45 protein-coding genes, 1 other RNA gene and 1 pseudogene (2 of these 47 only partly in view) are annotated in these 57,671 nt (G+C 65.2%); 3 read left to right on the forward strand and 44 right to left on the reverse strand.

Annotated elements, in window-relative coordinates:
- The 17 genes from E5198_RS00260 to rfaH form a co-directional block, all read right to left on the reverse strand.
- Positions 1 to 396 carry the 5' end (the start) of a glycosyltransferase family 4 protein gene (locus tag E5198_RS00260; RefSeq protein ID WP_136488009.1) on the reverse strand. 681 nt of this gene lie to the left of the window's left edge, so the window shows 396 of its 1,077 coding nt (coding positions 1-396); the start codon lies at positions 394 to 396; its stop codon lies off the left edge, out of view.
- Positions 397 to 785: 389 nt separating this feature from the next.
- Positions 786 to 1,934 (reverse strand): VpsD family glycosyltransferase, encoded by a 1,149-nt coding sequence (locus tag E5198_RS00265; RefSeq protein WP_136488010.1) that lies wholly within the window; start codon positions 1,932 to 1,934, stop codon positions 786 to 788.
- Positions 1,935 to 1,968: 34 nt separating this feature from the next.
- Positions 1,969 to 3,249, reverse strand: coding sequence for a VpsF family polysaccharide biosynthesis protein (locus E5198_RS00270; protein WP_305956025.1), 1,281 nt, complete (start codon positions 3,247 to 3,249; stop codon positions 1,969 to 1,971).
- Entirely contained in the window at positions 3,237 to 4,238 is a 1,002-nt protein-coding gene (locus E5198_RS00275) for a glycosyltransferase family 2 protein (protein ID WP_136488012.1), read from the reverse strand. Before E5198_RS00275 ends, E5198_RS00270 begins: the two co-directional genes overlap by 13 nt.
- A 2-nt stretch (positions 4,239 to 4,240) precedes the next feature.
- On the reverse strand, positions 4,241 to 5,377 hold the full coding sequence (locus tag E5198_RS00280; RefSeq protein WP_218569021.1) for a polysaccharide pyruvyl transferase family protein: 1,137 nt from the start codon (positions 5,375 to 5,377) through the stop codon (positions 4,241 to 4,243).
- A gap of 32 nt (positions 5,378 to 5,409) precedes the next feature.
- Positions 5,410 to 6,948, reverse strand: coding sequence for a lipopolysaccharide biosynthesis protein (locus E5198_RS00285; RefSeq protein ID WP_136488013.1), 1,539 nt, complete (start codon positions 6,946 to 6,948; stop codon positions 5,410 to 5,412).
- A 4-nt stretch (positions 6,949 to 6,952) separates the two neighbouring features.
- Positions 6,953 to 8,224 (reverse strand): UDP-N-acetyl-D-mannosamine dehydrogenase, encoded by a 1,272-nt coding sequence (gene wecC / locus E5198_RS00290; RefSeq protein ID WP_136488014.1) that lies wholly within the window; start codon positions 8,222 to 8,224, stop codon positions 6,953 to 6,955.
- A 100-nt stretch (positions 8,225 to 8,324) separates the two neighbouring features.
- The gene (wecB, locus tag E5198_RS00295; protein ID WP_136488015.1) at positions 8,325 to 9,446 is read right to left on the reverse strand and encodes a non-hydrolyzing UDP-N-acetylglucosamine 2-epimerase; all 1,122 of its coding nucleotides are present in this window, start codon (positions 9,444 to 9,446) and stop codon (positions 8,325 to 8,327) included.
- Positions 9,447 to 9,533: 87 nt separating this feature from the next.
- A complete protein-coding gene (locus E5198_RS00300; RefSeq protein ID WP_256658918.1) occupies positions 9,534 to 10,925 on the reverse strand; it encodes an undecaprenyl-phosphate glucose phosphotransferase in 1,392 nt (463 codons plus the stop codon).
- A gap of 211 nt (positions 10,926 to 11,136) precedes the next feature.
- The gene (locus E5198_RS00305; protein WP_136488017.1) at positions 11,137 to 11,886 is read right to left on the reverse strand and encodes a hypothetical protein; all 750 of its coding nucleotides are present in this window, start codon (positions 11,884 to 11,886) and stop codon (positions 11,137 to 11,139) included.
- A gap of 78 nt (positions 11,887 to 11,964) precedes the next feature.
- Positions 11,965 to 12,690: a tyrosine-protein phosphatase gene (locus tag E5198_RS00310; protein ID WP_136488018.1), complete on the reverse strand. Its 726-nt coding sequence runs from the start codon at positions 12,688 to 12,690 to the stop codon at positions 11,965 to 11,967.
- 182 nt (positions 12,691 to 12,872) lie between these two features.
- Positions 12,873 to 15,116, reverse strand: coding sequence for a polysaccharide biosynthesis tyrosine autokinase (locus E5198_RS00315; RefSeq protein ID WP_136488019.1), 2,244 nt, complete (start codon positions 15,114 to 15,116; stop codon positions 12,873 to 12,875).
- 2 nt (positions 15,117 to 15,118) lie between these two features.
- Positions 15,119 to 15,658 carry a polysaccharide biosynthesis/export family protein gene (locus E5198_RS00320; protein ID WP_136488020.1) on the reverse strand — a complete coding sequence of 180 codons (540 nt, stop codon included), beginning with the start codon at positions 15,656 to 15,658 and terminating at the stop codon, positions 15,119 to 15,121.
- A gap of 73 nt (positions 15,659 to 15,731) precedes the next feature.
- On the reverse strand, positions 15,732 to 16,898 hold the full coding sequence (locus E5198_RS00325) for an outer membrane beta-barrel protein (protein ID WP_168772451.1): 1,167 nt from the start codon (positions 16,896 to 16,898) through the stop codon (positions 15,732 to 15,734).
- 92 nt (positions 16,899 to 16,990) lie between these two features.
- A complete protein-coding gene (locus E5198_RS00330; protein WP_136488021.1) occupies positions 16,991 to 17,599 on the reverse strand; it encodes a hypothetical protein in 609 nt (202 codons plus the stop codon).
- A gap of 135 nt (positions 17,600 to 17,734) precedes the next feature.
- Positions 17,735 to 19,177, reverse strand: coding sequence for an MBL fold metallo-hydrolase (locus tag E5198_RS00335; protein WP_136488022.1), 1,443 nt, complete (start codon positions 19,175 to 19,177; stop codon positions 17,735 to 17,737).
- A gap of 261 nt (positions 19,178 to 19,438) precedes the next feature.
- Positions 19,439 to 19,966, reverse strand: coding sequence for a transcription/translation regulatory transformer protein RfaH (rfaH, locus tag E5198_RS00340; protein ID WP_136488023.1), 528 nt, complete (start codon positions 19,964 to 19,966; stop codon positions 19,439 to 19,441).
- 277 nt (positions 19,967 to 20,243) lie between these two features.
- On the opposite strand from rfaH, the gene E5198_RS00345 reads away from it, so the two are divergent.
- The gene (locus tag E5198_RS00345; protein ID WP_178084027.1) at positions 20,244 to 22,304 is read left to right on the forward strand and encodes a nucleoside-diphosphate sugar epimerase/dehydratase; all 2,061 of its coding nucleotides are present in this window, start codon (positions 20,244 to 20,246) and stop codon (positions 22,302 to 22,304) included.
- Positions 22,305 to 22,341: 37 nt separating this feature from the next.
- Here E5198_RS00345 and E5198_RS00350 read toward each other — a convergent pair whose 3' ends face one another.
- From E5198_RS00350 to E5198_RS00470, 25 genes are all read right to left on the reverse strand, one after another.
- Positions 22,342 to 23,295, reverse strand: coding sequence for a GNAT family N-acetyltransferase (locus E5198_RS00350; protein WP_136488025.1), 954 nt, complete (start codon positions 23,293 to 23,295; stop codon positions 22,342 to 22,344).
- A gap of 51 nt (positions 23,296 to 23,346) precedes the next feature.
- A complete protein-coding gene (locus tag E5198_RS00355) occupies positions 23,347 to 25,389 on the reverse strand; it encodes an acyltransferase family protein (protein WP_136488026.1) in 2,043 nt (680 codons plus the stop codon).
- A 37-nt stretch (positions 25,390 to 25,426) separates the two neighbouring features.
- Positions 25,427 to 26,062, reverse strand: a complete 636-nt coding sequence (locus tag E5198_RS00360; RefSeq protein ID WP_136488027.1) for a PIG-L deacetylase family protein — start codon at positions 26,060 to 26,062, stop codon at positions 25,427 to 25,429.
- A gap of 31 nt (positions 26,063 to 26,093) precedes the next feature.
- Positions 26,094 to 27,143 (reverse strand): polysaccharide deacetylase family protein, encoded by a 1,050-nt coding sequence (locus E5198_RS00365; protein ID WP_136488028.1) that lies wholly within the window; start codon positions 27,141 to 27,143, stop codon positions 26,094 to 26,096.
- 155 nt (positions 27,144 to 27,298) lie between these two features.
- Positions 27,299 to 28,354 (reverse strand): hypothetical protein, encoded by a 1,056-nt coding sequence (locus E5198_RS00370; RefSeq protein ID WP_136488029.1) that lies wholly within the window; start codon positions 28,352 to 28,354, stop codon positions 27,299 to 27,301.
- Positions 28,351 to 29,796: a lipopolysaccharide biosynthesis protein gene (locus tag E5198_RS00375; RefSeq protein ID WP_136488056.1), complete on the reverse strand. Its 1,446-nt coding sequence runs from the start codon at positions 29,794 to 29,796 to the stop codon at positions 28,351 to 28,353. Before E5198_RS00375 ends, E5198_RS00370 begins: the two co-directional genes overlap by 4 nt.
- Positions 29,797 to 29,798: 2 nt before the next feature.
- Positions 29,799 to 30,905, reverse strand: coding sequence for a DegT/DnrJ/EryC1/StrS aminotransferase family protein (locus E5198_RS00380; protein WP_136488030.1), 1,107 nt, complete (start codon positions 30,903 to 30,905; stop codon positions 29,799 to 29,801).
- A gap of 47 nt (positions 30,906 to 30,952) precedes the next feature.
- A complete protein-coding gene (locus E5198_RS00385; protein ID WP_136488031.1) occupies positions 30,953 to 32,128 on the reverse strand; it encodes a DegT/DnrJ/EryC1/StrS aminotransferase family protein in 1,176 nt (391 codons plus the stop codon).
- 20 nt (positions 32,129 to 32,148) lie between these two features.
- The gene (locus tag E5198_RS00390; protein ID WP_136488032.1) at positions 32,149 to 33,156 is read right to left on the reverse strand and encodes a GNAT family N-acetyltransferase; all 1,008 of its coding nucleotides are present in this window, start codon (positions 33,154 to 33,156) and stop codon (positions 32,149 to 32,151) included.
- Positions 33,157 to 33,178: 22 nt separating this feature from the next.
- Complete coding sequence (locus tag E5198_RS00395; protein ID WP_136488033.1) at positions 33,179 to 33,772, reverse strand: sugar transferase; 594 nt, start codon at positions 33,770 to 33,772, stop codon at positions 33,179 to 33,181.
- Entirely contained in the window at positions 33,769 to 34,893 is a 1,125-nt protein-coding gene (locus E5198_RS00400) for a glycosyltransferase family 4 protein (protein WP_136488034.1), read from the reverse strand. Before E5198_RS00400 ends, E5198_RS00395 begins: the two co-directional genes overlap by 4 nt.
- Positions 34,871 to 36,859, reverse strand: a complete 1,989-nt coding sequence (gene asnB / locus E5198_RS00405; RefSeq protein WP_136488035.1) for an asparagine synthase (glutamine-hydrolyzing) — start codon at positions 36,857 to 36,859, stop codon at positions 34,871 to 34,873. Before asnB ends, E5198_RS00400 begins: the two co-directional genes overlap by 23 nt.
- The gene (locus E5198_RS00410) at positions 36,847 to 37,986 is read right to left on the reverse strand and encodes a hypothetical protein (protein WP_136488036.1); all 1,140 of its coding nucleotides are present in this window, start codon (positions 37,984 to 37,986) and stop codon (positions 36,847 to 36,849) included. The genes asnB and E5198_RS00410 overlap by 13 nt, the downstream gene beginning before the upstream one ends.
- A gap of 96 nt (positions 37,987 to 38,082) precedes the next feature.
- Entirely contained in the window at positions 38,083 to 39,357 is a 1,275-nt protein-coding gene (locus E5198_RS00415; protein ID WP_136488037.1) for a glycosyltransferase, read from the reverse strand.
- Between the two features lie 19 nt (positions 39,358 to 39,376).
- A complete protein-coding gene (locus E5198_RS00420) occupies positions 39,377 to 40,798 on the reverse strand; it encodes a polysaccharide deacetylase family protein (protein WP_136488038.1) in 1,422 nt (473 codons plus the stop codon).
- Positions 40,795 to 41,850: a GNAT family N-acetyltransferase gene (locus E5198_RS00425; protein WP_136488039.1), complete on the reverse strand. Its 1,056-nt coding sequence runs from the start codon at positions 41,848 to 41,850 to the stop codon at positions 40,795 to 40,797. Before E5198_RS00425 ends, E5198_RS00420 begins: the two co-directional genes overlap by 4 nt.
- Positions 41,851 to 42,435 (reverse strand): UDP-2-acetamido-3-amino-2,3-dideoxy-D-glucuronate N-acetyltransferase, encoded by a 585-nt coding sequence (wbpD, locus tag E5198_RS00430; RefSeq protein WP_136488040.1) that lies wholly within the window; start codon positions 42,433 to 42,435, stop codon positions 41,851 to 41,853.
- Positions 42,432 to 43,400 carry a Gfo/Idh/MocA family protein gene (locus E5198_RS00435; RefSeq protein WP_136488041.1) on the reverse strand — a complete coding sequence of 323 codons (969 nt, stop codon included), beginning with the start codon at positions 43,398 to 43,400 and terminating at the stop codon, positions 42,432 to 42,434. The genes wbpD and E5198_RS00435 overlap by 4 nt, the downstream gene beginning before the upstream one ends.
- 75 nt (positions 43,401 to 43,475) lie before the next feature.
- Entirely contained in the window at positions 43,476 to 44,495 is a 1,020-nt protein-coding gene (locus tag E5198_RS00440) for an SDR family oxidoreductase (RefSeq protein WP_136488042.1), read from the reverse strand.
- Between the two features lie 137 nt (positions 44,496 to 44,632).
- Positions 44,633 to 45,910: a Vi polysaccharide biosynthesis UDP-N-acetylglucosamine C-6 dehydrogenase TviB gene (tviB, locus tag E5198_RS00445; RefSeq protein WP_136488043.1), complete on the reverse strand. Its 1,278-nt coding sequence runs from the start codon at positions 45,908 to 45,910 to the stop codon at positions 44,633 to 44,635.
- A 104-nt stretch (positions 45,911 to 46,014) separates the two neighbouring features.
- The gene (locus E5198_RS00450) at positions 46,015 to 46,740 is read right to left on the reverse strand and encodes a tyrosine-protein phosphatase (protein WP_136488044.1); all 726 of its coding nucleotides are present in this window, start codon (positions 46,738 to 46,740) and stop codon (positions 46,015 to 46,017) included.
- Between the two features lie 47 nt (positions 46,741 to 46,787).
- On the reverse strand, positions 46,788 to 49,046 hold the full coding sequence (locus E5198_RS00455; protein ID WP_136488045.1) for a polysaccharide biosynthesis tyrosine autokinase: 2,259 nt from the start codon (positions 49,044 to 49,046) through the stop codon (positions 46,788 to 46,790).
- Between the two features lie 25 nt (positions 49,047 to 49,071).
- Entirely contained in the window at positions 49,072 to 49,614 is a 543-nt protein-coding gene (locus E5198_RS00460) for a polysaccharide biosynthesis/export family protein (RefSeq protein ID WP_136488046.1), read from the reverse strand.
- A 135-nt stretch (positions 49,615 to 49,749) separates the two neighbouring features.
- Entirely contained in the window at positions 49,750 to 50,043 is a 294-nt protein-coding gene (locus E5198_RS00465) for a hypothetical protein (protein WP_136488047.1), read from the reverse strand.
- Positions 50,044 to 50,873: 830 nt separating this feature from the next.
- Positions 50,874 to 53,810 (reverse strand): ATP-binding protein, encoded by a 2,937-nt coding sequence (locus E5198_RS00470; protein WP_136488048.1) that lies wholly within the window; start codon positions 53,808 to 53,810, stop codon positions 50,874 to 50,876.
- A gap of 293 nt (positions 53,811 to 54,103) precedes the next feature.
- Between E5198_RS00470 and ffs the strand changes: the two genes are divergently transcribed.
- Positions 54,104 to 54,200, forward strand: an RNA gene (ffs, locus tag E5198_RS00475) — signal recognition particle sRNA small type.
- A gap of 317 nt (positions 54,201 to 54,517) precedes the next feature.
- Here ffs and E5198_RS22275 read toward each other — a convergent pair.
- On the reverse strand, positions 54,518 to 55,219 hold the full coding sequence (locus E5198_RS22275) for a methyl-accepting chemotaxis protein (RefSeq protein ID WP_372239853.1): 702 nt from the start codon (positions 55,217 to 55,219) through the stop codon (positions 54,518 to 54,520).
- Between the two features lie 144 nt (positions 55,220 to 55,363).
- Positions 55,364 to 56,386 (reverse strand): annotated as a pseudogene (locus E5198_RS22280) (cache domain-containing protein); the annotation flags it as partial.
- A gap of 491 nt (positions 56,387 to 56,877) precedes the next feature.
- On the opposite strand from E5198_RS22280, the gene dnaX reads away from it, so the two are divergent.
- Positions 56,878 to 57,671: part of a DNA polymerase III subunit gamma/tau coding region (gene dnaX, locus E5198_RS00485; protein ID WP_256658919.1), annotated on the forward strand (this coding region is incomplete at its 3' end). Its footprint extends 624 nt past the window's final position; the window shows 794 of its 1,418 annotated nt.

Here is a 57,671-nt window from a genome sequence, read left to right on the forward strand (position 1 = left end):
TGAGGCAAGCACTATGAAGCAATCAGCTCTTCCATAAATCCAAGAAAAAAGTTTCGGGCTACGGGATATTTTCTCGGCAAATTCCGATTCCCAGCCATGGAAAAAAACTATCTTTTTGACCGAGAAAAAACAGGATATCATCAAGAATAGTCCGTCCCTTATTGTTGCGTTTGCTATTAGGGATGGATTTAAAACAACTGCGTCGTAGCGGCCGAATGATAGTTTAATTGCAAACTTTACGAGGTCAAATGGGAGGCAAAATATTCCAGGGAGTCGCTTTCGCGATCCAATGTAATTGTAGTGAATTGTGTTTTTCCAGTAAGGAAAAAGCCCTTTGTAATGATTTGCAACTCCGCCGAGCAGGCTGGTGTCAGGTGTGTTGATTAGTACTTTCAAAATTACCTACCATGAGTCAGTCATCGTTTGGCTTAAAGTGGTTGTGAAGCGCTATTGGTTGATAGATAAGGTTTTTGATGCAGGGTGATCGCAAGGGCTAAGAAGCTTTATGTTGATTAAGTTTAGTGATATTTACGTCTTGGTTTGTTGTCATATTTTTAACGAGTAATCACGAAAAGCAGCGCTGACACAGAAGTCAGAACTTAATTTATTATAAGTTATTCATGTCGCTTTTCAGACTATCTCTAAAAACTTACATCTGCACTGTGCCAGACAGCGACAAAGGCTGCTTCTGGCATTCATGCGCCGGGCTAAGTGCTCGCAGGGCATCCCGCATGGCAGGTCGCGGGATGTGACCGATCAGGCCATTTTCAGCAGGCACCCCGGTATCAATAGGATGTGAGCTCATATAGTCTTTCGTATTTTTTTACTACTGAAGAAGATGATAGATATTCCTTCAGATGCGGATATGGGATTTTACTTTTCGCGGTTGATAGACTTTTTAAAAACTCGACAACGGGGGGGGTGCTACCGTCAAAATATAAAACACCGCGACCTTCAAAAATATGCTTATTTTCACCGAGATAGCCAACAGGTGATGCAATAATAGGCAAGTTGGCTGCGAGCATCTCCAGTGGCGCCAAGCCAAATGTTTCTTCTTCGGACAGAAAAATACCCGCGTGGTGAGTACTGTAGAGTTCGGCTATTTCAATGGGAGGGGTCTGGCCAAGAAAACGAACACAGGAGTTTAGATCGTATCTTTCAATTATATTTCTTAGCTGATTATAGTGCTCTTTGTTGTTGATAGGGCCAGCAATAGATAGGCAGGCATCAATGCCATGGTCTCGCAATGATCGTAGTAAAAGCAATATTAGATCTATTCTTTTTTTTGGATTAACAACAGAGCAAGTGATTAAACTTATCTGGTCGGTAGGCTTAGGTTCAAAGCTATTTACCTTAAAAAAAACCTCATTCAGAGGGTTGTCAATAATAATCGTTGGTGTATTTGTTTCGCCAGTCAGGGCCTTCTTCAAGATATTGCCTACACATGTAAACTGATCGACAAAGCGTTTTGCTATGGCAGGTAAAATATTTACATACAGTAAGTCATTTAAAAGACTTTCCTTTTTTCGGCCTATCCATTTATAGGCGTGTAGAGTAGCTATACGAAAATACTTGCTGCTAACGCCTATAAGCCATACCAATTGGTGTGAATGCACGATGTCTGGTTGAAAATTTTTTATTTGCTGATGAACTCGGTATAGCTGAGAGAGAATTCCAGGTGCGAAGAGTTTTCCCAGATTTTCATTGGTGGGCGCCATAACTATACTTATATTTTTCGTTAGCTGAAGAGGCAGCTCGTTATACGTTGATTTTGAGGTAGGGTCGAAGGCCAGGACGCGGTATTCATACTTTTCAACCGGATCCTTGATCATCGTCTTGAGTAATTCCTGACAGACAGAGTCAACGCCGCCAGCATTTTTTTTTCCAAAATCTAATGTGGATATCGGCATTATCAGCAATATTTTCTTTTTCACATCATGAACCTTTTATGGCCAACGGTCGGATGCATCACCTGGCGCTTACTGTCTGAAATTCGTGCATCTTTTTAGTTAGATACAAGGACAGAAGGAATACAGCCAGTGCTGCAGTCTTAACGCTCAGTGAATTATTGGTGCTTGCCGCCAGAAGAAAAGTCAGAATGACGATTTTATATTGTAAAGATGAACCTTCAGCAAGCCATTTCGTGAGCGAAAAAAAGCCATAAATTAAAACACCAAAAACCGGCAAGCCCAAGGTAACAATTAACTGAATCCAGAAATTTTCAATAATTGAAACTGACGAAAGCCTTGCCACAAGCTGCGAGAAACCTTCCGATCCGGCTCCTAATAAATAGCTCCCGGCATCGACGCGAAGCAGGAAGTCAACAGCATCTAGTCGAGCCATAGCAGACGCATCAAAAGTGAGTCTGGATGCAATGCCAAAGCCTATATGGGTATGGAAAATTGCAAGATAAAATCCGATAACCAGTAAGACGACTAAAAAAGGAAGAATAACCACATACAACAGCCTGTTTTTTTTGCTCAGTTTTCCTGTGAATGCATAAGTCCAGAGTATCAAAAAAGTGGCTAAAATATATACTGCAAGAGAAGCTCTAGTCGCGAAAGCCAATAATGCCAAAAGACACAGGATGAATATATTCCATCGCCAGAAACGGCTAATAGGTGAGATAAGAGCCACCAAGGCAACGGAAATCGTTATTAAAGCATTATTCAGGGGGTGAGCCATAAGCGCATTGGCCCGAAAAAACCAGTATGTTCCCGTTAAAGGGTTAGGAACAAGGTGGCTTCTGGTTGTGTACTCATAGATGGCAATTGAAGAGTTTAGGGTGATGATGTAAATAATAGCTTTGAATAGCTGCGTTGTGTGTTTTTTGTTTAGGTGGGCTGCAAGGATTAATGCTATCAATGAGTAGAGGTAAGTGTCGATGAAGTAAGCTGCCCCACCTATGCCCCACATGATAACTGTGTATAACATGGTAATGCAGGTGCATATGGTGGCTATAAAAATGGACTTGTTATTTATTGCGAAGTTAGATAGGAGTTTTCCGTAGCCGATGGCCCCACCAAGGATCAGCAGCGACGCAATTATCACCCAAGTGCCAGGGTGGATTTTTAAAACCGGATTTCCGCCTTCGCTTGTGTAGGGGTATATGTTGTTAAGAATCGTGTCGCCCAGTACCAATCTGAGACTTATAGATAATGCCAGTAGGTAAAAGGCAAGTGCAGAAGCAGATATTGTGTGGCGAGATATATTCAACTCTAAGGCCCAGTCAAAGTCTAACGAACGCAATCTGTAAGGCGTAATAAAGTTCTTTTAAATAGGTTTTTTGCCAGCATTTTTATTGGCAAGTTGGTGATTTTCATTGGTCGGCAGCAAAGTAGTCCCAGCCCGTTTGAATAAATTCCAATTATCAGGTTGGTGGCTTCAGTCAGTTCCTCAGAGTGATGAGTGCTTATAAAGTCAATGTCGTCAAATCTGCACGGGGGGCTATCAAGCTGGTTTCGGTATAGCTGGGTAATGTTCAGCAAGGAAATATCATCAAAATTTTTATATATTTGTAGTGCGGCGGCGTAAGCGCGGAATGTATCAACGTAAGCTGAGTCATTTCTATTGTTGGCTGTCACGCTATGGGGGTTGACGACGTACTCATGAAGCATGTCTTTCATTAAATAGATTGATCGTGCTTTTTGGAATACGCCAATGTTGGTTATCATGTCTTCGTTGATTTTTTGCCTCCATGGTATATTGTCTAAAGGTAAGTTTTTAAGTATTTCGGCTCGGTACAGTTTGTTCCATAATGCACCATCACCAAACTCGAGGTTACAAAAACGGCTAAATATATCTTGGTTGATTCGCTGATTTTTTTTAAAAGACGTCCTCTTTCTTAGTCTTTTTCTCTCTGGGCTTACTTGGTACGATCCGCATATGACCACATCAACGCTCTGAGAAATTGCTGCGGTATGCAGTTTTTCGAACATGTGCTCCGTTGCTATGTCATCTGCGTCTAGAAAGCCAATCCAAGGTGAAGAGGCTACTTTAATGCCAGCCAATCTTGCCTGATAAACGCCTCTATTTTCGTTAAATCTTATGGTCTTTATATTTTTGTTTTTTGTTGCCAAGATTTCAATTTTTTTCCAAGAGTCATCTCTTGATGAGTCGTCGACCAAAATAATTTCTAATGCAATATTTTTTTGCCTCAATAGTGAAGTTATTGAGGCTTCAATTCGGTTTGTTGCGTTGTATATTGGTACAATAACTGAAATATTTGGGGTTGTCATTTTTAGTTATTCGTGGTGCTGTGTTTTAGGAAATTTATTCCAAAGTAGGACGCAGAATTTAATTTTTCAGTTAGATTTTTTGGGGCTTCTTCAAGAATGAATTTTTCATTTTTAAAGGGCATTTTTTTGTTTGATAATAGCTTTTCGCATTCAAAACTTCTGGATAGGGATTCAATTCTCGCCTGGCCGCGTCCCTCATTCCTTATGACGAAAAATGGCTTCCCAAATATAATTGAGAAAACCATTCCGTGAAAAGAATCAGTTACCACATAGCGGCAATTGGCAAACCCAGCTAACCAGTCCAGGCAGCTCGGCATAATGAAGCTATCTAGGCTGCCTTGGAATTCATCAGTCACACTTAGTCGTGCCTGACAGGAATAAACCGGCTCATCCAACTGCTCGCTGGCTTGCTGTGCTAGAGTCTGTTTGGCCGGTGTTTTATCGAGGAAGTAGGTGTAAACGCCGTAGGGTTTGCTGCTCAGCCGCTCGGGGCCGATCAGTTGCTGGTAATCGGCCTTATCCAGCAGCAGGGTGGGGTCAAGTACGTGGCTGGCTTCTACACCAAGGTGTTTGCGGCACAGCTCGACGCCTGAGTCCTCGCGCACGCTGATGGAGTCGAACCGTTTGGCCAACGCCGCGCAGCGTCGGGTCTGCTCTTCGGTAAACTCCCATTCGTCCACGCCGAAGGATGATGCGTAGGCAATACGCTTAATTTCGAAGCCTTCAAGAAAATCGAGAAAGAAGTTTTCAATGTTCGGTGAATATTGGGGGCGCCAAGTTTGGTCGCTACCGACGATCACTGCGTCGTATTCCTCGCGGACAAAATGCGCCTTGAGTTTTGCAGTGCTGCCAAGTGGTTCAGATATGCTGAGGTTTTGGTCAATAAACGCTCGGGTGTGCTGCAGAATGGTCGGCAGATGGCGCTCGAAATTGATCGGGGCTTTGCGTTTGCCCAGTGCCTTTTGCAGTGTGCGATAGCCAAGGCGGGCAGCATGGTAAGCTAGACCTTTAGCATCCGGTTGGCGGTCAATAGTAACTGGGTTATGCCCCATGCGTTTAAGCACCTGCTGCAGCGCCCAAGCTTGCATGATGCCACCGTAGTTTGTTCCCAGAGGCTGGGTCATGATTGCTATTTTCATGCTTATTGATGCTCTACATTTTTCTGCTTTTTTTAATTTGTAGAAAAATTAAAAAATTTTCTACATGACTTGGTTGTAATTTTGGATAAATACTTCTTTTCCAGGTTGTCAAGCCCAAGCAGGTAAATCGTAATAATCGTGCTGGTGACATTAATAAGTAGCCCAAGAAAAAGAGTCAGGCCGCTCGCGCTTTCAAAAACCATAAGATAATTAATTGTCCCAGCAGTAGAGGAAACCATAATGACGCGACTGATAGTTAGTTTCAGGTAACGGACCACGGCCATACCTGTCAGACGCCGCAAGATAATCAGGCGAGCGAATAATGCAGTCGCTTCAAAAATGATGCTCGTCCAGAGCACCAGAGTCGGCTTTTGCCAAATAGTCAACGCTAGGAAGGATAGTGGCACATTGCAAAGCAATAACCCACCGACCACGGTCTGGTATAAGCGGATCTTCCCTGTGGCTTGGGCTAAGGTCATCATGGGCCGTGATAGGGATTCGATCAGTGAAGCGATGATTGTTAGTCTCAGAAATACTGCAGCGTATTCTGGGGGTGCCGCCAGCCAGATACCCAGCAGTTGCTCGGTATAAAGAAGTACCGGCATAGCGAGGGTGAGCAACAGAAAGAAGTTGTATTTCGATGCTTTCTGAACCAGTTCGTGCATCTGCTGATGCTGCCCGGCAGCGTATTGCTTGATAATCTGCGGATTGATAGCTGCTTGGACGTTCGACACGAATTGATTCAATGCACCATTGGCCTGAGAAGCGATGCTACGACCAGCATTGACGGCAGGGCCAAAGAAGATATTAAGCAGGACGTTATTACCATGCCCGGACATGGCTGCCGCCAGGTTTCCCCAGGTGCTCCAAGCGGTAAAACCGAGCATGCTGCGAAATCGCTCGCCATCCCAACCCCACTGCAACCGCACCGCCGGGAAGAGGGTGTGGTTGATCAGCAGGTAGCCGCTGAAGCTGATCAGTGCCACGCCCAACAACAGCGCGGCGTAGGTGCTCAGTTTGTCAGAGGCCAAGTATGACAATAGCAATACCGCCACCAGCTTGAGCAGTACATCGGTCATGCTCATCAGAGCAAACAGTCCCATGCGTTCGTTGGCCATGAGCATTGCGGTCAGGGGAACTGTCATCACGCTGACGGCAAATGCAGCGATCGACAGGTGATAGGCCGTGAGCGCGGCATCCAGCCGGTCGGGTGGGATGGTCAGTTGGGTACTGACGAACCAGTAACCAGCCGTTTCGGCCAGCAGCGCGATGCACATTGCCATCAGTGCGTGAATCTGCAGGCTGGTATTGAACAGACTGCGCAGATTGCTGCCCTCGTTCTGCCCGAGGTCAAAGGCAAAATAACGCTGGGTAGCAGTGGTCATCGCGCCTTGCATGAAGCCCAGCAGGGCCACAAAACCGGCCACCACATGGTAGGTACCAAAATCCTCGATACCGAGCACCTCCAATACAACGCGGGAGGTATAGAGGCCGACGGCCATGGCCAACAGCATGCGCATGTACAGCATGGCCGTGTTGCGCAATATGCGCTTGTGGTTGCTGGCTAGCATGGTTTCAGCACGACTCGATCACGCCGCGGGTATCCACCAGAGCTTTCTGGCTGAGTGCCGTCTTGCTCATGGTCCTGAATTCCTTGTGATCTACCAGCAGCACGATCACATCCGCCTCAGCCTGCGCTGCCTCGATGTTGGTCAGATTGAGCTTGCCTGTCAGCTTGCCCGGCAGTTCCTCGATATTCGGCTCCACAGCCACTACCGGGCCGGGATGGCTGGCAGCGATCTGCTGGGTAATTGCCAATGCCGGGCTTTCGCGCAGATCGTCGATATCCGGCTTGAAGGCCAAGCCGAAGCAGGCAATGGTCACATCCTTGGCAGTTTTTTCCGGATTGGCCTGGAGGAATTCGGCAACCGCCAGCTTGACCTTGTTCAATACCCATTCAGGCTTGCTGTCGTTCACTTCGCGGGCGGTGCGAATCAGGCGGGCTTCTTCCGGGGTCTTGCTGACGATGAACCACGGATCTACAGCGATGCAGTGGCCGCCGACGCCCGGGCCGGGCTGGAGGATATTGACGCGCGGGTGGCGGTTGGCCAGGCGGATCAGTTCCCAGACATTGATATCCAGCTTGTCGCAGATGATCGACAGCTCGTTAGCGAAGGCGATATTGACGTCGCGGAAGCTGTTTTCGGTCAGCTTGCACATCTCGGCGGTACGCGCATTGGTGATCACGCACTCGCCTTCGACGAAGATCTTGTACAGGGCTGCTGCGGCCGCCGAACACTTGGGAGTCATGCCGCCGATGACCCGGTCGTTCTGCACCAGTTCGCGCAGCACGTGGCCCGGCAGCACGCGCTCGGGGCAGTGGGCGATGCGGACATCGGAGTCTTCGCTGTGGGTCTGCGGGAAGCTCAGGTCCGGCCGGGCTTCGGCCAGCCAGGCGGACATCTGTTCGGTGGCGCCGACCGGGGAGGTGGATTCGAGGATGACCAGGTCGCCCTTTTTCAGCACCGGGGCGATGGCCTTGCTGGCGGACTCGATGTAGTCCAGGTCCGGCTCATGGCCATCCTTGAACGGGGTGGGTACGGCGATCAGGAAGGCATCCGCGGCTTCCGGGATAGTGGTGGCACGCAGGTAGCCTTCGGTCACGGCGGCATGTACCACCATGTCCAGGTCGGGCTCGACGATATGGATTTCGCCGCGGTTGATGGTGTCGACGGCCTTCTGGTTGACATCGACGCCGATGACGCGCTTCTTGCGCGAGGCGAACACGGCGGCGGTGGGCAGGCCGATATAGCCGAGGCCGATGACGGAGATGGTCTGGAAGGGCATGGGTCTTTCTTCCTTGAGTTGTCAGGATATATGTGGGGTGTGGCTTGTCCCCTCCCCCCTCTCTCCGAGGGGGAGGGGAGTTAGGGCGAAAGTTTGTTGATCAGCGCTTGGCGAGCAGGGCTTCAAGGATGCGCTGGCAGGCCTGGCCGTCGCCGTAGGGGTTGTGGGCGAAGCTCATGGCGCGGTAGGCGTCGCTATCCAGCAGCAGGCGGTTGAGTTCGCTGACCATGTTGGCGACATCGGTGCCGACCAACTTGACTGTACCGGCTGCTACTGCTTCGGGACGCTCGGTAGTATCGCGCATCACCAGTACCGGCTTGCCCAGCGAGGGTGCTTCCTCCTGTATCCCGCCGGAGTCGGTGAGGATGATGTGCGCTCGGCTCATCAGATGCACGAAAGGCAGGTAGTCCAGCGGCTCGATCAGGTGGATGTTATCGATGCCCCGGAGCAGGCGGTTGACCGGTTCGCGCACGTTGGGATTCAGGTGCACGGGGTAGACGATGTCGACTTCCGGGTGTTGCTGTGCGACTTCCATCAGGGCCTGGCAGATACGCTCGAAGCCACCGCCGAAACTCTCGCGACGGTGCCCGGTGACCAGGATCAGCTTGCGGGCCGGGCTGAGGAAGGCGGAGGGGGCAGAGGCGCGTGCATGCAGCTCGTGGTCTTCGTCCAGGCGCTTGACCACATCCAGCAGGGCATCGATCACGGTATTGCCGGTGACGACGATTTTCCCCGGATTGACCCCTTCGTTGAGAAGGTTGTCCCTGGAGTTCTCGGTCGGGGCGAAGTGCAGGTTGGCCAGCGCACCGGTCAGCTTGCGGTTGGCTTCTTCCGGCCAGGGCGAGTAGAGGTTGCCGGTGCGCAGGCCGGCTTCGACATGGGCGACAGGAATCTGGTGGTAGTAGGCTGCCAGGCTGGTCGCGAAGGTGGTCGCGGTATCGCCGTGCACTAGCACCATGTCCGGCTTGAACTTGCTGAAAACACCCTTCATGCCCTGCAGGATGGCGGTGCTGACGTCGGTCAGGTCCTGGCCGGGCTTCATGATGTTGAGATCGAACTCGGGCTCGATCCCGAACAGGTCGAGCACCTGGTCGAGCATTTCGCGATGCTGCCCGGTGACGCAGACCTTGGCGTCGAAGCGCTCGTCGGCGGCCAGGGCGAGGGCGAGGGGGGCCATCTTGATGGCTTCGGGGCGGGTGCCGAAGACGCAGAGGGTTTTCATGGGGTAGTCCTGGAGAAATGTTCTGCGGATTCCTTGCGGAGCGTCGCGAGCAGGTTCGCTCCCGCGCAGGAAGAGCTTTGGCTGGTTTCAGTAAATATCTTTGGAAAGCAGTGTGAACGGTGTCTTGATCAGGATCTTCAGGTCCAGCCACACCGACCAGTTGTTGATATAGGCCAGATCCAGCTCGACGCGCTTTTCCATCTTGTCCAGGGTTTCGGTCTCGCCCCGGCAGCCACTGACCTGTGCCAGGCCGGTGATGCCGGGCTTGATGCGGTGGCGGGTCATGTAGGCGTCGATCTTGCCGGTGTAGTAGTCGTTGTGTGCCACAGCGTGCGGGCGCGGGCCGACCAGCGACATGCGCCCCTGCAGCACGTTGATGAACTGCGGCAGTTCGTCGATGGAGGTGCGGCGGATGAAGCGGCCGATGGGGGTGATGCGGTCGTCGTTGCGGGTTGCCTGCTTGACCACCTGGTCGTCATGCATGCGCATGGAGCGGAACTTCCATACCTCGATGACCTGGCCGTTCCAGCCGTGGCGCTTCTGCTTGAAGATCACCGGGCCAGGGGAGGAGCGCTTGACCAGTAGGGCGATGGTCAGCATCAGCGGGCTGAGGGCGAGCAGTGCCAGCAGGGCGAAGACGCGGTCCATCGCCGCCTTGGTGAAGGCGGCAGTGGGGTAGGCGGTCAGTGGGCTCTCGTTGAGATGGATGGCCGGCAGGCCGCCGATGTCGCTGACCGAGTGGTTGAGCAGCATCATGCTGGCCAGATCGGGAATCCATACCACGTCGACGTTGGCGTCCAGCAGGTCGATGTACAGGCCCTCGATCTGCTCGGCTTCGGCCAGCGGCAGAGCGATGTATAGCCGGCGGATGTTGTGCTCGGCGATCAGCGCGCGCAGGTGCTCGAGTCCGCCCAGGACGGGGTAGAGGCTGTTGCTGGGAAGTTCGGACCTGTCGGAGGCGACCAGACCGACCAGGGGCTCGTGCCGCTGGCGTACCAGCTTGTCGGCCAGCTCTAGGGCGAGGTCGCCGGTACCGACGATCAGCGAGGTGCGCTCAGTCTGCAGCTTCTGGTGATAGCGACGAGATACGTGCTGCAGCGGCAGGTAGGTGCCAGCCTGGATGGCGAAGCCGAGCAGCGCCCAGGTCAGGGTGACTTCGCGGGAGAACAGTTCGCTGGTCTTGGTGACGAAGGCAACTGCGGTGAGGCCGGCCAGCAGCAGCAGCCAGCCGCCGAGCAGGCGGCCAAGGCCGGTGAGGTAGCCGTGGCGCTTGTCGTAGACGCGCAGCAGGGCGTAGGCGGGCACCGAGGCAAGCACCGCGAATACGGCGAGGGTGCGGTAGGGGGTGCCGAGCTCGCCGGTCTTGATGATGGCCAGTGCGCCGAGCAGCAGGATGGCCAGGGTGATGGCTACTAGCCATTGACCCCAGAAGGTCAGGCCGCGGCCGCCGGGCAGGATGGTTTCGCGTTTGCGGGTCACGGGATGAGCCTTGCTCTGGAGTGGAACGCTATAGCCCCGGGAGTGGGCATCATGCCGCTGGAGGCTTGTTCTGACCAATGGCGCGGTCATGACTCTGCGGTGCGGGGCCCGGGGAGTGTCCTGGTGGGCAGTGGAGGTCTTGGGCATCGTCCTGAGCCTGTGTGCGGGCAGCGGGCGCATGGATTGCGCCGCGCTGCGGGTGACTGGGGTGCTATTGGCAGATCTTGCGATCCTGCTTCTCGGTGGCAGCGAGGTTGTCGCACAGCACCTCGGTCATGCCGGTTTGGCCGGCGATTTCGAGCAACTTCCGTGCCTCGCCTGTACTGTGTTTCACGGTCATGCGTGCGGCTTCGAGAGTCGCCTGGCGCTGTTGCGTGTCCAGTTGCGGCCAGGCGATCAGGCCGATTTCCGCCCGGCTGCGGTTGATGGCGAGGCGCGTCGGGCCGAGGTCGCGGGCTTGTTCGAGGGCATGGGCGAACTCGCCGTCGAACTCGAGCAGGTAGAGCTTGGCGTAGGCCAGGGCGGTCCAGTTGTCCGGCCAGGTCGGACGAACCCGGCTGGCGGCGCGGAAGGCCTCCAGGGCGGCGCGGCGCGACTGCTCGGCCTCGGCGGCCCCGAACGGCTGGCGGTACTGTTTCCACTGCTGGACGTGACCGAGGCGCTGCAGGTATTCGCCATTGTCGCCGGGATGGAGATCGACGGCGCGCTGCGCGGCGTCATGGGCGATCTGCCAGGCACGCGGGCTGGGCTCTTCGCCCTTGACGGTCCAGTCGTCGAGAAAGGCCTGGGTCTGGTAGGCCGCGATGGCGGCGAGCAGCAGGCGGCTGCCGGTGTAGAGCAGCGGCAGGCTGAGGGCGATGGCCAGCAGGATGGCGAAGCGCTGGGCGAGCGGCTTCGCGTCTTGCGTGGTGCTGCGCGAGCGGTTGCGGCGCCGACTGGGGAGCGGGACGGTGGTGGTCATCGAGCTGGGGCGTTCTTCTGCGGGTGTTTGACCGGCGCTGAGTGCCGTGCCCCTCCCTCTGTGGGGAGGGGCTGCTGGTCAAACGAAATGGTGTTGGGCGATCTGCCAGGGGGTATCCTTGACCAGGCGCTCGGCCTGGCTGTCGCCGACGATGCGTGCGGCGTGCTCCATTCCTTCGGAGAGTCGGGGCGGGCGGTGCTGCTCGTTGTGGGCGTCGCTGGCGAGGATGGTGACCAGGCCCTGTTGCAGCAGGGTATGGGCGATGCCCTGGGCGGTGCCGCCGAAGTGGCCGGCGACGGCTCCGGCAGTGACCTGCAGCAGGCAGCCCTGCTCGATGAAGGGCTTGAGCTTGTTCGGCGCGCGCATGATGCCCTTGTTGCGTTCGGGGTGGGCGATCATCGGGACGACATTGCGCTGCAGCAGCCAGGCGGTGAGTCGTTCCGCACCGAAGGGGACTTCGCCGTGCGGGAACTCCAGCAGCAGCACTTTCCTGTCCTGCCAGCGGCCGAGGAAGGGAAGGGCGCCGTCGGCGAGGCTGGCCATCAGTTCCATGCCGAAGCGTACCTCGGCGGCCCAACTGACCTGCAGCTCGATGCCGGCCTCGGCCAGGCCGGTGGTGAGGGTGTGGTGGGCCTGGTGGATGCTCTGGCGGTCGTTGTCGTAGCGGCCGGGGTGGATGTGCGGAGTGCAGACGATGTGGGTGATGCCGTCCTGTACCGCGATGCGCGCCAGTCGCAGGGCGGTTTCCAGGTCGGGGGCGCCGTCGTCGATACCGGGGAGCAGGTGGTTGTGCAGGTCAATCATCGGTGTGTTCTGGTATCACGGTATGGCCGCAGAACGGCTGGTGATGCGTTCCCACGCGGGAGCGTGGGAATGATCGGGATTGCAGCAGTGCCGCGGAGCGGCCGGTGATGCGCTCCCACGCCGGAGCGTGGGAGCGATCGGTTCGTGGCGAATGAATTCGCCCCTACAGCGGGCTCTGTGACTTATGCCTTCTGGGCGTCGTTGCTGTAGCCGTAGTAGTCGTAGTAGCCGCCGTAGCTGTAGCCCTGTTTCTTGGCCTTCTGGATGTCGACCTGGTTGAGGATGACGCCAGTGACTGGGGCGTTGTTCTGCAGCAGCTGGCCGACGCCTTTCTGCGCCAGCGGAACGGGCGTGGCTTCGGACTTGATCACGTAGAGCAGGGCGTTGGCATGGGTGGCGAGCACGGTGGCGTCGCTGACCGCCTGGGTCGGCGGTGAGTCGATGACCACGCGGTCGTACTTGCTGCGCAGGAATTCGAGGACCTTCTCGAAGCGCGACGACGACAGCAGCTCCAGTGGGTTCGGCGGCACGGCGCCGGCGCTGAGCATGTCGATGCCGTCGACGTGCTTGATGCACTCCTCCAGCTTGGCGGTACCGGCGATCAGGTTGGCCAGGCCGGGGGTGCCGACTGCGAAGTCGAAGTTCTTCGCCAGGGTCGGGCGGCGCATGTCGGCGTCGATCAGCAGCACCTTTTCCATCTGGCCGAGGGCCATGGCCAGGTTGGCGGCAACGGTGCTCTTGCCTTCGCCGGGAACGGAGGAGGTGATCACCAGAACCTTGTGCGGATCGTCCATGCCGGAGAGCACCACGCCGGTGCGGATGGTACGGATCGATTCGCTGAAGCTGCGGTCCTTGTTGTCGCTGAACAGGTGGGCGACTTCCGCGCGCTGCTTGTTCTTGACCAGTGGCAGGATGCCCAGCACCGGCAGGTTGAGCTTGTTCTCCACCTGCTCGGTGCTCTTGAAGGTATTGTTCAGCGCTTCAAGCAGCAGAGTCAGGCCGATACCAACGAACAGGGCGAGCAGGCCGGCGATGGCGACGATAAGCGACTTCTTCGGCTTGACCGGGAGGGTCGGCACCACGGCCTGGTCGACCACGCGGGCGTTGGCGCTTTCCAGGTCGGAGGTGGCGCTGGTTTCCTTCAGGCGGTTGAGGAAGGTGTCGTACAGGGCGCGGTTGGCTTCCACCTCGCGCTGCAGTTCGCGCAGCTTGAATTCCTTGCGCGAGATGTGCTGGATCTGTGCCTTGTTGGCGTCCACCGAAGCGCGCAGCGAGCCTTCGTTGGCCACGGCCAGCTGGTAGTTGCGCTCGATGCCGGCGACCACCTGTTCGACCTGGCCGCGCAGGCTGGCGGAGGCAGCGGCCAGTTCGGTGCGCGCGGCCTCCATGGTCGGGTGGCGGGCTCCGTAGCGCTTGGACAGTTCGTCCACCTTGGCCTGGGCCTTGGCCTGGTTGGCCTTGAACTGCTGGATCAGCGGGTCGCCCAGTACTGCCGGAATGCTGGCGAGCTTTTCCCAGCCGCCGCCGCGGCTGGACTGGATCTGCCGGTACATGCTCTCCGCCTCGGCGCGCTGGCGGCGCGCATCGACCATGCGGTCGCTGGTGGCCGACAGCTCGGCGGCACTGATGGTCGCCACGCCGTCGATGTCCACCAGATTCTCCTTCTCGCGGAAGGCCTGCAGCTTGTCCTCGGCATCCTTGAGCTTGACGCGCAGCTCGGAGAGGCGGCTGTTCATCCAGTTGGTGGCGGTCATGGACATTTCCATGGTCGCCTCCAGCTGGCCCTCGATGAAGCCGTTGGCCAGGGCGTTGGCGGCCTTGGCGGCCATGCGCGCATCGGCCATCTCGACCTCGACGCGCACCAGCTGGCTCTTGCCTTGCGGGGCGACGCTGATGCGCTTCATGAAGGACTTGGTGACTTCGTCGAAGATCATCGCTTCGGTCGGGTCGACGCCTTCCTCCAGGTCTTCCGGCAGGGTGGCGGGCACGACCTGGCTGACCTTGAAGTTGGCCAGCAGACCGCCGATGTCGATCAGCGGCTCGGGTTGCTGGCGCGGGTCGAATTCGGGGTGGGTGGTCAGGTTCAGCTGCTTGACCACGCGCTCGGCGAGGGCTCGCGACTTGAGCAGCTCGAACTGGGTCTGCAGGTATTCGCTGCCGGTGCCGTCCAGGCCGTAGATCTGCTCGATGGACACCACGTTTGCCTGCTTCTGTTCGATCAGCAGGGTGGCGCCCGCGCGGTAGATGGGCGTGATGTTCAGCACGGCGAGCACGGCCACCATAGCGACCACCAGCACCAGGGTGATGATGCTCCACTTGCGCCGCCAGATGGTCTGCCACAGCTGCAGCAGGTCGATCTCGTCATCGTCCTCGTCGACGCGCTGGGCGATCAGGTTGCGCTCGTTAATCTGGGCGTTGCTTTCCATTCTTAGAAGAAACCCTGGTCAATGGTGATGGTGTCGCCGGGCATGACGATGGTGTCGAGGGTGGCCGGTTGCGGAGTACGGCTGGAATCCTGGTCGCGAATGATGGTGATGCGGCCGGTCGAGGCGCGCTCGGTCAGGCCGCCTGCCAGGGCCACGGCGCGGCGCAGGGTCAGACCGGGCTGGAACTTGTAGCCGCCGGGGGTCTTGACTTCGCCGCTGATGAAGAACTCGCGATACTCCAGCACGCTGACCGAGACGCGCGGGTCGACCAGGTAGTCGCCCTTGAGGCTTTCCGTGAGCACCTTTTCGATTTCCGTGGCGGTCTTGCCCTTGGCGCGCACTTCGCCGATGAAGGGGTAGGAGAAGATGCCGGCATCGTTGAGGCGTACTTCCTCGAAGCTGAGGTCGGGTTCGCCGAAGACACTGATGCGGATGACGTCGCCGGAGGCCAGCTTGTAGGTGGAGTTGCCTTCAGCCATGGCCATGCTGCTGTTCAGCAGGATCAGGCCGAGGATCAGGCGGAGGAAGTAACGGATGACCATGTGGCTCGGGTTCTCTGTTGGGGCGGTGCAGATGGGAGGGGGCGTTCGCCCCCTCCTGGCCGGCTGCAAGGGATTACAGGCTGGCGTTGAGCGTCAGGGCGTAGATGTTGCGCTCGTAGCTCTCGTTGATGGCGTCGGAGTCGTTCTCGGCGTACTTGTAGCCGATGCCGACGTCCAGCCAGCGACGCATTTCGTAGGTCAGGCCGATGCCGAAGCTGTCGAGCTTGTCTTCGCGGGTGATGTCCTGGTACTTGCGGTCGCTGCGGGTGTAGCTGACGTTGGAGGTCAGACGCTCGGCCCAGTCATGTTCCCAGCTCAGGGTGGTGGTCTGGGTCTTGATGGTGGAAGCGTTGTCCTCGCCCTCGTCGAAGCCGCGGCGGGTGTTCAGGTTGAAGCGCGAGTAGGTGCGCGGCTCCCAGGTGGCGCCGACTTCCCACATGCCGGTGGACTTTTCGCCGACGCGCGAATCGTCGAAGTCCTTCTTCTCGCGACCGAACTTGGCGGTACCGGTGGTCTTGGCGGTGGCTTCCCAGGTCAGACCGGCAAGCAGGCCGGTGTTGTCGCTGTTCTTGCGACGGCCGGCAGTGTTGGTGTAGTCGTAGTCGGTGTAGCGACCTTCCAGCAGGGCCTTGGTCTTCGGCGCGATGCGGTAGTAGAAGGTGCTGCGCAGCGCGGTGGTGTCGCGCTCCTTGTCGGCATTGAGGCCGTTGCTGTTGGTGTAGCGCAGTTCCTCGTAGTTGGCACCGAAGTCGATCTGCGCACGGGCGCTCTGGGCGCCGAAGGTGTACACGCCACCGACGTTCTTGGTGTTGTACATGTCGTTCTCGACATTCTGGTCGACCGAAGCGGTCTCCTCGATGTCGTGGTAGCCGGCATTCAGCTTCAGGCGGTTGCGCGCATCGAACTCGAAACCGGCATCGGCCGTCAGGTGATGGTCGGTGTTGTTGTCCTTGTGGCTCGAGTGGAAGGTGTCGCTGACCGCGGTGTAGCTCAGCTTGTAGGCGCTCTTGCGGCCTTCGGCGCCGAGGCTGAAGGTCGGGGCGATGGTGGTGATCCAGGACGACTCCTCGTTGCGTTCCACTTCGCGGAAGTTGTCGTCGTAGCGTTCGCTGACCTGCAGGGTCGGGGTGAATTCGAGGCCGTCGGCCAGCTTGATGCTCGCGGCCTCCAGGGCCAGCACGCTGCTGCTGGCGGCGGAGACGGCCAGCGCCAGCAGGCTGATGTGCAGTTTCTTGCTCATTGAAAAAAATTCCTTTCCTGCAAGGGGCAGGGGATGGTTACCGGGATGGCGGCATTCCTGCCGCCATCGGGGGGTTAAGTCCGGGAGGCGGATCAGTTCTGGCTGGCAGGGGTGCTGCTGCCGCCGCCGCCGCCGGTGCCGCTCGGGATGCCGCCGGTGGTGGTAGTGGTGGTGCCGCCGGCGCTGCCGCCTTGCGCGCTGTCGGTGCTGACGCCGGCAATGGAGGCCACGCCCTTGCCGTCAGGGCTGACGCCTACGCTGACGGCGAAGCTTGCGGCGGCAGCGGTGGCAGCGCTGGCTACGGCTTCTTTGGCGGCCTGGCCCTGGGCGGCATCCACGGCAGCCTTGCCGATGGCAGCGGCGGTCTCTGCGTCGCGTGCGGTGGCTACGGCGGCACTGGCGATGGTGGTGGCCTGAGCCGGCGCGGCGGCGACGGCGGCGCCGGTGATGGCTGCAGCCTGGGACGGGTTGGCAGCAATGGCGGCGGTGACGATGGCAACAGCAGCTTCCGGATTGGCGGCAACCACGGCAGCGATGGCTTGAACCAGCGCTTCGCCTTCAGCGGCAGCGACAGCCTGGGTTTGCTCTGCGGTCAGGGCGATGCCGGCAGCGCTCAGGGCATCGACAGTGGCTTGATCCGCCATGGCCTGGCCGGAGGCCAGTGCCAGGGCGATGGAGAAGGCGGTAAGGGTTTTACGCATGTTCAACGTCCTCGTTGTTTACAGCTGGTGAACTTGCCGATATCGGTGTGGCAAGGAGATATCAGAGGTGCAGCGCAGGCCTGCAGAATGTGCGCCTGAGCTGCAGATTGTATCTATCGGCAGTTCAGCGGCTTTCTACAGACCGGTCTCGATCGTCACTGTGCGCGCATTTTGCCTGTATTGCTCTTGCAAGGCACGGGCCAATTGCCGTTTTGCGATGTCCTCGCCATGCACCAGGCGGATTTCGCTCGGCCAGTGGCGCATGCGGGTGACGAAGCTGACCAGTCCCTGCTGGTCGGCATGGGCGGAGTAGCCGCCCAGGGTTTCGACGCCGGCGCGGATGTCGATGCGCTCGCCGTCGAGGTCGACGTAGCCGCCGCGCGGGCCGTATTGCTGGATGGCCTGGCCGGGCGTGCCCTTGGCCTGATAGCCGACGAACACCACATTGTGCCGTCTGTCGCCGAGCATTGCCTTGAGGTAGTCGACGATCCGGCCGCCGGCGCACATGCCGCTGGCGGCGATGACGATGGCCGGGCGGCCGCTCTGCGCCAGGTGGCGCACCATGCTCAGGTGGTCGCTGTGGCTGTCGACGGTTATCAGGTTGGCGAACCCCAGCGGGTTGCGGCCCTTGCCGACGCGGCGCAGCGCTTCCTTGTCCCAGTAGGGTTGCAGCTGCTGGTAGACCTCGGTGAAGCGGCTGGCCAGCGGCGAGTCGAGCACGATCGGCAGGCCGGGCCAGGGGTTGTCCTGCGGGGCGCCGCTCTTCTCCGCGGCGGGGAGCTTCATCCGGTGGATGATGTCTTCCAGTTCGTACAGCAGTTCCTGGGTGCGGCCGATGCTGAACGCCGGGATCAGCACGCTGCCGTTGTCGACCAGGGCCTTCTCGATGACCGCCTGCAGTTGCCGGCGGCGGTTGGCGCGCGAGGCGTGGCGGCGGTCGCCGTAGGTGCTTTCCAGCACCAGGGTGTCGGCCTTCCACGGCGATTTCGGCGCCGGCAGCAGGGGCGTATGGGTGGCGCCCAGGTCGCCGGAGAAGACGATGCGCCGTTTTTCGCCGCTGCTGCGATAGCGCAGGTCGCACTCCACATAGGCCGAGCCGAGGATGTGGCCGGCACGTTGCAGGCGGATGCGCGCGTGCAGTTGCGGATCGTCGACTATGCTGAACCAGGTCTTGTACGGCAGCGCGATGGTGCGCATCCCGATCAGGCTGAGATAGCGCTCGAGCAGTTTCGCGTCGCGGCTGACGCCGAGGCGGAAGGCGTCTTCCAGCACCAGCGGCAGCAGGCGGGCCGAGGGCTCGCTGCACAGGATCGGCCCCTTGAAGCCCGCGGCGAGCAGTTGCGGCAGGCGGCCGATGTGGTCGACGTGCACGTGGGTGGCGACGAGCGCCCGGATGTTCCGGGTGTCGAAGCCGATCTGCAGCTGCTCGGCGTTGCCCAGGCCGTCGGCGGAGGTTTCCGCTCCCTGGAACAGTCCGCAGTCGATCAGCAGGCTATGCTGGTTATCCAGCAGCAGTTGGTGGCAGGAGCCGGTAACGCCGTGGGCGGCGCCGTGATGCAGGATTTGCGGGTAGGCCATGATGTCAGTCCGTTAACGGGGCCGTGGTTGCCGCACTTCGGGCACGCTACCGCCCCAGGATTTTCCGTCATATCCTGAGAACGTGGCTTTGTGCATATGCATGCCAGCCGGCTACACGCAGCTTGCGTGTCCGGTTCGGCAGTCGAGTCGAGATTATGGGGGGTGCTACTGGGGTAGCCCTGTTCCCTGGGTCCGTTTATCAGCCATTTATTGTGTGGTCTGTCACAGGCTCCTGTCTGTAAGCTTTTTTCCCTATTCCGGTTATTCGGCCTTGCGAATGCTTGATAGCGGCACGCGGACTTTCTGTTCCCGGTGCAGTATGTTCATCAGCAGTACCACGCGCTCGTTACCGTCCATGGACAGGAAGATGGCTTCCAGCTCGGCGAAGGCGCCGTCGTTGAGGCGCACCCTGTCGCCGGCTTCGAGCAGCTGTTCGGCGGGGACGGCGCAGCAGCGCTGCTGCAGGCAGTCGATCAGTTCCTGGCTGACGGGCAGGGGCTGGTTGCCGAAGCCGACCACGCGGCTGACGCCGCGGGTGGAGCGCAGCGGTGCCCAGTTGTCGAGCTGGCTGAGCTGGATGAACAGGTAGCCGGGAAACAGCGACTCTTCGAGCATCTGGCGCTGTCCGCGCAGCAGGCGTTCGCGGGTGTGGCGGGGGCGGTAGCAGGTGTAGCCCTGGCGCTGCAGATTTTCTTCGGCGCGCTCGTCCTGGCGCGGCTTGCACTGGATGAGGTACCAGGCGTGCTGCGGGCTGGATGCTTGCTGCTCGGGCGTGAGGCTGCTGCTCATGCGGTTTTCGTCCTTGTCTTGCGATCGGCCGGCGCCTTCGGCGACGCCCACCCTGCAAGTTTTTTACGTATGGCCGGATTCTGCCATGTGTCGGCGCTTTTGACATCCACATGGTATCCACTTGGCATGCAGCATGTCGGATGACGGCTTGTTGGCGAGCCTGATCGGGGCTCCGCAGTCCCGGTAATGCTGAAGTGACCACCCGACGGCGAAGTGCCGCCCGGTGAACTACCTTTGCAGAAAGGCTTAACCTTTTATATGGGCAATGGTGGTGTTCATGAGCGCGAACCGGGCTTCTCTCCGTTATCGGCTGTTGCGCCTCCCTTCGGGCCACAAGCGCCTGCTGCAGCTCGCGACCGATGTGCCGCTGATCTGGCTGGCGTTGTGGCTGGCGCTCCAAGGGGGGCTGGGCGATGCCGGTCTTGTCGAGCCCTTCGGCCACCATGCCTGGCTGTTCCTCGTCACCCCCGCGCTGGCCGTGCCGGTGTTCATTCGCCTGGGGATGTATCGGGCGGTGATGCGTCGCCTCGGCAATGCCGCGCTGTTCGCCATCGCCAAGGCGGTGAGCCTGTCGGCGCTGCTGCTGGCGCTGGTCGTCCTTCTGGCCGGCGAGGCTGCCGCCGCGGTGCCGCGCTCGCTGGTCTTCCACTACTGGCTGCTGAGCCTGCTGCTGCTGGGCGGGCTGCGCATCGCCATGCGCCAGTACTTCACCGGCGACTGGTTCAACCTGCGCGCGCCGTCCCTGCTGCGTCAGTCCGGGTTGCCCCGGGTGGCGATCTACGGGGCCGGCATGGCCGGCAACCAGCTGGTCCATGCCTTGATCGCGGGGCGCAGCCGGCGCCCGGTGGCGTTCATCGACGACGACCTGCAGCTGGCCCACCGGGTGATCGCCGGGCTGCCGGTGTATCCGCCCAACCTGCTCGAGCGCATGCTCAAGGAAACCGGCGCCGAGGAGATCCTGCTGGCGATTCCCTCGGCCAGCCGGGCGCGGCGACGGCAGATCCTCGACATGCTCGAGTCCTGCTCGCTGCCGGTGCGCACCATGCCGAGCATCGCCGACCTGGCCGGCGGGCGGGTGAAGGTCGAGGATCTCAAGGCGGTGGACATCGCCGACCTGCTGGGGCGCGATCCGGTGGCGCCCCGCCCCGAGCTGCTGGAGCGCTGCATCCGCGGCCAGGTGGTGATGGTGACCGGGGCGGGCGGTTCCATCGGCGCCGAGCTGTGCCGGCAGATCCTCGACGGCGGGCCCACCGTGCTGATCCTCTTCGATCACTCGGAGTTCAATCTCTACACCATCCAGAACGAGCTGGAGCAGCGCATCGCCCGGGAGAGCCTGCCGGTGCGCCTGGTGTCGACCCTCGGCTCGGTGCGCTATCCGGTGCGCATGCTCGAGGTGATGCAGATCTGGAAGGTCGACACCGTGTACCACGCGGCGGCCTACAAGCATGTGCCGATGGTCGAGCACAACGTGGCCGAGGGCGTGCTCAACAACACCCTGGGCACCCTCTATGCCGCCCAGTCGGCCCTGCGCGCCGGCGTGCGCAACTTCGTGCTGATCTCCACCGACAAGGCGGTGCGCCCGACCAACGTGATGGGCAGCACCAAGCGCATGGCCGAGCTGGTGCTGCAGGCGCTGGCCTGCGAGCCGCAGGTGGTGCTGTACGGCGAGCCCGACCTGCCGGCGCAGCCCAACCGCACCCGCTTCGTGATGGTGCGCTTCGGCAACGTGCTGGGCTCTTCCGGCTCGGTGATCCCGCTGTTCCGCGAGCAGATCCGCCGCGGCGGGCCGATCACCGTGACCCATCCGGAAATGACCCGTTACTTCATGACCATCCCCGAGGCCGCGCAGCTGGTGATCCAGGCCGGCTCCATGGGCGACAGTGGCGACGTGTTCGTGCTGGACATGGGCGAGCCGGTGAAGATCGCCCAGATGGCGGAGAAGATGGTGCATCTCTCCGGGCTGACGGTGCGCTCGGAGGCGAACCCCGATGGCGACATCGACATCGAGTTCACCGGCCTGCGTCCGGGGGAGAAGCTCTACGAGGAGCTGCTGATCGGCGACAACGTGCTGCCGACCGAGCACCCGATGATCATGCGCGCCAACGAGGTGCACATGCCGTGGGAGGAGCTCAAGGCGCTGATGGTCGAGATGGTCCAGGCGATCCGCGTCGACGACTACCCGCTGGTGCGGGAGCTGCTGTGCCGGATCGTCAGCGGCTACACGCCGGATGCCGATGTCGACTGGCTGCACGGCCAGGAGGAAGCCGCCCCGTCCGCGGCCCGGGAGCTGGGCGACGAGGTGAGCGAGGCGGTGGGGTCGGGAGGGCGCGGGCGCTAGCGCCGCGGGCTGCCGCCGGGCCGGAGCGGCGGCGGGCTCAGTCGTTGAGGTGGCGGAGGAACAGCGCCGTTCTGAGCAGCCGGGAGGGGGTCCGGCAGACGCGCAGGAAGGGTTGCTGGATGGCACCGAAGGCGCGGAAGAAGCGCTCCACGGGTTCGAGCATCGAGCCCTCGAAATCGAAGCGCCGGGTGACGGTCGCCGCGAAGCGGATCGCTTCCCACATGCACAGGCTGGTGGCGCCGCTGTTGCGCAGCTGGGGATCGCCGCCGCCCATCAGGTAGTAGGCGCTGTTCTCGTCCCAGATCAGATAGACCCCCGCATGGTGGCGCCCCTGCTCGTCTTCGGCGATGAAGATCCGGCGTGCCTGGCGGGCGCTGCAGGTGCGGTCGAGTCGCTCCATCAGCGATTCGCTGTGGGGCGGTGGCAGGCCCTGGCGGTCGAAGGTCAGGCGGTTGAGGGCCAGGAATTCGGCGAGGCCGAGATCGTCGCGGATGCGGATCCCGAAGCGCTGCTGGGCCTTGCGGATCTCGCGGCGGATGTTGTCCTGCAGGTCGTTCCACAGCGCCTGCGGGTCGCTCAGGTCGGGCAGGATGTAGGTGTAGCGGGTGGTCTGCCGGAAGCCCTTGCCCGCCGGCAGTCCGCCGCTCTGGCTATAGTGCCAGTTCTGGGCGTAGTGATGGCAGTCCGGCAGGCGCTCGATCAGGGCCTGCACCAGGCCGTCGCGCCGGGTGCAGGCCGCGGCCGGCCCGCCGTCGTCTGGCCGCAGCCAGGGGCCCAGCGTCTGGGTGAGGGCGGGCTGGGTGAGCAGGGTCAGGCCCAGGCGCCTCTCCGCGTAGTAGGGCAGGGTCGCCACTATCCTGCCGTGCCTTTCCACGAGGGCGACATCCCAGTTGTCCTCCCCCGCGGTAGCGTCGAGCCACCAGGGCTGGCTGAACAGGGGAATCGAGCGTTCGGTTGCGCACAGGCGTCGATAGGCATCTTTGTCGTTCACGATTGGCTTCGCACGAGGCTGATTCGGTTTCGAGGGGCTGCGGCAGCCTCCTCAGTTGCTGGTCTGGGTCTGCCTCCGCGCATCCGGCGAGGGGCAGGCGAATATGTTCGGCAAGGCCCGTTCCAGCTTCTCGTCCAGCTTCTCGGTCAGGGACAGCACGTAGGGGACGTTGAGGTGCTCGGCGTCGCGGTACATCAGGTGGTCGTTGGTCACGGTGATGCAGGTCCGCGGCGTGCAGAAGTACTCCGACATGTCGATCAGGCGCAGATTGCCGAGGCTGCGCAGCAGGGCCAGGGAGGGATCGGTTCCGGCCAGGGCCTGCTCGCGCGGCTTGGAGCAGGCCAGCGCATTGGCCGGGTGCCGGGCTATGCAGGTGGCGGCGTCGAAGTCGAAGGTGGGGTTGTCGCGGATGGCGATCACCGGAATGCCGAGGCTTTCCAGCTTCTTCCATTGCTCCACGTAGGACGGCGGGACGTGCTCGGGCGATTCGGGGCGGGTCGCTCGCGTCGAGTTGGTGACGACTGCCAGGGGCCTGAGCAGCGACAGCTGCTCGATCAGCAGGCGGTTCCATTCGATGCACGAGGGGTCGGAGTCGGCCAGCGGGCCGAGCGGGCAGGAGCTCTTGGTGATGTTGAGGATCTTCACGCGGCTTTCCTTGCCGATGGCGTCCAGCGCCGGCAGCCACTGGGCTGCGTGCGAGCCGCCGACCAGGGCGACCGAGGCCTGGGCGCTGGTGTCGCCGTAGGTGCAGATCTTCACTTCCGGGGAGGTGATGTCCTGGTGGCAGCCGTCGGCGTAGGCGTCGGGCAGCAGATCCTTCACGGCGATCAGTTCGTCATGCGGGATCTGGCTGGCGTCCTGCTGCTCCGCGAGGCTGGTGAAGTCGTCGCTGTGGGCCTGCTGCAGGCTGTCGTGCATCCGGGCGGTGATGGTGTGGTGGATGTAGTAGTGCCAGGACGCGGCGGTGGCGAGCACTGGAGCGAGGAAGGCGCCGCCGATCAGATAGGGAGCCCAGGTCCTGCCGGGCTCGAACTTCTTTTTTCGGAGGGGCTCCTCGATGTAGCGGTGCGTCGCCAGCGCCAGCACGACGGCGAGCAGGATGATCGCCAGCCCCAGGAGCAGGCTCGGGCGCCGGCTGCCGGTGTACTCGAGGGCGAACACCAGCAGCGGCCAGTGCCACAGGTAGATGCCGAAGGACACCTTGCCGATGGCGGTCAGCCAGGGATGGGCCAGCAGGCGGTTGGCCACAGGCCTCGCGCCCCCGGCGCCGGCGACGATCAGCAGGACGGCGGCGCCGACCGGGATGGCGGCGATGTAGCCCGGGAACCGCTGGGTGGCCGGCACCAGCACGCCGCACAGCAGCAGGGCCAGGAGGCCGGCGGCGCCCATGCCGCCGCGCAGCGCGGCGCCGGGCTTGAGGTGCGGCAGCAGGAAGGCCAGCAGCGCCCCGGTGAAGAACTCCCAGGCGCGGGTGGCCGGATCGAAATAGGCGCTGGCCGGGCTCCTGGCGGTTTCGAGCAGCGAATAGATGAAGGAGGCCGCGACCACCGCGGCCATGGCCGCGATGCAGGGCAGGGGCGAGCCTGACCCTTTCGAGCGCCCGAGCAGCGGGGCCAGGATCAGCGGCAGGAGAGCGTAGAACTGCACCTGGATGGACAGTGCCCAGAACTGCTGGACCGGACTGGGCGGCAGGTCCCGCGCCAGGTAGTCCACCGAGGACTGCATCAGGCCGAGGTTCTCGATCTGCAGGGCGCTGTAGATGACCTCGCGGATGAACTGGGTCCACAGCGGCTCCGGCACGAAGAAGTAGCCGAGGAGCAGGGTGGCCAGCAGCACGGTGCAGGCGGAGGGGGCGATGCGCTTCACCAGGTTGCCCCAGAACCGCAGCGGGCTGATCCGCGCGCTGCTCTCGAGCTGGCGGATCAGCACCCCGGTCATCAGGAATCCGGAGATGACGAAGAACACGTCGACTCCGCCGGACACCTTGTTGATCCAGATGTGGTAGATGGCGATCAGGATCGCCCCCAGGGCGCGTACGCCCTGGATGTCGTCCCGGTAGGTGTCTCGTGCGTCGATCCAGTGGGCGGCGCTCATGGGCAGTCTCCTGGCTTGGCGAGGCGGGTCTCGGCGATCACGGCATGACCCAGCGGACGACCTCGAAGCTCTCGGCGTACTCGGCGCCGATCTGCACGCCGCGCGTCCGGGCCAGGGCGAAGATGAACTCCTCGGAGGTGTAGTCCTTGCCCCGCTGCGACTGGTAGTGCCGGAGGGCCTCCACCTTGCGGCCGAGCTGCTCGGCCGAGACCTTGACGAAGACGGTGGTGTCGAAGGACAGGTTGTTCCACACCAGCTCGTAGCCGAGGATGGTGGTGCCCTTGAAGGCGCGCAGGCCTTCCCGGGCCACCGTCTGGTGGTCCTGGTGGATGTCCTTGAGCGAGGGCATCAGCACCAGGTCGAAGGCGTTGGCGCGGCGCAGGGCGATCAGCCCCTCGAGGATGTCCTGGCGCGCGAAGTTCAGCTTGCGGACCTCGTGACCGAGGACGATCAGGTTTTCCGGCGCGATGCCCAGGCTGGCGGTGGCCTGGCGTACCTCGGTCTTCAGGATGTCCCTGGGCAGGCCTTCGGGCACCGACTGCTCGGCGATGGAGAAGGCCACGTAGGTCACCCGCGCCCCCTGGTCGACCAGCCGGGCGATGGTGGCGCCGGCGCCCAGTTCGCCGTCGTCGGTGTGCGGTGCCAGGACGAGTGCATTCTTGAACGGCAGCATGGTGGTTCTCCTGTGGTCTGCGAGAGGGCCGTCAGTCGGCCCGGTCCCGGGCGGTCCCGGCCTTGAGGAGCCGGGTGCGGCCGGCGGCGCGGGCCTGCGCCTGCCCGTCTCCGGCAGCGACCAGCTGGCACAGCTCGCCCATGTTCAGCGACTGCAGCTCGTGTCGCTCGTGCAGCTGCCGGTAGTGGGCGAGGATCCGCTCCAGGAACGCGATGTTCTTCCCGGTGTGCGCGCCGAAGTTGTGCGGGTGCCACCAGAGGTGGAACAGCCGGTGGCGCAGCGCCGCGTCGGTCATCGCGTCCTTGATGCGCGCCAGGCGCAGCCCGTCGAACGGCGCCAGGCGCGGCGACCAGGGGCGCAGGAAGCGGCTGGCCGGGAAGTCGAAGGGGGGGCCGCGCTGGCCGTCCAAGGCGTGGGTGTTGTGGCCGCAGAGGTTGAGGTAGGCGTCCAGCAGGCGCAGCGCGCGGTCCGTGCGGCTGTTGCCGGCCTCCTCGCAGGCGCGGTAGATGCGACCGTCCTCGTTGCCCCGATAGCAGAGGATGCCGTGGCGCAGGAGGATGTTGCGGTACTCGGGGTTCCACTGGTTCCTCGGCAGCACCAGGCTTCTCAGCACGATCCCCCGCTGCCTGGCCATGGCCACTGCGGCGCGCAGGTCCGCCTCGAACGCGGCGGGCGACTGGCCGGCTTCCAGGCAGTAGTAGTGGGAGAAGGTGTGCGAGGCGATTTCCTGGTGCTCGTGCCGGCCGATCAGCTCGATCAGCTCGGGGGCGAAGTGATAGGCCGGCTCCAGCTGCGGCGTGCGTGCCAGGTAGGCGTAGGGCGAGAGCGTCTCGTCGCGGTAGCGGGGCAGCAGGGCGGGCCGGTTGCGCTCCAGCTCGTCCCGGTCGCGGCAGAACAGGAAGCCGACCGTCGCCCAGGTGGCGTGGATGCTGTGCTCGCGGAACGCCCGCAGCATGGCCGGGATCGCCTGGCGGACGCCGTCGAGGTTCTCCCGGTACTGCGCGATGCTGCGGTTGTCGCGCACGCCCCAGTACAGCTCGAAGTCGAGGGAGATGGTGAATACGCCGTGGCTGGGATGCATGGTGCGGCTCGCAGCAAGGGTTGGCAGGGCGATCGTTTCCGGCCGGTAGGGGCGAATTCATTCGCCTTGCGGGGCATTTCGGCGAATGAGTTCGCCCCTGCGGCGGATCATTCATGCGGCTGCCCTGGCAGGGGCGACGTCAGCGGTGCACGTGTTCAAGGAGTATGGTTCGAGGATGCACCGCGGGGCTGCGGTTTCTTCCAGAAGCGCCGGACCAGGCGATGGAGCAGCTGCGAAGTCCGCTCCGGGACCAGGCCGAGGATGAAGCTCTTCAGCAGGCCGGGATAGACCGACAGCCGCGTGTCCGGGCGCAGCAGGAGGGGCAGGTTGCGGACGGCGAACAGCAAGCCGCGCTGCAGATAGCGGTTGAGGAACACCATGCCGACGATGGCCTGTTCCGGCGTCTCGATGCCGAACAGCAGCTCGGCGAACAGCGGCTGGTTGGCCAGGGCGAGCTCGAGCGAGGCCCAGAATTTCGCGTTGACCTCCATGAACACGTAGTCGTCGCGCTTCGGGCAGTACTTGAACTCGACCAGTCCCCAGCCGGAGTAGCCGAGCTGGGCGATGATTCTCCGCGCGTACTCGTCCAGCCTGGGATCGGCGATGCTGCGCAGGGCGACCGCGGAGCCGCCGCTCGGCGGGATGCTGATGGCCTCGAAGTGCGCATGGCTGGTCAGGATCTCGCCCCGGCGGGCGATGAAGCCGACCCCGTAGGTGCCGGGGGAGTCGATGTATTCCTGGTAGATCAGCTCGTCCCGGCCGCTGGCGGGGATCTCCGCGGGCTGCCGGGCGATGCCGCGCCTGCCGCCGCCGCGCTCGCGCAGCTCCTTGAAGAAGGCCGGGTAGTCGCCGATGTCCTCGACCCTCAGCCAGGTTGTCGGCGTCGGCACCCGGCAGGCGGCCGCCAGGGCGATGATCCAGGGCTTGTCGAAGACGCGCAGCGCATCGCGGGTGAGCACCACGCTGCCGCAGGTCACGTCCCCGCGCTCCAGCATGAACTGGGTGGACCTGGCGCCGGTCGGCAGGATCAGGCCGTCGCCGGGCAGACTGTCCAGGTCGCGGTAGGAGACGAACTCGTCGATGTTGCGGCTGATGAAGCGTGTCTCGTCCTCGAAGAGCACGCCGACGATCCGGTGTTGCGTGTATTGCCTGAGCAGTCTGGCCAGTGTCTGCGACTGGTCGGAGCCCGGCGAGCAGAGGTAGATGATCATTGGTAGCTCTGGCGGAACAGCTGGAAGTAGCGGATGCCGCAGAGCACTGCGGCGAGGGCGAGGAACGCCAGCCAGGCGAGGCCTTCGGGGAACAGCGTCAGGCCGATCGGCAGGGGCAGGGTGCAGGCCAGGGCCCAGAGCAGTGCGCGGACGGTCGGCCTGAGCAGGCTGCCCGGCGAGATGCCGGCGCTGCCGCAGACCCAGGCCAGCGCCCCGCACCAGCACAGGGCGCTGCCGAGCGCGAACAGCGCGATGGTCAGCTCCAGGTCGTTCAGCATCGCGCCGGTCGCGATGGCGCCGATGCGGGTGGCCAGCAGCACGGCATGGAACAGCAGCTCGCGTTTCTGCTGCTCCAGCACGTCGAACAGCGAGCTGAGCGGCGAGGCCACGAAGGTCACGTACAGCCAGGGCGCCATCCACTGGGCGAAGTGGCCGGCGTCGTGCCAGCGTTCGCCGAACACCAGGGTGAACATCTGCGGCGCGGCGAACAGGATGATCAGCGCCGGCGGCATGGCGATCTGCGCCAGGCGCTCGTGGACGCTCGCCACCAGCGGCGCCAGCCGGCCTTCGCGGCGGGCCTCGGCGGCGTTGGCGAGGAACACGCCGCCGATGGCGGTGCCGATGACCGCCATCGGCGCCCCCAGCACGCGCTGCGCCAGGGTATACAGGCCGGCGGCGACCGGGTCGAACAGCGCGGCGAGCATCAGCGGCGGCAGCTGGCTGCCGGCGGTGTTGAACAGCCCGGTCCAGGTCGAGAACAGCGGAAAGCGCCGGTAGCGCCGGGCGGCGGCGAGGATGCCGGCGGTGGACACCTGGCGCAGCTGCGGGCTGTGCAGGAGGTGGCGGCCCAGGGCGAGAAAGCCCATGCCGTGCCCGCTGGCGTGGCCGAGCAGCAGGGCGAGGGGGCCCAGCTTGAAGCCCAGCAGTTGCACCGCCAGGGTGGTGACGACCTGCTTGATGCGCGTGCCGGCGATGTCGGCGAAGCGCTTGTGGCGGACGGCCCAGTAGTGCACGGCCAGGTAGAGGCTGCCGCAGAACACCCCGACCGGCAGCAGCCAGAGATGGCCGGCCAGGGCCGGCACGCCGAGCCGCGCGGCGATGGCATCCCCGGCGCAGAGCACCAGCACGGCGGTGAGCAGGCTGGTCAGGCATCCGGCCAGCAGGCTCAGCACGGTGACGTCGGTGGCCGTCTGCTCGTCCTCCGGCAGCGGGATGGCGATCTCGTAGCGCAGGTTGGCCACCACCAGGAACACCGCCAGCAGGCCGCCGTACACCGCCAGCAGGCCGAAGTCCTCGGGGCTGAACAGGCGGGTCAGCAGCGGTGCGGCCAGCACCATCAGCATCTGCCCGCTGGCGGTGCCGCCGACCAGCACGCTGACGCTGCGGGCGAACGGCTGGCGGGGCAGCAGCCGCCCGGCGCTGACGCTCAGCTGGCGGATCATCTTCATGCGCTCCGCAGGGCGGCGACGATCTGCAGCTGGTCGCCCTCGCCCAGGTAGGGATGCATCGGCAGGCTGAGCACCTGCTCGGCCAGCAGGTCGCCCACCGGCAGCACGGCGTCCGGATCGGCCACCGCCGGCTGGCGGTTGAGCGGGATCGGATAGTGCACCGCGGTGGGCACGCCGGCCGCTTCCAGGCGCTGCTGCAGGGCGCTGCGCTCGGCCACGCGGATGGTGTACTGGGCCCAGGCGCTGCGGTTGTGCGGCGCGACGTGCGGCATGGCCAGCAGCGCCGAGCCTTCGCGGCCGCAGCCGGCCGCGGCGAGCAGGCGGTCGTAGCGCGCGGCCACCTGCTGGCGCAGCTCGATCTCCTCCTCGAGGATGTCCAGCTTGGGCAGCAGGATGGCCGCCTGCAGGGTGTCCAGGCGGCTGTTCACGCCGACCCGCACGTGGTGGTAGCGGCGGTCCTGGCCGTGGCGGGCGATCTGGCGCAGCACCCGGGCCAGTTCGTCGTCGCCGGTGAAGATCGCCCCGCCGTCGCCGTAGCAGCCCAGCGGCTTGCTGGGGAAGAAGCTGGTGCAGGCGATGGTGGTCAGGCTGCACGAGCGGCGGCCCTTGTAGCTGGCGCCGAAGCTCTGCGCCGCGTCCTCGATCACCGGCAGGCCGTGGCGGGCGGCGATGGCGTTGATGGCGTCGAGGTCGGCGCACTGGCCGTACAGCGACACCGGCACCAGGGCGCGGGTGCGCTCGGTGATGGCCGCCTCCAGCAGCGCCGGGTCGAGGGTGCCGGTGTGCGGCTCGATGTCGACGTACACCGGCCGCGCGCCGAGCAGGGCGACGGTCTCGGCGGTGGCGACGAAGGTCAGGGCGGGGGTGATCACCTCGTCGCCCGGGCCGACGCCCAGCGCCATCAGGGCGATCTGCAGGGCGTCGGTGCCGTTGGCGCAGGTGATGCAGTGGCGGGCGCCGGAGAAGGCGCTCAGGCGCTCCTCCAGTTCGGCCACTTCCGGGCCGAGGATGTACTGGCCGTGGTCGAGGACGCGGCGGATGCCGGCCTCGATGCGCTCGCGGATGCGCTGCTGCTGGGCTTGCAGGTCGATGAACTCGATCATTTCCGTGCCCTCTGACGGGGGGATGGGGCCGCTCCGGGCGGAGCGTTTCAGTAGGCGGCCTCGTCCATCACCTCGCCCAGCACGGCGCAGGTCTTGTCGATCTCGGCGTCGGTGAGGGTCGGATGGACGAGGAACATCAGGCTGGTCTCGCCCAGTTCGCGGGCCACCGGCAGGCGCTCGGCCGGGCGCCAGCGGGTGTCGTCGAAGGCCTTTTCCAGGTAGACCTCCGAGCAGGAGCCGTAGAAGCAGGGCACGCCGCGGGCGTCGATCGCGGCGAGGATGCGGTCGCGGTCCCAGCCGGCGGCGAGCTGGCCGGGCTCGACGAACAGGTAGCACTTGTAGGCGGCATGCACGAGCTCGTCGGGCAGGCGCGGCACGCGCAGGCCGCGCAGCTGGCGGGCGCAGTCCCAGATGCGCTCGGCGTTGGCCAGGCGGCGGGCGTGCCAGGCATCGAGGCGGCGCAGCTGGATGCGGCCGATCACCGCCTGCACCTCCATCATTCGCCAGTTGGTGCCGAAGCGTTCGTGCAGCCAGCGGAAGCCCGGCCCGGTGTGCGGGCGGTGCACCGCCTCCCAGCTCTTGCCGTGGTCCTTGAGCGACCACATGGTCGACCACAGCTCGCGGCTGTTGGTGGTGACCATGCCGCCCTCGCCGCCGGTGGTGATGATCTTGTCCTGGCAGAACGACCAGGCGCCGACGTGGCCGATGGTGCCGACCGAGCGCCCCTTGTACTGGGCGCCGTGGGCCTGGGCGCAGTCCTCGATCACCTTGAGGTCGTGCTCGGCCGCCAGCGCCATGATCGGGTCCATGTCGCACGGCCAGCCGGCCAGGTGCACGCAGATCACCGCCCGGGTGCGCGGCGTCAGCACGGCGCGGATGGTCGCGGCGGTGATGTTCTGCGAGTCGCGGTCCACCTCGGCGAACACCGGCACCGCGCCAGCGTTGACGATGCTGGATACCGAGGCGAGGAAGGTGCGCGGCGTCACCACCACCTCGTCGCCCGGGCCGATGCCCAGGCCCTTGAGGGCGACGTCCAGCGCCACGGTGCCGTTCTCCAGGGCGATGGCGTACTCGGCGCCGGACCACTCGGCGAATTCCTTCTCGAACAGGTGGCATTCCTCGCCCGTCCAGTAGTTGACCCGGTTGGACAGGATGACGTCGCGCACCGCGTTGGCCTCTTCCTCCGTGAAGCACGGCCATGGCGAGAAGCTGGTGTTCAGCATGGTGAACCCCTCCGTGACGGTCAGGCTGGCAGAGCCCGGTAGCATGGAAAGTAGTGGGTCTGGTTCGGCACCCTGGCCGACAGTCGCTGGTATTCCTCGGGATCGAGGATCTTGCGGATCAGGCAGAAGTCGCGGGTCTGGCGCGAGAAGCCGGCCTTGAAGTTGAACAGCGAGTCTTCCCGGCAGCCCAGTCCGCCGCCCAGGCAGAAGTGGCGGCGACCCTCCCGCGCGGCGTCGCGGCGCACGCTATCGAACATCAGCTTGGTGGGCGCCAGCGCGGCGAAGGCCGGCGCGGTACCGCCCAGGTGGTACTGCACGAAGTCGCCGCAGAAGATGAACAGGCCGCTGCAGATCGCCTGGCCGTCGAGCCGGCAGGTATACAGGCGGGCGTCGAAGCTCGGCGCCGCCAGCAGTTCGCGGTAGTAGCGCGGCGGGAAGAAGTAGTAGGGCTCGGCCTGCAGGTTGCGCATGGTCGCCTCGTAGTTGGCGACGAATTCGGCCAGCGCCTCGCCCGGCGCCTCGGCGTGGCAGGCGACGCCCAGGCGGGCGAGCTTGCGCAGGTCGCGACGGTGGTTGTCGCGGTAGTCGCCGAGTTGCTCCTGCTCCGGCCGGTCGAGGTCGATGAGCACCACCGGCCCCGAGCGCTGCAGCGTCTCGCCCGGCAGAGCCGGGGTGAGCAGCGGGTGGCAGCGCGAGAACAGGCTGACGTAGCCGCGCCGGGCCAGGTGGGCGAGCAGTTGCTCCCAGAGCCGGGCGAGCGCGTCGGCCGTCAGCTCGCCCCAGGCCAGCGGCGAGGGGTAGCCGTATACCGAGGTCAGGTCGCGGCGCGTGGAGCCGGCGACCGCCCGCTCCAGCAGCGGCAGCAGCAGGCCGCCGCGCGACGTGCGCACGGCGAACAGCAGCGGCTCGCCCTCGCCGCTGCCTTGGGCGATGCGGTGGTACTCCCAGGTGTGGTAGCAGTCGTGGCGCGGCGCCTGCGTGAGGGCGGTTGCCCAGTCGGCCGGGGTGCGGATCTCGTCGATATCCATGGCGATGCCCTCCGGGGGGGAGCTACTTGCTGCCGGTGAACTTGGGCATGGTCGCCTCGCCGGCGGCGCTGATGCCCTCGCGGGCCAGCACCTTGGCGAGGGTCAGGGCGAGGATCTTCAGGTCGAGGGCGAACGACTGGTGGTCGACGTACCACAGGTCGAGGCGGAACTTCTCCTCCCAGCTCAGGGCGTTGCGGCCGTTGACCTGGGCCCAGCCGGTGACCCCGGGACGCACCGCGTGGCGGCGGAACTGCTCGGCGTCGTACAGCGGCAGGTACTCCATCAGCAGCGGGCGCGGGCCGACCAGGCTCATGTCGCCCCTGAGCACGTTCCACAGCTCGGGTAGCTCGTCGAGGCTGCTGGCGCGCAGCCAGCGGCCGAAGGGGGTCAGTCGCTCGTGGTCGGGCAGCGGCTCGCCGTGCGCGTCGACGGCGTCGCGCATGGTGCGGAACTTGACGATCTCGAAGGGCATGCCGTTGCGCCCCGGGCGCAGCTGGCGGAACAGCACCGGCGCGCCGAGGCGGCGGCGTACCTGCCAGGCGATCAGCGCCAGCAGCGGGGCGAGCAGCAGCAGGGCGGTGGCGGAAACCAGGAGGTCGAACAGGCGCTTGCTCATATCCCCATCTCCTGCAGCATCACCGCGTTGACGCGGTGCACGTCGTACTTGTCCTCGGCCACCTGGCGCGCGCGCGCGCCCATGCGCCGGGCCAGCCCCGGCTCCTCGATCAAGCGCAGCATGGCGGCTTCGAGGGCGTCGACGTCGCGCACCGGCACCAGGAAGCCGTTGTCGCCGTCGACCACCGTCTCGCGGCAGCCGGGGGCGTCGCTGGTGACGATGGCGCGGCCCATGGCCATGGCCTCCAGCACCGTGCGCGGCGTGCCCTCGTGGTAGGAGGGCAGCACGTAGACGCTGCAGGCGGCGATGGCCGGGCGCACGTCGCTCTGGCGGCCGAGGTAGGCGAGGGTGCCGTCGGCCACCCAGGCGTCCAGCTCGCGCTGCTCGATGGCGTCCGGGTTGTCGTCGATCCAGCCGACCAGGCTGCACACCACCTGCGGATGGCGCGCGCGCACCCGGCGCGCCGCGGCGGCGTATTCGCGCACGCCCTTGTCGCCGAGCAGGCGGGCGATCAGCAGGAAGTGCGGGGTCGCCGGCAGCGGCGCGACCCGGTACTCGCTGACGTCCACCCCGGAGCCGTTGACCACGCAGGAGGGGGTGGCCGGCGGCAGGATGCCGAGGTTGCGGAACAGCGCCTGGTCGTCGGGGTTCTGCAGGAACACCTTGTGCGTGCAGCGCAGCGCCAGGGCATACAGCGGCTGCACCAGCGAGCGCAGCGCCAGGTGCCGTTCGCCCTCGGCGGCGTTCTGCTGGAACACGTAGCCGAGGCCGGTGACCAGCGCGTAGCGCCGCGGCACATGGGCCAGCAGCGCCGCCAGCGAGCCGTAGATCACCGGCTTGATGGTGTAGCCCAGCACGAAGCTCGGCTGGATGCGCAGCATCAGCTGCCACAGGTAGAGCAGGGTGGCGGCGTCGGCCAGCGGGTTGGTGCCGGTGCGCTTGAGCGGGATGTCGTGCACGCGGATGCCGCGCGCCTCCAAGGCTCGGCGCACCGGGCTGTCCGGCGGCAGGTCCGGCGCGGCCACGTGCACGGTCAGGCCGCGCCCGAGCAGCGCCTCGAGCAGCGGGCCGCGGAAGCCGAGGATCGAATCGGCGAAGCTAGCGATGAGCAGAAAGTTCATGGCGCCGGGTCTCCGTGAGCCAGGCCTGGAACATCAGCACGTCCCAGAGCTGGTGCTGCCAGTTGTGGCGTCCGCTCTGATGCTCGTTCCATAGCCGGCGGATCGGTTCGGGATGGAAATAGCCGTCCTGACGCAGGCGGCCCTCGTCGAGCAGGTCCTCGGCCCAGTCGCGCAGCGGGCCGCGCAGCCAGCGGTCCAGCGGGATGCCGAAGCCCTGCTTGGGGCGCTCGATCAGCTCGCGTGGCACGTGGCGGTAGAGCACCTGGCGCAGCAGCCACTTGCCCTGGCCCTGGCGGATCTTCAGGTCCAGCGGCATGCGCCAGGCCAGCTCGACCACGCGGTGGTCGAGCAGCGGCACGCGGGTCTCCAGGCTGGTGGCCATGGCGGCGCGGTCGACCTTGACCAGGATGTCGTCGGCCATGTAGGTCTGCGCGTCCATGGCCATCATCCAGTGCTCGAAGCTGTCGCTGTGCGGCCAGGCGTTCGGGTTGGTCAGCCGGGTCTGCGGTTCGCGGGCGCCGATGACCAGGCTGGCCGGATCCTTCCAGTGGCTGGTCAGCTGGCGGAAGAACGCCTGGCTGTCGGACAGCTCGAGCACGTCGGCCAGCTTCTGCGCCTTGTCGCCGGGGATGGCCAGGTGCAGGCGCCGCGGCAGCAGCGGCCTGGCCATCTCGAACAGGCGGTCCCAGGTGGCCGGCGGCAGTGCACGCAGCAGGCCGGCGGCGGCCTGGCGGGCGAAGCCCGGCAGGTGCTGCATCTGGCTCCACACCTTGCGTGCGCTCAGGTAGCGGTTGTAGCCGCCGAACAGTTCGTCGCCGCCGTCGCCGCTGAGCGCCACCGTCACGTGCTGGCGCGCCAGCTGGCTGACCAGGAAGGTGGGGATCTGCGAGCTGTCGCTGAACGGCTCGCAGTACATGCTCGGCAGGCGCGGGATCACCGCCAGGGCGTCCGCGGGGCTGGCGTACAGCTCGGTGTGCTCGGTGCCCAGGTGGCGGGCCACCGCCCTGGCATGCACCGCCTCGTCGTAGCCGCCCTCGTCGAAGCCGATGGTGAAGGTGCGCACCGGCTGGCTGCTCTGCGCCTGCATCAGCGCGGCGACCGTGCTGCTGTCCACGCCGCCGCTGAGAAAGGCGCCGAGCGGCACGTCGGCAAGCATCTGCGCGCCGATGCTGCGCGACAGCTGCGCGTGCAGCAGCTCGACCGCTTCCTCGGCGCTGCCGGCGAACGGCTCGGCCAGGCCGCGCTCCACCGCCTCGTTGAGGCGCCAGTAGGCGCTGGGTTCGGCGGTGCGGGCGGCGGTGGCATCGTGCAGCGGCAGGGTCACGAAGTGCCCGGGCGGCAGCTTGGATATGCCCTGGTAGATGCTGTAGGGCGCCGGGATGCAGTTGTGGCGCAGCAGCAGGGTCAGCGCGCCGCGGTCCACCCCGGCGCGGAACGCCGGGTGCGCCCTGAGCGCCTTGAGTTCGGAGCCGAACAGCAGGGTGTTTCCTTGCCAGCCGTAGTACAGCGGCTTCTCGCCCAGGCGGTCGCGGGCCAGGGTGAGCTGGCGCGCCTGGCGGTCCCACAGGGCGATGGCGAACATGCCGATGCAGGCCTTGAGGGTGCGCTCGACGCCCCAGGCGGCGAAGCCGGCGAGCAGCGTCTCGGTGTCGGAGTGGCTGCGCCACGCCGGCGCGCGGTCTGCGGCCTCGAGCTGGCCGCGCAGCTCCAGGTGGTTGTAGATCTCGCCGTTGAAGGCGATCACGTAGCGCTCGCAGGCCGACTGCATCGGCTGGTGGCCGGCCGGCGACAGGTCGAGGATCGCCAGGCGGCGATGGCCGAGGGCCAGGTTGTGCGCCTGGTCCAGCCATACCCCGCCATCGTCCGGTCCGCGGCTGCGCAGGGTATTGGCCATGCGCCAGGCGATGCCCGGCGAGGCGCTGGTGTCGCTGACGCCCACCGACCAGAAACCGGCTAGACCGCACATGCTGGGGCAACCTCCCGTTGTTCCTTGATGTGCTGATAAAGCACGAACAGCGTGACCCAGAAGATCGGGTGGCGGGCCACGAAGTGGAAGAAGGTGAAGCCGATCAGGCCGGCGGTGCAGGCGAACACCAGGCGCTGGTCGAGCCGATAGACGTCGATGGCGCACTTGACCGGGAAGAAGTAGATGGCGAGCAGGCCGAGCAGGCCGCCGACGGTGAGGATGTCGATCGGCGTGTTGTGCGCCTCCCAGCCCTGGAAGGGCCCGTGCAGCCCCGAGAAGTTGCCGGCGCCGTTGCCCAGCACGAAGGTCAGCGGGTTGTCGAGCCAGGCCTGCAGGCCGTTGATGTACAGGGTGAGGCGCGAGCCGCCCTGGTCGGCCAGCGACCACTGCCTGCCCAGGGAGCTGGCGATGTCGGTGAGGAACCACAGGCCGAGCAGAAGCGCGAGCATCAGGGTCGCCGGCGCCACCAGCATGAAGAAGCGGCTGGGGACGATCAGGCTGAGCAGCAGCACGCCGACGGTCAGCGCCAGGTAGGCGAGGAAGGCGTCGGACTGGCTGGCCAGGCCGAAGAACACCAGCAGGCTGAAGCAGAGCGTCCTGAGCAGCGGCCGGGTGACGTGGATGGCGGTGATCAGGATCAGGCAGACCAGGTAGAGGGCCAGTTGGTTGGGGTTGCGCGCGCCGCCGGTGAAGCGGGTGGTGGCGTACCAGACGCTGACGTCGCCGAACAGGTACTGCAGCGACACCAGGGCGAGGGTGATGGCGAGGGTGAGCAGGGCGATCTGGCGGGTGCGCTCGGCCTGGGTGGCCAGGGCGAAGATGGTCAGCGCGCACAGCAGATAGGCCAGCAGGTCGCGGAAGGCGATGCCGTAGGTGTCGTAGAGGGCGTTGAGTGCGGTGACTGGCAGCACGATCGCCAGCAGGTGGAGCAGGGTGAGCAGCGGCAGCGGGTGCTCGCGCAGCGACGGCGTGCGCGCCGGCGTGGCGAAGCATCTGGCGATGGCGTAGACGATGATCAGTGCCAGGCCGATCTCGCCGACGCCCAGTTCCGGGGACAGCCGGTAGTTGGTCTGCAGCACCAGGGAGATCGCCGTGGCGATCAGCAGGCTGGGGATGAGATTCGTCATGGTGGCCGAGGCTCGATGGTGGCTGTGGACGGCCGGGGGGCCGGTGTTCCCTTCCGGTGCTGCGAGTTGACTCGGGACGGCGTGGACGGCGCTGGGCTACTGGGGCTGGCAGCAGCTCGCGGCATCGCGGTCGGGCGCGGCCAGGCTGCGCACGGCCGCGAGCAGTTGCTGCCGGGAGACGAGCGCGTAGTCGACCGGCTGCTGCTTCGGCAGGGACATTCGCCCGTCGAGGATGCGTTCGAGGTCGTCGAGGCTCAGCCGGCGACCGTGCTGCTCGAGGACCCTGCTGATTTCCGAGTGCTGGTCGGGGCCGAGGGCCAGGATCGGCTTGTCGGTGGCGAGGTACTCGAACAGCTTGCCGGTCAGTACCCCGCGCGCTTCGGGGGCCGGCGACTCGAGCAGGACGAGGATGTCCGACTGGCGCTGCAGGGCGATGGACTCGGCCCGCGGCAGGGCGCCGCGGAAGTCGACGAAACCCTCGGCGCCGAGCCGGTGGGCGACCTCGAGCAGGCTGCCCGGGTGGTTCGAGGCCACGCAGAAGCGCACCGCGTCCGGGGCTATCCGCCCGTCCGCGCGCAGCGCCACCAGCCGCTGCAGCAGCGGCGCCGGATCGCGCCAGGCGTCGAACAGGCTGCCGGTGTAGCTCAGGGTCAGCGGCGCGCCGGCCGGCCGCGGCGCACTGGCGGCGGCATCGGCGCACTGGCCGGGGCAGTTGTAGATCAGCCGGGTGCGCGCGGCGCCGAGCGAGCGGTCGAGGGCCGCCTGCAGGCCCTGGCTGACCGTGGAGACGACCTCGGCGCGCGCCAGCGCGCGTTTCTCCAGGTAGCGCTCCAGCAGGGAGAACGGCGGCAGGCCGGTGGACTTGTGGTCGTCGGCCCACAGGTCGCGGAAGTCCACCCACAGCTTGGTGTCGGGATGGTTCAGGCAGTACAGCAGGGCCGTGACCAGGCTGATGTAGGGGCTGTGGGTGGCGATCACCAGCTCGGGACGGATGCTCTGCAGCGCCCGGTAGGCGGACGGCAGCCAGAGGTCGTGCAGGCAGGGCATGCGGTAGGTCAGCACGCCGGAGCCGACCTTGGCCGGGCCGCCGGCTGCCCTGGCCTGGCCGGCCTGCGCTACCGCCCGCTGCAGGCGGGCGCGCTTGCGCCAGGCGTTGAGCGTCTCGATCAGGGCGATCGCCCGCGAGCGGGTACGCACCACCCGGTAGGGGGCGGCGGCATCCGCGCTGGCGTCGCCGGGGCCGGCGCCGGCGGCGCGGGTGACCACGTGCACCTCGTGCTCCTCGGCCAGCCAGTTGGCCCAGTTCTCCGGGCGGATGGCGCCGACCGCCTCGTCGGGGCGGAAGTGGAAGGCCAGCAGGGCGATTCTCATCTCGGGCTCCGGGGGCGGTTCAGGCGCGGCTGAGGCGGACGGTCGCCGCTCGCGCGGGCGGCACGCAGGGGGCGGCGCCCTGCAGGATCTGCTGGTAGAGGGTGCGCTCGGCCTGGGTATCGAACATCGAGTTGTGCCAGAGCAGGGTGAAGCAGCCGCTGACCGCCTGGCAGCGCTCGCGCAGCTCGGCGAACTTGCGCAGCGCCTCCTCGCCGCGGCCCAGGCCCATGTACAGCGGTTCGAGGATGGTTTCCTCCATGGCGATCAGCGGGCGGATGCGCAGCTTCAGCGGCCGGCCGGCGACCGGGTCGAAGGCCGGGTACTCGAAGCAGGTGCCGCAGCGGAAGCCCGGCCGGTCGGCGTAGCCGAGGGTGCTGTCGTAGCTCATGCCGGCCTGCTCCCAGGCGCGCAGGGTGGTCGGGTTCTCCCAGCGCAGGTAGTGCATGCGCCCGCCCCAGGCGTCCTGCACGATGCCTTCCTCGGCGCACACCCGGCGCAGCCGCGCGGCCTCGGCGGCGATGGCCTGCGGGCGCTGGTAGGTGGCGTAGCTGGGGTGCAGGCCGATCTCGTGGCCGCGGGCGTGGATGCGCCGCAGCAGTTCGCGGATCGCCGGGTGCTCGGGCTCGTAGTCGGCATCGCGCCGCGCGTCGGTGCGCCCGCAGATGAAGTAGAAGGCGCTGGTCAGGCCGTGCCGCTCGGAGGTGTCCATCAGCCAGTCGAAGGTGTTGTCGAGGTCGGCGGGGTGCAGCGTCAGCCGGCTGTTCAGGCGCACCCAGGGCGCCAGCCAGGCGCTGCGCAGGTAGCGGCGCTTGAGCAGGTCGCCGGCCATGACGCGCAGGATGGCGCGCGTCGAGCAGAAGCCGTAGCGGCTCGGCCGGTCGACGTCGTGGGACACCCTGATGGCGAAGCGGTGCTGGCGCAGCGGCAGGTGCGGCCACAGGCGCTGGATCACCTGGCCGAGCACGTGCAGCCACTCGTCGACCACCGGGCGCTCCAGGTAGCCGTGGCGGAACGCGTGGGAGGCGGTGCCCGGGAAGCGCTGGTGGACGTCGAGGTCGCTGCGCCCCACTTCCTCCTGGCGGGTCAGCATCCAGTAGGCGAGGCCGAGCAGGTCGTAGTGGATGCGGTAGCCGCCGGGCGTGGTCTCGATCAGCGGCCAGCGCAGCCGGCTGCCGCCGGGCGCCGGCAGCGGCTTGCCGAGCACCGAGTGCCAGCCTTCGCGGCTGGCCGCCCAGCTGGCATGCGGCAGGCTGGAGTCGGCGCGGGCGAAGGTGGTGGCGTCGGTGTCGATCTCGATGGCCGCCGGGCTGCCCGGCAGGCTCAGGCGCATGCTGGCGCCGCCGCTGTCCTGCAGGCTGAAGGTGTGGCCGTAGCGCTCGGCGAGCAGGTGCTCCAGCCAGTCGAGGACGGCGCGGGAGGGCCAGGTCTTGCGGGCGTTCATGGCGTGCCTGCCTTCAGGTCCCGGAGGAACAGGAAGGTCTTGAGCAGGCGCGACGGCGTGCGCGAGACCGCGAAGTAGGGCGTCTGGACCGCGCCGTACTGGCGGAACGAACGCTCCACCGACTCGATCATCGAGCCCTCGAAGTCGAAGCGGCGGGTCTTGTCGGCGACGTAGGCGATGATCTGCTGGTTGAGCAGCGAGGCCGCACCATGGGTGAGGTAGTCCGGGTCGATGGCGCAGATCAGCGCATAGGCGCTCATCTCGTCCCAGATCACGAACAGCGCGGCGTGCAGGTTGCCGTGGCGGTCGTAGGCGGCGATGGTCCTGCCGGCGCCGTGGGCGTAGCAGGCGTCGTGGATGCGCCGGAACTCCTCCCAGCCGTAGGCGATCTTCGCGCCCTTCTTGGCCAGGGTCAGGCAGTGGTGCTCGTAGAAGGTGCGCGCGGGAATGTCGTAGACCACCTCGATGCCGCGCTCGACGGCCTTGCGGATGTTGGCCCGCTTGGAGTTCTCGAAGCCCGCCACCACCTTGTCCATGTCGCCGAGGTCTTCGAGCAGGTAGGTGTAGCGGGTGGTCTCGCGGAAGCCGCGCCAGTAGAACGGCAGCCAGTTAGTCTGGCTGTAGTGCCAGTTCTGGTCGAAGTGGTCGTAGGCCGGCAGCTGGTCGATCAGCGCCTCCATCAGGTCCTTCTGCTGGCCCAGGCGCTTGGCGTACTTGGCGCTGCTCTCGCGCAGCCACGGACCGAGCATCTTGGTGAACGGCGGCAGGGTCAGCAGGGTGAGGCCCAGGCGCCGCTCGATGGCGTAGGGCAGCGCGGCGATCACCCGGCCGTTGTTCTCGACCAGGGCGACGTCCCAGCGCTCGGCGCCGGCGCTGGCGTCCAGCCACCAGGCGCGGCTGAAGATCGGCAGGGTCTTCTCGCTGGCGGAGAACTCCCGGTAGAGGGCTTTCCTGTCCCGCACCGCGGGCGCGGCGGCGCGCGGTGCGGCGCTGGGCTGCCAGTCCTGCGCGGCCGGCAGAGGCGTTTCCCGGTAGTCGACTCGTTCGAGCATTTACCTGGCTTCCTGTTTGCTGACGGTGTTGCCTGCCAGGACGTAGCGCGCGCCGGTATGCGGACACTGCACCTCGCCCTGCCCCTGCAGCGGCAGCGCGAGCTGCTCGCCGAACTCGCTCATCCAGCCGATCTGCCGGGCCGGCACGCCGACCACCAGGGCATAGGCGGGCACGTCCCGGTTGATCAGCGCGCCGGCGCCGACGAAGGCGTATTCGCCGATGGTCACCCCGCAGACGATGGTGCAGTTGGCGCCGAGGCTGGCGCCCCGCTTCACCAGGGTGTCGCGGTACTGGTCCTTGCGCTCGATCAGCGAGCGCGGGTTGTAGACGTTGGTGAACACCATGCTCGGCCCGCAGAACACGCCGTCCTCGAGGGTGACGTTGTCGTACACCGAGACGTTGTTCTGCACCTTGCAGTGGTCGCCGATCACCACCCGGTTGCCGACGAACACGTTCTGGCCGAGCGACACGCCCTTGCCGATGCGCGCGCCGCCGCAGACGTGCACGAAGTGCCAGACCCGCGAGCCTTCGCCGATCTGCGCGCCCTCGTCGACGATGGCGCTGGGATGCTGGTAGTGGTTCATGACATGACCCTCAGGCAGGCGGGGGACTTGAGCAGCGGGTGGTAGTCGCCCTGGGCGCCCAGCGGCTTGGCGTTGCGGATGGCGGCGACCGTGGTGATGGCGGTGCGGTTGGCTTCCAGGCCGAAGCCGCGGCCGGCGAGGATCTCCTCGTAGCTGCGGGTGTGCAGGTCGGTGAAGCCGCCGGAGAACTCGATCTCCTCGCCATCCACGGTGATCGAGCGGTAGGTGCGCTGGCCGGCCTCGCGCACTGCGCGCGGCACGTCGTCGATGTCCACCGACAGGTACCAGCGCACCCGGGCGTGCTCGTACTCCAGGTAGCCGGCGGCCTTGGTGGCGGTGCACAGGTGCACGCGGTTTTCCTGCAGTTCGCCGAAGATGAAGTGCAGCATGTCGAAGAAGTGCACGCCGATGTTGGTGGCGATGCCGCCGGACTTGCGCGCATCGCCCTTCCACGAGCGCAGGTACCAGTGGCCGCGGGCGGTGATGTAGCTGAGGTCCACCTCGTGCTTGGTCGGGCACTGCTTGTTCAGCATCTGCTCGCGCAGGGCGATGATCGCCGGGTGCACGCGCAGCTGCAGGATGGTGTTGACCCGGTGGCCGGTGTCCTTCTCGATCTCCTGCAGCGCGTCGATGTTCCACGGGTTGAGCACCAGCGGCTTCTCGCAGATGGCGTCGGCGCCGCTGCGCAGGGCGAAGCGCATGTGCGAGTCGTGCAGGTAGTTGGGCGAGCAGATCGACACGTAGCTCACCTGGTTGTCGTGGTTGCGCCGGCGCAGCTTGTCGATGTGCCGGTCGAAGCGCTCGAACTCGGTGAAGAAGTCGGCCTCGGGGAAGTAGCTGTCGAGGATGCCGATCGAGTCGTTGGGGTCCAGCGCAGCCACCAGTTGGTTGCCGGTGGCCTTGATGGCCTGCATGTGGCGGGGGGCGATGAAACCGGCGGCCCCGATGAGAGCGAAGTTCTTCATGGATTGGCTCTTCTGGTGCGTGGCGGGTGGCTGGTCCTGCCGGCCCTGCACGGGGCAGGGGCGGCCGGTTCCGGTTCAGGTGTGGGCGATGTACCAGGGCATGGCCGCGGCGATGCCGGCGGCGATGTCGAACTGCGGCGCGTAGCCGAGCAGAAGGCGCGCCTTGCCGATGTCGGCCTGCGAGTGGCGCACGTCGCCGGTGCGGAACTCGCGGTACACCGGGGCCGGCGCGTAGTGCACGCCGTGGCTGGCCAGGCTGCGGCGCAGCGCGGCGAACAGCTGGTTGAGGTCGGTACGGCTGCTGAAGGCGACGTTGTAGACCTGGTTGCGGGCGCTGGCGGCGGCGCTGGCGGCGAGCAGGTTGGCCTGCACCACGTTGGCGACGTAGCAGAAGTCGCGGCTGGTCTCGCCGTCGCCGTTGATCGCCACCGGCTCGCCGCGGATCATCGCCGCGGTCCAGCGCGGGATCACCGCGGCATAGGCGCCGTCCGGGTCCTGGCGCGGGCCGAACACGTTGAAGTAGCGCAGGCCGATGCTGGCGAAGCCGTAGCAGCGGGCGAACACCTCGGCGTACAGCTCGTTGACGTACTTGGTCACCGCGTAGGGCGACAGTGGACGGCCGATGGCGTCCTCGACCTTGGGCAGGCCGGGGTGGTCGCCGTAGGTGGAGCTGCTGGCGGCGTAGGTGAAGCTCTGCACGCCGGCATCGCGTGAGGCGACCAGCATGTTGAGGAAGCCGTCGATGTTGGCGCCGTTGCTGGCGAGCGGGTCGTCGATCGAGCGCGGCACCGAGCCGAGGGCGGCCTGGTGGAGGACGTGGTCGACGCCCTCGCAGGCCTGGCGGCAGTCGTCCAGGTTGCGGATGTCGCCTTCGACGAAGCGGAAGTTCGCCCAGCGCTGCCGGCCGACCAGTTCCTGCACCTCGTCGAGGTTGCGTCGGTGCCCGGTGGCGAAGTTGTCCAGGCCGACCACCTGCTGGTCGAGCCCGAGCAGCGCTTCCAGCAGGTTGGAGCCGATGAAGCCGGCGACGCCGGTGACCAGCCAGGTCTTGTGGCTGCGGGCCAGCTCGTGCTGCAGGGCCAGGTAGCGGGACATGGTGGGCGCTTCCGTGGTGGAGGGAGTCGCGGTGCTGGTTTGTGGGAGGTCGCCCGCGGCGCGCTGCCGGGTGCAACAGCAGCGCGGCAGACCGTGTCCGCCTGGCGGCGCGGGGCGCGCCTCCCACAATTCGGTGGCTACAGGCGCAGGTCGGCCTCGCTCTGGTCGAGCAGGTACTTGAGGTCGTAGAGCACGTGCTCGTCCTTGCCGTAGCGGCGGATGTTGGCGGCGCCCAGGCTGCGGAACTCGTCGTGGGCGACGGCGAGGATGATGGCGTCGTAGGCGGCGATGGCCGGTTCGCCGACCGGGGTGACGCCGTATTCGTGCTGGGCCTCGGCGATGTTCACCCAGGGGTCGTAGACGTCGGCGCTGATGTGGTACTCGGCCAGTTCGCGCAGGATGTCGACCACCTTGGTGTTGCGCAGGTCCGGGCAGTTCTCCTTGAAGGCCAGGCCCAGCACCAGCACGCTGGCGCCCTCGACGCAGATGCGCCGCTTGAGCATGGCCTTGACCAGTTGCGAGGCCACGTAGGCGCCCATGCCGTCGTTGAGGCGGCGGCCGGCGAGGATGATCTCGGGGTGGTAGCCGATGCTCTGCGCCTTGTGGGTCAGGTAGTAGGGATCGACGCCGATGCAGTGGCCGCCGACCAGGCCGGGGCGGAACGGCAGGAAGTTCCACTTGGTGCCGGCGGCCTTGAGCACCGCCTCGGTGTCGATGCCCATGCGGTTGAAGATGATCGCCAGTTCGTTGATCAGGGCGATGTTGAGGTCGCGCTGGGTGTTCTCGATCACCTTGGCGGCCTCGGCGATGCGGATGCTGCCGGCCTTGTGGGTGCCGGCGGCGATGATCTGGCCGTACAGCGCGTCGACCAGGTCGGCGACCTCCGGGGTGGAGCCGGAGGTGATCTTCCGGATGGTGGTGACGCGGTGCTCCTTGTCGCCGGGATTGATGCGTTCGGGGCTGTAGCCGGCGAAGAAGTCGACGTTGAACTTCAGGCCCGACACCCGTTCCAGCACCGGCACGCATTCCTCCTCGGTGGCCCCGGGGAACACGGTGGATTCGTAGATGACCAGGTCGCCGGGCTTGAGCACCTGGCCGATGGTCTGCGAGGCCCGGATCAGCGGGGTCAGGTCGGGCTGCTTGTGCTCGTTGATCGGCGTCGGCACGGTGACGATGAAGGTGTTGCAGGCGGCCAGGTCGGCGAGGTCGGCGCTGTAGCGCAGCTGGCTGGCCTCGCGCAGTTCGAGGTCGCTGACCTCCAGGGTGGCGTCATGGCCGCCGCGCAGGGCGTCGATGCGCGCCTGGTTGATGTCGAAGCCCACCACGGGGCGATGCTTGCTGAATTCGACGGCGAGCGGCAAGCCGACGTAGCCGAGGCCGATGATGGCGAGTTTGATGTCGTCCGGCGTGTGCATGGTGGTCGTCCTGATGGGGCCAGTGGTGGGTCGTGGCCATCCATGGGCGGAGAGCGGCGGGGCGCTTTCCGGGCGTCCGCGCAGGATCCGGGCCGTGTCGCGGTTCAGGCGAAGTGGCCCCGGGCGATCTGCCAGGGGGTGTCGATGACCAGGCGTTCGGCCTGGAACGCGCCGACGATGCGTGCGGCCTGCTGCATGCCTTCGCTGAGTACCGGCGGGCGGTGGCGGACGTTGTGGGCGTCGCTGGCGAGGATGGTGACCAGCCCCAGCTCGAGCAGGGCGCAGGCGATCAGCCGGGCGGGCTCGCCGAAGTGGCCGGCGACGGCCCCGGCGGTGACCTGCAGCAGGCAGCCCTGCTCGATGAACGGCTTGAGCTTGCGCGGGCACTGCATCACGCCCTTGTTGCGCTCGGGGTGGGCGATCATCGGCATGACGTCGTGCTGCAGCAGCCATTCGGTGAGGCGCTCGGCGCCGAACGGCACCTCGCCGTGCGGCAGCTCCAGCAGCAGTACGCGCTTGCCGTGCCAGCGGCCGAGGAAGGGCAGGCTGTCCTGCTCGATGCCCTGCATCAGCTCGGTGCTGTAGCGGACCTCGGCGGCAGCGGCGACCTGCAGCGGGATGCCCGCTTCCTGCAGGCCGGCGACCAGGCGCTGGCGCGCGGCGGCGATGCTGGCGAGGTCGTTGTCGTAGCGCCCGGGGTGGATGTGCGGGGTGCAGACCAGGTGGGTGATGCCTTCGGCGACCGCCAGGCGCGCCAGCTCCAGGGCGGTGTCGAGGTCGGGGGCACCGTCGTCGATGCCCGGCAGCAGGTGGTTGTGCAGGTCGATCATGGACGAACTCCCTGTTGTCCGCCGGTAGCGGGTCGCGGCGCAGGCCTTCAGGCCTTCTGCGCCTCGGTGGCCGGCTGGCTGCTGGTGTAGCCGTAGTAGTCGTAGTAGCCGCCGTAGTGGTAACCCTGTTTCTGCGCCTTGCGCACGTCCACCTGGTTGAGCACCACGCCGGTGACCGGCGAGTTGCTCTGCAGCAGCTGTCCGACGCCTTTCTGCGCCAGCGGCACCGGAGTGGTCTCGGACTTGATCACGTAGATCTGCGCGTCGGCGTGGGTGGCGAGGATGGTGGCGTCGCTCACCGCCTGGATCGGCGGCGAGTCGATGATCACCCGGTCGTAGCGGTTCCTGAGATCCTCGATGACCGCGGCGAAGCGTTCCGAGGACAGCAGCTCCAGCGGGTTCGGCGGCACGGCGCCGGCGCACAGCATGTCGATGCCCTCGATGGTCTTGATGCAGTCCTCGACCCTGGCGGTGCCGGCGATCAGGTTGGCCAGGCCGGGGGTGCCCACCGGGAACTTGAAGTTCTTCGCCAGGGTCGGCCGGCGCAGGTCGGCGTCGACCAGCAGCACCTTCTCCAACTGGCCGAAGGCGTAGGCCAGGTTGGCCGCCACGGTGCTCTTGCCCTCGCCGGGCAGCGAGGAGGTGACCACCAGGATGCGGTGCGGCTCGGCCATGCCGGACAGCACCAGGCCGGTGCGTATGGTGCGGATCGACTCGCTGAAGCTGCGGTCCTCGTTGCTGCTGAACAGGTGGGCGATCTGGCTGCGCTGGCGGTTCTTGACCAGCGGCAGGATGCCCAGCACCGGCAGGTTGAGCTTGCTCTCGACCTCCTCGATGCTCTTGAAGGTGTTGTTGAGGATCTGCAGCAGCAGGGTCATGGCGACGCTGCACACCAGCGCGAGGATGCCGGAGAGGCCGACGATCAGGCCCTTCATCGGCCGGATCGGCGCGCTGGGCAGCACCGCCGGGTCGACCACGCGGGCATTGGCCGCCTCCAGGTCGGCGGTGGCGGTGGTTTCCTTCAGGCGGGTCATGAAGGTGTCGTAGAGGGTGCGGTTGGCCTCCACCTCGCGCATCAGCTCGCGGACCTCGAACTCCTTGCGGGAGATCTTCTGGATCTGCGCCTTGTTGGATTCCACCGAGGCGCGCAACGACTCTTCGTTGGCCACCGCCAGCTGGTAGTTGCGCTCGATGCCGGCGACGATCTGCTCGACCTGGCCGCGCAGGCTGGCCGAGGCGGCGGCGAGATCGGAGCGCGCGGCCTCGAGTGCCGGGTGGCGGGAGCCATAGCGCTTGGACAGCTCATCGACCTTGGCGCGGGCCTTGGCCTCGTCGGACTTGAACTGCTGGATCAGCGGGTGGCCGAGGACGGCCGGGATGGTGGCGAGCTTCTCCCAGCCGCCCTTGCGCATGGATTCCACCTGGCGGTACTGGCTCTGCGCCTCGGCGCGCTGGCGGCGGGCATCGATCATGCGGTCGCTGGTGGCGGTCAGTTCGGCGGCGCTGACGCTGGCGACGCCGCCGACGTCCACCAGGTTCTCCTTCTCGCGGAAGGCCTGCAGGCGGGACTCGGCGTCCTTGAGCTTGCTGCGCAGCTCGACCATGCGGTTGTTCATCCAGGTGGTGGCCATCATGGACATGTCCATGGAGGCTTCCAGCTGGGCCTCGATGAAGCCGTTGGCCAGGGCGTTGGCGGCGCGGGTCGCCAGCTCCGGATCGGTCATGTCGACCATGACCTTGACCAGCTGGCTCTTGCCCATGGGCTCGATGGTCACCCGGGCCATGAGTTCGCGGGTCACCTCGTCGAAGATCTTCGCCTCGCTCGGGCCGCCGGCATTCTCCGGCAGGCTTTGCGTCCCGGTGGCGGGGTTGGCCTCGGCCACGCTGCTGAAGCCGGCCAGCAGGCCGCGCACGTCGATCAGCGGACCGTCCTGCTGGCGCGGATCGAACTCGGGGTGGCTGGTCAGCTCCAGGCGGCGCACCACCCGTTCGGCCAGGGCGCGCGACTTGAGCAGCTGGAACTGGGTTTCCAGGTACTCGTTGCCGGTACCCTCGGCCCCGTAGACCTGCTCGATGGAGACCACGTTGGCCTTCTTCTGCTCGATCAGCAGGGTGGCGGTGGCCCGGTAGGTCGGGGTGACGGCGAAGGTGCCCAGGGCGGCCACCATCATGACGATCAGGATCAGGGCGAGAATCCCCCACTTGCGCCGCCAGATGGTTTGCCACATCTGCAGCATGTCGGGAGCGTCGCTCGTCAGGCGGCTGGCGATCCAGGTGCGCGCCTGGTGTCGGGCGGTGGTGTCCATGGCAGAAGGCCCCCTGCTCAGTGGGTCAGAAGAAACCCTGGTCGATGGTGATGGTGTCGCCCGGCATCACCGGGGTGTCGAGGCTGGCGCGCTCGGGACGGCGCTGGGGATCCTGGTCGCGGATGATGGTGATGCGGCTGGTCGAGGCGCGCTCGGTCAGGCCGCCGGCCAGCGCCACGGCGCGGCGCAGGGTCAGGCCGGGCTGGAAGGTGTAGCCGCCGGGGGTCTTCACTTCGCCGCTGATGAAGAACTCGCGGTACCTGAGGATGCTGACCGACACCCGCGGGTCGACCAGGTAGCCGCCCTTGAGGCGCTCGGCGAGCATCCGCTCGATCTCGGCGGCGGTCTTGCCCCTGGCCTGGATGTCGCCGAGGAAGGGGTAGGAGAAGATGCCCGCGTCGTTGAGGCGGACCTCCGGGAAGCTGAGATCCGGCTCGCCGAACACGCTGATGGCGATGATGTCGCCCGAGGCCAGCTTGTAGGTGGAGTAGCCTTCCGCCCGCACGGCGCCGCCGTGGGGCAGGAGCAGGCCGAGGCTCAGGGCCAGGAGAAGGTGACGGAGGATCATGGCGCGTTCTCTGGTGACGTGTGGAGGTCAGCGGGCGCCGCCGATGGCGCCCGCATCTGCCGCAACCGAATGCTCGAGCGACAGGCCTTCCTGTTCGCGGCGCTTTGTCTGTCCGCGCCGCGCTGGGGCCGGCCGTCAGCTGCGGCTGGCAGGCGCCTGGTCGCGGCCATTGCCGGGGGGGCGCTCCTCGCCGGGGGTGGCAGGCTTCGCCGGCGAGGCCGGTTCGTCCGCGCTTCCCGGTTTCGCCGGCGTGGCTGGGGTGGCCGCCTGGTCGGGCCTGGCGTCCCGCTGTTCGGCGCTCGACTCGTCGACCGCCAGCAGCAGGGGGCTGGCCGCGAACCGTGGGGCGTCCGGCGCCGCGGGGAACGCGACGGCCTGAGTGGCGGCCAGCGCCAGCGTCAGGGAAAGGGGGATCAGGATGCTGCGCATGTCGAATCTCCTCGCGGCCGGGGCGGGTCGCCTGTCGGCTGGCGGGTGCTGCCGGATAGCTGCTGTTTGACAGGCTGTTCCGGGCACGCTACCGCCCCAAGATTTACCGCAAATTCTTGAAAACGAGTCTTTGCAATGTCGATGGCAATTCGTGGAAAGCATCACTTGAAGCGTGCTTATGGACGTGAGTGTAGTGCGGCTTTGCAACTCGTAAAGGCAGTCTGGTTACTTGTTGAGCGTTCGCTCGGCGTCTACTTTATGAAGTGCTGGAAGTTGTTTTGTTGAAGGGTTTTCGAGTGACAGGGGTGGGGTATGGACGCATCGCTTGAGGGTGGGCAAGGTCCCTAGCGTTTCCCAGAAGTGGCTTTCCAGAGCGGTTGCGGCGGGGCTTTACGCTTCGCCTTGACGCTCGTCCGCGTGCAGGCGAAGTTCGCCGACGGGAGTCCTGCATTCAATTCTTGTTTGTAGCCTGCATGGCACTTTGGCCGTGCGGGCCGTTCGCGCCTGTTTGTCGTTCTTGTTGTTGTGCAGGATTGCTAATTGCGCTGGTAGAAAATTAATACCGGGATATTCGTATATTCCGGTTTGCGGTTTTATGGTTGTCGACTTGCAAGTTGGTTGATCTGGTATATATGCGCCGGACTATTTATATGTTCTGGTAGAAAATTACTTCGGATTATCTGTCGGCGCGGCGACAGGTACATATGGGAGAGCGTCCGCAGCGCGGGTATCGCACCGCGGGGAGGGGGCGTCCGCCCCTGCTGCCCGGAGCGGCGAGGGCTGGCGGGCGCCGCAGGCACGCACCTGCGGCGCTCGCTCAGCGCCGCGGATCAGATGGCGGGTGCCGATGCATCGCTGCCGGAGGCGCAGCGCGGGCTGCAGGCGCGAAGCACCGCCTCGCGCAGGGCGTGGATCTTCAGCGGCTTGGTCAGGTAGCTGATGACGTCGAGGTCGCTGACCTGGGCGAAGTCCTCGGGCAGGGCTCCGGCGCTGATGACGATCACCGGCAGTTCGCTGGTGCGCGCGTTGCGACGCAGGCTGCGCAGCAGGCTGTCGCCCTGCAGGCCGGGGAGGTCGATGTCGAGCAGCAGCAGTTCCGGAGGGTTCTCGGTGATCCAGTGCAGGGCTTCCAGGCCGTTCTCCATCACCTCCACCTCGCCCAGGTCGGCGAGGGCCTTCTGCACCAGCATCTGGCTGGCGCGGTTGTCCTCGACGTAGAGGATGCGCAGGCGCGGCGTGGGGGTGGCGCGCTGCTGGCCGGCGCTGCCGCGCTGCATCGCCGGATTGAACGGCAGCTCGATCCAGAAGGTGCTGCCGATGCCGGACTCGCTGCTGAAGCCGAGCCGGCCGTGCATCAGTTCGGCCAGCTCGCGGCTCAGCACCAGGCCGATGCCGGTGCCCTTGATGGTGCTGTTCTCGTGACCGAGGCGCTGGAACGGCTTGAACAGCAGCGCCTGCTTGTCCGCGTCGATGCCGAGGCCGGTGTCCTCGACGATCAGGCGCAGGCTGGTGGGGGTGGTCTTGTAGCTGAGCGAGATGAGGCCGTTGGGACGGTTGTACTTCACTGCATTGCTCAGCAGGTTGAGCAGGATCTGCCGCAGGCGCCGCGGCTCGGCACGCACCAGCAGGCAGCCTTCGGGCAGGTGGCTTTCCAGCTGCAGGTGCTGCTCGCGAGTCTGCGGGCGAATCAGCTCGATGCACTCGCTCATGATCTGCCGGGCATCGACGGTTTCCAGGCTGACGCTGGTCTTTTCCGCCTCGATGTGCGCCAGGTCGAGGATGTCGTCGACCAGCAGGCACAGGTGGCTGCTGGCGGCGAGGATTTCGCCGGCATACTGCTGCAGGCCGGTTTCCTCGGGACGCTCGAGCAGTTCGAGCTGGATCATCTGGGCGAAGCCCTGCACGGCGTTGAGCGGCGTGCGCAGCTCGTGGCTCATGCTCGACAGGAAGCGGGTCTTGGCCACGTTGGCGGCCTGGGCCTGCTGGCTGGCCTGGCTGAGGGCCTCCTGGGTGGCCTTGAGGGCATCGATGTCGACGTGGGTGCCGACCAGACGCTGCGCCCGGCCTTCGACATCGATGGCGATCGCCCGGCCGCGGCTGAGCAGCCAGTGGTAGATGCCGCAGGCGTCGGCGAAGCGGAATTCGATGGTGTAGTTGTCGCTGGGGTGCTGCTCGGGATGTTCGTGGCAGACCACCACCGCCTCGAGGTCGTCGGGGTGGACCAGGGCGTAGAAGGCCTCCAGCGCCATGTCCGGCTCGCCCAGCCCGAAGCGCTCCAGGAAGCGGCCCTCGATGTGGATGCGCCGCTGGTCTAGGTCGATCTCCCAGACGCTGTCGGTGGTCGAGTCGAGAACCAGGGCGAGCTGCTCCTGGGCCTGCCGGCGGGTGGCTTCGCTGCGGGCGAGCTGCTCGCCCATGACGGCGGCGGCGCTGGCCATCCGGTCGAGTTCGTCGATGCTCGACTGGGCGCGCTCGGGGCTCCAGTTGCCCTGGCCGATCTGCGCCATCATGCCGGTGACACCGTCGATCGGCTGCTGCAGCTGGTCGACCAGCTGGCGCGAGCGCAGCCACATGACCGCGAAGAACAGCAGGTAGAACAGCACCAGCCCGGCGATCAGCAGGTAGCCGATCTGCTGGTAGCGTTCGGCGAGGGTGTTGGTCTTGCTGAACACCTCGGCCTCGTCGACCACGGTGATCAGCTTCCAGCCGGTTTCCGGGATGGTCGCCCAGGCCGCCAGCTTGGGTTTGCCGTCCAGCACGAGAGCCTCGATGCCGGTCTGGGCGCGGCTGATGGCGCGGGCCAGGGCAAGGGTGTCCGGGCGCTTGCCGAGGTTGAAGTCGGCCGGCTTGAAGATCTCCTTGCGGATGGCCTCGTCGTAAGAGTGGCTGGTCAGCTCGGCGAGGGCGAGGTCCCGCTCGCCCTGGGGGGGCAGGGCCATGATGTTGAGTTCGCCGCTGGCCAGCAGCGCATAGCCGTTCCAGGCCACCTGCAGGCCGGCGATCTCGCGCAGGATGGTGTCGACGGTGATGTCGAGGCCGGCGACGCCTTCGAGGAAGTCGCCCCGGTAGACCGGTGCGAGGGCCGACATCATCCAGCCCTGGCCGGCGGGATCGACGTAGATGTCGGTCCACACCACCTTGCGCTGCGGGTTGTGACGCGTGTCGGCGAGGTAGTAGAAGTTGTAGTTGGGGATCACCATGTCGTGGGGATACTGCGACGGGGTGTGGAACCACGGGTAGATCCGGTTGTAGCTGTCCCAGGTGTTGAAGTAGATGGAGGCGATCAGCGGATTGGCGCTGTGCAGGCTCTTCATCAGCGGGTCGAGCTGGGCCAGGCGCAGGACGCGTTCGAGGTCCTGGCGTTCGGGCGGGGTGCTGTTGGCGTAGAAGGAGGCGGCCCGGCCGTCGTCGGTACGGGTATAGAGCACGCCATCCTCGGTGCGGGTGTGGCGCTGGCGCTCCGCTTCGTCGACCAGGTAGCCCGGCGCGCGCAGGACGCTGTCGATCTGGTGGCGGTAGACGTCGGTGAGCTTGGCGATGGCGGCCAGCCGCTCGCTGACCAGGTGCGCTTCCTGCTGGGCGGCGGTCTTCAGATCGCTCAGCGCGGTTTCGCGCAGGTGCTCGATCTGTGCCTCGCGAATCGAGCTGTTGGTCAGCAGGTAGGCGGCGATCAGCACGGTCTCCACCAGGACCAGCGGAATCAGTGCGCTCTGCACGAAAGCACGCCACATCCAGCCGCGGAGGGTGGTTTTCTTGTTGTCCTGCATTCCTTGGGCTCTCGGTCGCGCTGGGGGCTCTGCTCAGGCAAGGGATCGGCTGCCGAGGCGTTGTCGGTCGCCTGGGGGGCGAGAACGGCGAATCTTGCGGTGCGATGATAATTCAATGCGCTTGTTTTGTGATCCACTTTGCATATTGATGCAGGTCAGACCTGCTGCATGTAATGGCGATCCGCCCGGCCGCCAGATCGTGACGCAGAGTTTTTCGCTTGCCGGGTTGTAACTTGCGCGCGACTCGCTACAATGGCGCGGCTCGCCGACTGGCGGGTACGTTATGGTGGCTCCATCGGTCCCCCCGCAACGATCAGCCGTAAACCCGGTCAGGCCCGGAAGGGAGCAGCCGTAGCGGTGACATCGTGTGCCGGGGTGTGGCTGGTGGGGCCACCTCCATTTCTGCTCCTCTGCAGCTTTTCTCCCCGGCCTTTTCCGCAGGCCAGCCTACGCTCCGATTTGACGTGATCGCCCCTGGTGGCGGTTGACGCACCTTTCCCGTCTGTCCCTCTCGTCCTGCATTGCCATGCGCCACCGTTTTTCATGGCGTCTGCGGACGGCCCCTGTCCGCCGGTTTGTGGCACGACCGTTTCGCCTGCGCTTGCTGGCTGCGCTGCCGGGTGCGCCAGGCCGAAGCGCGGCGCCTGACGGTTTCAGGCGCCACGTCGCGGGCTTGTGCGCCTGGCGCTATCCGCCAGGCGCACAGGTCACAGGAACACGGCTTCCGCCTCCTGCTGGTGCGGAGTCGAGCGCAGCGGGGCGGGCTCGGGCGCGGCGCCGGACAGCTTGAATGCCCCTACGGAAAGGCTCAGGCGGCGTGCCTGTTCGCGCAGGTGGGCGGCGGCGGCCGTGGACTCGCCGGCCAGCAGGGCGTTCTGCTGGGTCATGCGGTCCAGCTCGGCGACGGCGAGGTTGACCTGGGCGATGCCCTGACTCTGCTCGCGGGTGGCTGCGCTGATCTCGCCGAGTACCCCGGCGACCTGGTCTACGCTGGCCACGACCCGCTCCATGCTTTCGCCGACGTTCTGCGCCAGCTCCGCGCCGTTGCGCGTCTTGTCGGCCGAGGCGTCGATCAGCTGGCGGATCTGCTGTGCGGCGGCGGCGCTGCGACTGGCCAGCTGGCGCACCTCGCTGGCGACTACGGCGAAGCCGCGGCCCTGCTCGCCGGCGCGGGCGGCTTCGACCGAGGCATTGAGCGCCAGCAGGTTGGTCTGCAGGGCGATGCCGTCGACGACGCTGACGATCTCGGCGATCTGCTGCGAGGCGGCATCGATGTCGCCCATGGTCTGGACCATCTGCGCGACGACTTCGCTGCCCTGCGAGGCGACCCGGGTCGCTCCTTGGGACAGCTGGCTGGCCTGCTGCGAGGATTCCGCCGTGAGGCCTACCGTGCCGGTGAGCTGCTCCATCGAGGCCGAGGCTTCCTGCAGGTTGGCAGCGGTGGATTCGGTGCGCGCGGAGAGGTCCTGGCTGCCCTGGGCGATCTCGTCGGAGGCCAGGCGGATCGATTCGCTGCTGTCGCGGATGTCGATGAGCACCTGCTCGACCTTGCCGACGAAGCGGTTGAATGCGCCGGCGATCTGGGCCACTTCGTCGCGCCCGCTGACGGGCAGGCGCCGGGTGAGATCTCCGGTGCCGCTGGCGATGTTTTCCATGGCGTCGCGGGCGTGGATCAGGCCGACGAAGGCGCGCTTGAGCCACAGGCCGAGCAGGACGGCGGCGCTCAGGGTGACGACCAGCAGGGTTGCCAGCGAGGACTGGATGATGGCGCGCAGGCCGCTGGTCGCCTCGTGGCTGTCAAGGGCGACGCCCAGCTCCCATTCGCTGCCGGCGATCGGCGTCACGCGCAGCAGCCTGCTGCGACCGCCGAGCTCCATCTGCTGCCAGTGGTCGTCCCGGGTCGCGGCAGCGAGGAGTTGCGGGGTCAGGAGCGGATTCAGGATGGTGACCGGCTGCAGGGACAGCTTGGCGTCGGGGTGGGCGATCAGTGTTTCGCCCTTGCGGCTCAGGAACGCGAAGCTCTCCGGGGTCGGGCGGATCGCCGCGACGCTGGCGATGATGCTGGCCAGGGTGATGTCGCCGGCGAGGACGCCGCGCAACTGGCCATCCTGCGTCACCGGGGTCGCTATGGTGACCACCAGTGCGCCGGTGCTGATGTCGGTGTAGGGCATGGTCAGCACGGTCCTGCCGGCCTTGACGGCCTCCTGGTACCAGATGCGCTGGCGCGGATCGTAGTCGCTGCCGGGCTGCCAGCCGTCGCTGCTGATGAGGCTGCCGTCGGTCCTGGCCATGTAGGCCATGGCGAAACCGCCGGATTCGGCCAGTTGCCGCAGTGCTGGGAGCTGGTCCGCTTCGCGCATGCGGCTGCGGGCGGCCTCGACCATGGTGATGCTGGAGCTCACCCAGTGCTCGATGTTGTCGACGTTGCTCTTGATGACGGCATCAAGGTTGCTTTTGATCGTATCCTCGTAGTGGGACTTGACAGTGAAATAGCTGACCACGGATACCAGGGCCATCGCCAGGGCGATGATGGCCAGGCTGGTGAGCTGGATGCGGGCTTTCAGGGAGAAAAACATGGGGAGGAACCTCGGTCAGGGGAAGCGGGCTCTTGTGGAGCTGTTCTCCTGGAGTCTGTGGGGCCGACAGGGATAGCTGCCGATCCTGTATTTATTAGCTTGTTATTGTTCTGATGATTATTAAGTTATTGATATTCGTGGGCGTCAGATCTCCTTGCCGCTAATTGTTTGATTTATTCCGGCAAATGCAGCGAAGCACCTGGCGTCCGGCTGCAGCTGGGCGGCCGGGCCGTTGGCGTGTCCGGTGGCGTGGGAATCGGGAGGTGGCGGAGGTTATCGCTCCGCCGCTGGCGCGGTCAATGGGCTGTCGGAGGCAGGCTTGACGGCCGGGGTTTGCGCCTGGCGTGCGTTCGCAGGGGCCGCACTGCATCCGTCTCCCGGCTGGCCGGGGAGTGCAATTGCCCGGCCGCTCGGCCCTCGTCAGTGCAATTTGCCCCGCGCTTCGCTAGCATGGTGACCCACGCTCAACACAGCAGTAGCGAACCGATTCGATGAGTTACCAGGTCCTTGCCCGCAAGTGGCGTCCGCGCTCGTTCCGTGAAATGGTCGGCCAGACCCATGTGCTCAAGGCCCTGATCAATGCGCTGGACAACCAGCGCCTGCACCACGCCTATCTGTTCACCGGCACCCGCGGGGTGGGCAAGACCACCATCGCGCGCATTCTCGCCAAGTGCCTGAACTGCGAGCAGGGCGTCAGCTCGACCCCGTGCGGGCAGTGCTCGGTGTGCCGGGAGATCGACGAGGGCCGTTTCGTCGACCTGATCGAGGTCGACGCCGCCAGCCGCACCAAGGTTGAGGACACCCGCGAGCTGCTCGACAACGTGCAGTACGCGCCGACCCGCGGGCGCTACAAGGTCTACCTGATCGACGAAGTGCACATGCTGTCCACGCACTCGTTCAACGCGCTGCTCAAGACCCTCGAGGAGCCGCCGCCGCACGTCAAGTTCCTGCTCGCCACCACCGACCCGCAGAAGCTGCCGGTCACCATCCTGTCGCGCTGCCTGCAGTTCTCCCTGAAGAACATGCCGCCGGAGCGGGTGGTCGAGCACCTGACCCACGTGCTCAGCGTCGAGCAGATTCCCTTCGAGGCGGATGCGCTGTGGCTGCTCGGTCGCGCCGCCGACGGCTCGATGCGCGATGCCATGAGCCTCACCGACCAGGCGATCGCCTTCGGCGAGGGCAAGGTGCTGGCCGCCGACGTGCGCGCCATGCTCGGCACCCTCGACCATGGTCAGGTCTACGGCGTGCTGCAGGCACTGCTGGCCGGCGATGCCCGCGCGCTGCT

It is taken from the genome of Pseudomonas sp. A-1 (assembly GCF_004801855.1).
Taxonomy (GTDB): Bacteria; Pseudomonadota; Gammaproteobacteria; order Pseudomonadales; family Pseudomonadaceae; genus Geopseudomonas.

Bases quoted from the DNA above. Each gene is read 5' to 3' on its own strand.
- E5198_RS00315 (WP_136488019.1), bottom strand. From the start codon at position 15,116: ATGGAAAGCAACGCCCAGATTAACGAGCGCAACCTGATCGCCCAGCGC.
- E5198_RS00325 (WP_168772451.1), bottom strand. From the start codon at position 16,898: ATGAGCAAGAAACTGCACATCAGCCTGCTGGCGCTGGCCGTCTCCGCC.
- E5198_RS00360 (WP_136488027.1), bottom strand. From the start codon at position 26,062: ATGCTGCCGTTCAAGAATGCACTCGTCCTGGCACCGCACACCGACGAC.
- E5198_RS00355 (WP_136488026.1), bottom strand. From the start codon at position 25,389: ATGAGCGCCGCCCACTGGATCGACGCACGAGACACCTACCGGGACGAC.
- E5198_RS00435 (WP_136488041.1), bottom strand. From the start codon at position 43,400: ATGAAGAACTTCGCTCTCATCGGGGCCGCCGGTTTCATCGCCCCCCGC.
- E5198_RS00410 (WP_136488036.1), bottom strand. From the start codon at position 37,986: ATGACGAATCTCATCCCCAGCCTGCTGATCGCCACGGCGATCTCCCTG.
- E5198_RS00365 (WP_136488028.1), bottom strand. From the start codon at position 27,143: ATGCATCCCAGCCACGGCGTATTCACCATCTCCCTCGACTTCGAGCTG.
- E5198_RS22275 (WP_372239853.1), bottom strand. From the start codon at position 55,219: ATGGAGCAGCTCACCGGCACGGTAGGCCTCACGGCGGAATCCTCGCAG.
- E5198_RS00345 (WP_178084027.1), top strand. From the start codon at position 20,244: ATGAGCGCGAACCGGGCTTCTCTCCGTTATCGGCTGTTGCGCCTCCCT.
- E5198_RS00460 (WP_136488046.1), bottom strand. From the start codon at position 49,614: ATGATCCTCCGTCACCTTCTCCTGGCCCTGAGCCTCGGCCTGCTCCTG.
- E5198_RS00425 (WP_136488039.1), bottom strand. From the start codon at position 41,850: ATGCTCGAACGAGTCGACTACCGGGAAACGCCTCTGCCGGCCGCGCAG.
- E5198_RS00375 (WP_136488056.1), bottom strand. From the start codon at position 29,796: ATGATCCGCCAGCTGAGCGTCAGCGCCGGGCGGCTGCTGCCCCGCCAG.
- rfaH (WP_136488023.1), bottom strand. From the start codon at position 19,966: ATGAGCAGCAGCCTCACGCCCGAGCAGCAAGCATCCAGCCCGCAGCAC.
- E5198_RS00310 (WP_136488018.1), bottom strand. From the start codon at position 12,690: ATGATTGACCTGCACAACCACCTGCTCCCCGGTATCGACGACGGCGCC.
- E5198_RS00455 (WP_136488045.1), bottom strand. From the start codon at position 49,046: ATGGACACCACCGCCCGACACCAGGCGCGCACCTGGATCGCCAGCCGC.
- wbpD (WP_136488040.1), bottom strand. From the start codon at position 42,435: ATGAACCACTACCAGCATCCCAGCGCCATCGTCGACGAGGGCGCGCAG.
- E5198_RS00280 (WP_218569021.1), bottom strand. From the start codon at position 5,377: ATGAAAATAGCAATCATGACCCAGCCTCTGGGAACAAACTACGGTGGC.
- E5198_RS00380 (WP_136488030.1), bottom strand. From the start codon at position 30,905: ATGATCGAGTTCATCGACCTGCAAGCCCAGCAGCAGCGCATCCGCGAG.
- E5198_RS00415 (WP_136488037.1), bottom strand. From the start codon at position 39,357: ATGAGAATCGCCCTGCTGGCCTTCCACTTCCGCCCCGACGAGGCGGTC.
- E5198_RS00320 (WP_136488020.1), bottom strand. From the start codon at position 15,658: ATGGTCATCCGTTACTTCCTCCGCCTGATCCTCGGCCTGATCCTGCTG.
- E5198_RS00465 (WP_136488047.1), bottom strand. From the start codon at position 50,043: ATGCGCAGCATCCTGATCCCCCTTTCCCTGACGCTGGCGCTGGCCGCC.
- E5198_RS00450 (WP_136488044.1), bottom strand. From the start codon at position 46,740: ATGATCGACCTGCACAACCACCTGCTGCCGGGCATCGACGACGGTGCC.
- E5198_RS00470 (WP_136488048.1), bottom strand. From the start codon at position 53,810: ATGCAGGACAACAAGAAAACCACCCTCCGCGGCTGGATGTGGCGTGCT.
- wecB (WP_136488015.1), bottom strand. From the start codon at position 9,446: ATGAAAACCCTCTGCGTCTTCGGCACCCGCCCCGAAGCCATCAAGATG.
- E5198_RS00330 (WP_136488021.1), bottom strand. From the start codon at position 17,599: ATGCGTAAAACCCTTACCGCCTTCTCCATCGCCCTGGCACTGGCCTCC.
- E5198_RS00285 (WP_136488013.1), bottom strand. From the start codon at position 6,948: ATGCTAGCCAGCAACCACAAGCGCATATTGCGCAACACGGCCATGCTG.
- E5198_RS00440 (WP_136488042.1), bottom strand. From the start codon at position 44,495: ATGTCCCGCTACCTGGCCCTGCAGCACGAGCTGGCCCGCAGCCACAAG.
- E5198_RS00385 (WP_136488031.1), bottom strand. From the start codon at position 32,128: ATGCTGAACACCAGCTTCTCGCCATGGCCGTGCTTCACGGAGGAAGAG.
- E5198_RS00275 (WP_136488012.1), bottom strand. From the start codon at position 4,238: ATGACAACCCCAAATATTTCAGTTATTGTACCAATATACAACGCAACA.
- tviB (WP_136488043.1), bottom strand. From the start codon at position 45,910: ATGCACACGCCGGACGACATCAAACTCGCCATCATCGGCCTCGGCTAC.
- E5198_RS00390 (WP_136488032.1), bottom strand. From the start codon at position 33,156: ATGGATATCGACGAGATCCGCACCCCGGCCGACTGGGCAACCGCCCTC.
- wecC (WP_136488014.1), bottom strand. From the start codon at position 8,224: ATGCCCTTCCAGACCATCTCCGTCATCGGCCTCGGCTATATCGGCCTG.
- E5198_RS00400 (WP_136488034.1), bottom strand. From the start codon at position 34,893: ATGAACTTTCTGCTCATCGCTAGCTTCGCCGATTCGATCCTCGGCTTC.
- asnB (WP_136488035.1), bottom strand. From the start codon at position 36,859: ATGTGCGGTCTAGCCGGTTTCTGGTCGGTGGGCGTCAGCGACACCAGC.
- E5198_RS00305 (WP_136488017.1), bottom strand. From the start codon at position 11,886: ATGACCACCACCGTCCCGCTCCCCAGTCGGCGCCGCAACCGCTCGCGC.
- E5198_RS00395 (WP_136488033.1), bottom strand. From the start codon at position 33,772: ATGAGCAAGCGCCTGTTCGACCTCCTGGTTTCCGCCACCGCCCTGCTG.
- E5198_RS00420 (WP_136488038.1), bottom strand. From the start codon at position 40,798: ATGAACGCCCGCAAGACCTGGCCCTCCCGCGCCGTCCTCGACTGGCTG.
- E5198_RS00370 (WP_136488029.1), bottom strand. From the start codon at position 28,354: ATGATCATCTACCTCTGCTCGCCGGGCTCCGACCAGTCGCAGACACTG.
- E5198_RS00335 (WP_136488022.1), bottom strand. From the start codon at position 19,177: ATGGCCTACCCGCAAATCCTGCATCACGGCGCCGCCCACGGCGTTACC.